The 51,397-nt window shown below is 72.0% G+C and carries 37 protein-coding genes and 1 tRNA gene; 8 read left to right on the top strand and 30 right to left on the bottom strand.

The features are described from left to right. Positions 1-34: 34 nt before the first annotated feature. Genes tsaB through mrcB form a run of 4 tightly spaced genes read right to left on the bottom strand, consistent with a single transcriptional unit; the run spans position 35 to position 5,728 of the window. Positions 35-727, bottom strand: coding sequence for a tRNA (adenosine(37)-N6)-threonylcarbamoyltransferase complex dimerization subunit type 1 TsaB (tsaB, locus tag VFQ84_RS08175; RefSeq protein ID WP_325131069.1), 693 nt, complete (start codon positions 725-727; stop codon positions 35-37). After that, positions 724-2,817 (bottom strand): ATP-dependent DNA helicase, encoded by a 2,094-nt coding sequence (locus VFQ84_RS08170; protein ID WP_325131067.1) that lies wholly within the window; start codon positions 2,815-2,817, stop codon positions 724-726. Before VFQ84_RS08170 ends, tsaB begins: the two co-directional genes overlap by 4 nt. Then, a complete protein-coding gene (locus VFQ84_RS08165; RefSeq protein WP_325131065.1) occupies positions 2,818-3,378 on the bottom strand; it encodes a tetratricopeptide repeat protein in 561 nt (186 codons plus the stop codon). It lies immediately after the preceding gene. Continuing rightward, positions 3,338-5,728 carry a penicillin-binding protein 1B gene (gene mrcB, locus VFQ84_RS08160; protein ID WP_325131063.1) on the bottom strand — a complete coding sequence of 797 codons (2,391 nt, stop codon included), beginning with the start codon at positions 5,726-5,728 and terminating at the stop codon, positions 3,338-3,340. Before mrcB ends, VFQ84_RS08165 begins: the two co-directional genes overlap by 41 nt. A 2,483-nt stretch (positions 5,729-8,211) precedes the next feature. Here mrcB and VFQ84_RS13935 point away from each other — a divergent pair. Beyond that, positions 8,212-10,323 carry a glycosyltransferase gene (locus tag VFQ84_RS13935; RefSeq protein WP_414637017.1) on the top strand — a complete coding sequence of 704 codons (2,112 nt, stop codon included), beginning with the start codon at positions 8,212-8,214 and terminating at the stop codon, positions 10,321-10,323. Between the two features lie 86 nt (positions 10,324-10,409). Here the strand turns inward: VFQ84_RS13935 and VFQ84_RS08150 are convergent, their stop codons facing one another. The 3 genes from VFQ84_RS08150 to VFQ84_RS08140 all read right to left on the bottom strand — a co-directional run bounded on the left by VFQ84_RS08150 (position 10,410) and on the right by VFQ84_RS08140 (position 18,480). Further along, a complete protein-coding gene (locus tag VFQ84_RS08150; RefSeq protein ID WP_325131060.1) occupies positions 10,410-12,005 on the bottom strand; it encodes a hypothetical protein in 1,596 nt (531 codons plus the stop codon). Positions 12,006-12,068: 63 nt separating this feature from the next. Then, positions 12,069-14,165: a bifunctional (p)ppGpp synthetase/guanosine-3',5'-bis(diphosphate) 3'-pyrophosphohydrolase gene (locus VFQ84_RS08145; RefSeq protein ID WP_414637016.1), complete on the bottom strand. Its 2,097-nt coding sequence runs from the start codon at positions 14,163-14,165 to the stop codon at positions 12,069-12,071. Positions 14,166-14,310: 145 nt separating this feature from the next. Further along, positions 14,311-18,480 carry a DUF3418 domain-containing protein gene (locus VFQ84_RS08140; RefSeq protein ID WP_325131056.1) on the bottom strand — a complete coding sequence of 1,390 codons (4,170 nt, stop codon included), beginning with the start codon at positions 18,478-18,480 and terminating at the stop codon, positions 14,311-14,313. 92 nt (positions 18,481-18,572) lie between these two features. On the opposite strand from VFQ84_RS08140, the gene VFQ84_RS08135 reads away from it, so the two are divergent. The 3 genes from VFQ84_RS08135 to VFQ84_RS08125 all read left to right on the top strand — a co-directional run bounded on the left by VFQ84_RS08135 (position 18,573) and on the right by VFQ84_RS08125 (position 22,149). Further along, entirely contained in the window at positions 18,573-19,085 is a 513-nt protein-coding gene (locus VFQ84_RS08135; protein WP_325131052.1) for a Dps family protein, read from the top strand. 85 nt (positions 19,086-19,170) lie between these two features. Beyond that, on the top strand, positions 19,171-20,991 hold the full coding sequence (recQ, locus tag VFQ84_RS08130) for a DNA helicase RecQ (protein ID WP_325131050.1): 1,821 nt from the start codon (positions 19,171-19,173) through the stop codon (positions 20,989-20,991). Positions 20,992-21,105: 114 nt separating this feature from the next. Beyond that, complete coding sequence (locus tag VFQ84_RS08125; protein WP_325131048.1) at positions 21,106-22,149, top strand: lipid A deacylase LpxR family protein; 1,044 nt, start codon at positions 21,106-21,108, stop codon at positions 22,147-22,149. 164 nt (positions 22,150-22,313) lie between these two features. Here the strand turns inward: VFQ84_RS08125 and VFQ84_RS08120 are convergent. The 17 genes from VFQ84_RS08120 to aspS form a co-directional block, all read right to left on the bottom strand. Continuing rightward, positions 22,314-22,386, bottom strand: a tRNA-Lys gene (locus VFQ84_RS08120). Positions 22,387-22,437: 51 nt separating this feature from the next. After that, positions 22,438-23,121, bottom strand: a complete 684-nt coding sequence (gene queC / locus VFQ84_RS08115; RefSeq protein ID WP_325131046.1) for a 7-cyano-7-deazaguanine synthase QueC — start codon at positions 23,119-23,121, stop codon at positions 22,438-22,440. A 186-nt stretch (positions 23,122-23,307) separates the two neighbouring features. Beyond that, the gene (queE, locus tag VFQ84_RS08110) at positions 23,308-23,964 is read right to left on the bottom strand and encodes a 7-carboxy-7-deazaguanine synthase QueE (RefSeq protein ID WP_325131043.1); all 657 of its coding nucleotides are present in this window, start codon (positions 23,962-23,964) and stop codon (positions 23,308-23,310) included. 25 nt (positions 23,965-23,989) lie between these two features. Beyond that, entirely contained in the window at positions 23,990-24,823 is an 834-nt protein-coding gene (ybgF, locus tag VFQ84_RS08105; RefSeq protein ID WP_325131041.1) for a tol-pal system protein YbgF, read from the bottom strand. 3 nt (positions 24,824-24,826) lie between these two features. Next, a complete protein-coding gene (pal, locus tag VFQ84_RS08100; protein ID WP_325131039.1) occupies positions 24,827-25,330 on the bottom strand; it encodes a peptidoglycan-associated lipoprotein Pal in 504 nt (167 codons plus the stop codon). A 64-nt stretch (positions 25,331-25,394) separates the two neighbouring features. Further along, a complete protein-coding gene (gene tolB / locus VFQ84_RS08095; RefSeq protein WP_325131037.1) occupies positions 25,395-26,705 on the bottom strand; it encodes a Tol-Pal system beta propeller repeat protein TolB in 1,311 nt (436 codons plus the stop codon). After that, positions 26,702-27,661 carry a protein TolA gene (locus tag VFQ84_RS08090; RefSeq protein WP_325131035.1) on the bottom strand — a complete coding sequence of 320 codons (960 nt, stop codon included), beginning with the start codon at positions 27,659-27,661 and terminating at the stop codon, positions 26,702-26,704. Before VFQ84_RS08090 ends, tolB begins: the two co-directional genes overlap by 4 nt. Next, positions 27,651-28,091 (bottom strand): protein TolR, encoded by a 441-nt coding sequence (tolR, locus tag VFQ84_RS08085; RefSeq protein WP_325131033.1) that lies wholly within the window; start codon positions 28,089-28,091, stop codon positions 27,651-27,653. Before tolR ends, VFQ84_RS08090 begins: the two co-directional genes overlap by 11 nt. Positions 28,092-28,136: 45 nt before the next feature. After that, positions 28,137-28,907: a protein TolQ gene (gene tolQ / locus VFQ84_RS08080; protein WP_414637015.1), complete on the bottom strand. Its 771-nt coding sequence runs from the start codon at positions 28,905-28,907 to the stop codon at positions 28,137-28,139. 15 nt (positions 28,908-28,922) lie between these two features. Then, complete coding sequence (ybgC, locus tag VFQ84_RS08075; RefSeq protein WP_325131031.1) at positions 28,923-29,324, bottom strand: tol-pal system-associated acyl-CoA thioesterase; 402 nt, start codon at positions 29,322-29,324, stop codon at positions 28,923-28,925. Continuing rightward, positions 29,321-30,352: a Holliday junction branch migration DNA helicase RuvB gene (ruvB, locus tag VFQ84_RS08070; protein WP_325131029.1), complete on the bottom strand. Its 1,032-nt coding sequence runs from the start codon at positions 30,350-30,352 to the stop codon at positions 29,321-29,323. The genes ybgC and ruvB overlap by 4 nt, the downstream gene beginning before the upstream one ends. 46 nt (positions 30,353-30,398) lie before the next feature. Next, entirely contained in the window at positions 30,399-32,288 is a 1,890-nt protein-coding gene (locus tag VFQ84_RS08065; protein WP_325131027.1) for a potassium transporter Kup, read from the bottom strand. Between the two features lie 29 nt (positions 32,289-32,317). After that, positions 32,318-32,917, bottom strand: coding sequence for a Holliday junction branch migration protein RuvA (gene ruvA, locus VFQ84_RS08060; RefSeq protein ID WP_325131025.1), 600 nt, complete (start codon positions 32,915-32,917; stop codon positions 32,318-32,320). Continuing rightward, positions 32,914-33,441, bottom strand: a complete 528-nt coding sequence (gene ruvC, locus VFQ84_RS08055) for a crossover junction endodeoxyribonuclease RuvC (protein ID WP_325131023.1) — start codon at positions 33,439-33,441, stop codon at positions 32,914-32,916. The genes ruvA and ruvC overlap by 4 nt, the downstream gene beginning before the upstream one ends. Next, a complete protein-coding gene (locus VFQ84_RS08050; protein WP_325131021.1) occupies positions 33,438-34,169 on the bottom strand; it encodes a YebC/PmpR family DNA-binding transcriptional regulator in 732 nt (243 codons plus the stop codon). Before VFQ84_RS08050 ends, ruvC begins: the two co-directional genes overlap by 4 nt. A gap of 77 nt (positions 34,170-34,246) precedes the next feature. Next, a complete protein-coding gene (locus VFQ84_RS08045; RefSeq protein WP_325131019.1) occupies positions 34,247-34,828 on the bottom strand; it encodes an esterase/lipase family protein in 582 nt (193 codons plus the stop codon). A 47-nt stretch (positions 34,829-34,875) separates the two neighbouring features. Next, positions 34,876-36,645: an aspartate--tRNA ligase gene (gene aspS / locus VFQ84_RS08040; protein WP_325131017.1), complete on the bottom strand. Its 1,770-nt coding sequence runs from the start codon at positions 36,643-36,645 to the stop codon at positions 34,876-34,878. Positions 36,646-36,807: 162 nt separating this feature from the next. On the opposite strand from aspS, the gene VFQ84_RS08035 reads away from it, so the two are divergent. Then, positions 36,808-37,533, top strand: a complete 726-nt coding sequence (locus VFQ84_RS08035; protein WP_325131015.1) for a DUF3011 domain-containing protein — start codon at positions 36,808-36,810, stop codon at positions 37,531-37,533. Between the two features lie 45 nt (positions 37,534-37,578). Here the strand turns inward: VFQ84_RS08035 and VFQ84_RS08030 are convergent, their stop codons facing one another. Both VFQ84_RS08030 and VFQ84_RS08025 read right to left on the bottom strand, forming a co-directional pair. After that, positions 37,579-38,268: a hypothetical protein gene (locus VFQ84_RS08030; protein ID WP_414637014.1), complete on the bottom strand. Its 690-nt coding sequence runs from the start codon at positions 38,266-38,268 to the stop codon at positions 37,579-37,581. A gap of 41 nt (positions 38,269-38,309) precedes the next feature. Next, the gene (locus VFQ84_RS08025) at positions 38,310-38,585 is read right to left on the bottom strand and encodes an FmdB family zinc ribbon protein (RefSeq protein WP_325131013.1); all 276 of its coding nucleotides are present in this window, start codon (positions 38,583-38,585) and stop codon (positions 38,310-38,312) included. Positions 38,586-38,759: 174 nt separating this feature from the next. Between VFQ84_RS08025 and VFQ84_RS08020 the strand changes: the two genes are divergently transcribed. Together VFQ84_RS08020 and ggpS are read left to right on the top strand one after the other, a co-directional pair. Then, positions 38,760-40,010: an MFS transporter gene (locus tag VFQ84_RS08020; RefSeq protein WP_325131071.1), complete on the top strand. Its 1,251-nt coding sequence runs from the start codon at positions 38,760-38,762 to the stop codon at positions 40,008-40,010. A 47-nt stretch (positions 40,011-40,057) separates the two neighbouring features. Then, the gene (gene ggpS / locus VFQ84_RS08015) at positions 40,058-42,388 is read left to right on the top strand and encodes a glucosylglycerol-phosphate synthase (protein ID WP_325131011.1); all 2,331 of its coding nucleotides are present in this window, start codon (positions 40,058-40,060) and stop codon (positions 42,386-42,388) included. Here the strand turns inward: ggpS and VFQ84_RS08010 are convergent. Next, positions 42,295-43,842 (bottom strand): sodium:solute symporter family transporter, encoded by a 1,548-nt coding sequence (locus VFQ84_RS08010; protein WP_325131009.1) that lies wholly within the window; start codon positions 43,840-43,842, stop codon positions 42,295-42,297. The two genes, ggpS and VFQ84_RS08010, sit on opposite strands and share 94 nt — an antisense overlap. Positions 43,843-43,932: 90 nt before the next feature. After that, entirely contained in the window at positions 43,933-45,855 is a 1,923-nt protein-coding gene (gene abc-f, locus VFQ84_RS08005) for a ribosomal protection-like ABC-F family protein (protein ID WP_325131007.1), read from the bottom strand. A gap of 81 nt (positions 45,856-45,936) precedes the next feature. Between abc-f and ybaL the strand changes: the two genes are divergently transcribed. Beyond that, positions 45,937-47,616 (top strand): YbaL family putative K(+) efflux transporter, encoded by a 1,680-nt coding sequence (gene ybaL, locus VFQ84_RS08000; RefSeq protein WP_325131004.1) that lies wholly within the window; start codon positions 45,937-45,939, stop codon positions 47,614-47,616. 205 nt (positions 47,617-47,821) lie between these two features. Here ybaL and VFQ84_RS07995 read toward each other — a convergent pair whose 3' ends face one another. Next, the gene (locus VFQ84_RS07995; protein WP_325131003.1) at positions 47,822-49,351 is read right to left on the bottom strand and encodes an FAD-binding domain-containing protein; all 1,530 of its coding nucleotides are present in this window, start codon (positions 49,349-49,351) and stop codon (positions 47,822-47,824) included. Positions 49,352-49,462: 111 nt separating this feature from the next. Continuing rightward, positions 49,463-51,397, bottom strand: a 1,935-nt coding sequence (locus VFQ84_RS07990) for an AAA family ATPase (RefSeq protein WP_325131002.1), incomplete at its 5' end; no start/stop codon positions are given.

Here is a 51,397-nt window from a genome sequence, read left to right as displayed (position 1 = left end):
TTTTCGGCGAAGGGCTTCGCGCCTGAAGGCGCGCCTACAGGGACGGCTTGGGCTTGCCCTGCTCGGCGAGGGTGAGGGCGACCTTGTCGCGCAGGTAGGCGGGCTCGAGCAGGTCGGGCGCGATGGCTTCGCCGCGGGCGTAGGCGCGGGCCGCCAGGCGGGCGAGGTCCGCGGCGTGCGGCAGCGCGTTCGCATCGAAGCCGCGAAGCCGGGCGCCCAGGCGCGCCACCAGTGCGCCCTGCTCGGCGCCGAAACCGGTGCCGACGCCGTGCACCTCGCCCGCCGGCAGCGTGGCCGCGGCCGGCGGCACGATCCGCTCGTCGCCGGTCGCCGACACCAGGCCATCGGCGTCGCGACGGAAGGCGCCCAGGTACACCTCGCCCATGCGCGCGTCGATGGCCGCGAGGCGGTCATCGCCCGGCGCCTGCATGGCCAGCACCGCCAGCGTCGACACGGGCAGCACCGGGCGGTCCAGCGCCAGGGCCAGGCCCTGCACCAATGCGATCGCCAGCCGCACGCCGGTGAAGGCCCCGGGGCCGCGGCCCACGGCGATGGCGTCGAGCTGCGATTTGCGCAGGCCGGCTTCGGCCAGCAGTTCGTCGGCCCAGGGCAGCACCTGCTGGGTGTGGCGGCGCGGCGCGAGCTCGTGGCGCTCGCGCACCTCGCCGTCCACGTACACCGCGACCGAACAGGCCTCGGTGCTGGTTTCGATGGCGAGCAGCTTCACGGCAGGGCCTCGTCGGTTTCGTCGGTGTCGTCGTCGCTGGATTGTGCCGTGAAAAAGTCCTGCACGTCGGCCAGGGCGCGCGTGCGCGGGAACGGCGGCAGGCTGTCCAGGAACAGCCGGCCATAGGATTTGCCAACCAGGCGCGGGTCACACAGCACCAGCACGCCGCGATCGAGGTGGCTGCGGATCAGGCGGCCCACGCCCTGCTTGAGCGCGATCACGGCCTGGGGCAGCTGCTCGTCGCGGAAGGGATTTCCGCCGGCCTGGCGCACGGCGTCCAGCCGCGCCTCGAGCACCGGATCGTCCGGCGCCGCGAACGGAATGCGGTCGATCACCACGACGCTGAGCGCCTCGCCGGCGACATCCACGCCTTCCCAGAAACTGGCGGCGCCCAGCAGCACGCCGTTGCCCGACGCGCGGAACTGCTCCAGCAGCGTGTTGCGCGGCGCGGTGCCCTGCACGAACAGCGGCCAGGGCCCGTCGCGCAGCTGCTCGGCCGCCTCGCGCAGCGCGCGGTGCGAGGTGAACAGCAGGAAGGCGCGGCCCTTCGATGCCTCCAGCACCGGCCAGACGGCGTCGAGCATGGCATCGAGGAATTCGCGGCTGTTGGGCTCGGGCAGGTTGCGCGGCAGGTAGCACAGCGCCTGCCGGGGCCAGTCGAAGGGGCTGGGCTGGAGCAGCTCGCGCGGCGCGTCGAGGCCCAGGCGCTTGCCGATGTGGCGGAAGTCGCCGGCCACCGCCATCGTCGCCGAGGTGAAGATCCACGCCGCGCGACTCTTTTCCCGGTACGCGCGCAGCGGCCCCGACACATCCAGCGGCGTGCGCTGCAGCGTGAAGCCGCGGGCCGTCAGCTCATACCACCGCACCGCGAACCCCACCCTCCCATCGCCGCCAGAAGCAAATGAACCAGGTTCATTTGCCGGGCCGGTGTCCCCTCGCTCCGAGCCGGAGGGCCCCCCGGCAAATGAACCTGGTTCATTTGCTTCTGGCGCCTTGGCTTCGGACGGGTGGGGCTGGGGGTGGCGCCAGGCGTGGAGGCGGCGGTGGAGTTCGGCGGCGCGGTCGCCGCAGGCGGCGAAGCCGGGCGAGGCGTCCGACAGCGCGCCCAGCACCTGGCGCAGCTCCGACAGCGCGTGTTCGAGCATGTCCAAGGCGCCAGGCAACTTCGGCTGGGCCAGCAGGCGCGCCATCGGCCCGCGCTGGGGCAGGCCTTCCATCACCAGCCGGGCTTCGCGCATCGCCTGTTCGACGCTGCGCGCCGGTCCCAGCACGGTGGCCAGCGCGGCGGTGACGTGCTTGCACTCGGCCAGTGCGTCGCGCGAGAGATCCATCAGCTGGCGGGCGCTGATGCCTTCACCGAAGAACTGCGAGGCCAGCTCCGGCAGCTGGTGCGCCTCGTCGAGCACGAAGGCGGCGGCGCCGGGCAGGATCTCGCCGAAGCCTTCCTGCTTGATCGCCAGGTCGGCCAGCAGCAGGTGGTGGTTGACCACCACCAGGTCGGCCGCCTGCGCCTGCTGCCGCGCCTTGGCGACGAAGCACTCGCTCCAGAACGGGCATTCGCCGCCCAGGCAGTTGTCGGCCGTGGACGTGACCTGCGGCCACAGCGGCGAGTCCTCGGCGATGTCGTCGAGTTCGGCCAGGTCGCCGCGCTGGGTGCGGCCGGCCCAGGCCACCACGCGCTGGAACTGCGCGGCGACCTCGCGGGTGGCGAACTTCTCGCCCTTGGCCTGCTCGAGCCGGTAATGGCACAGGTAGTTCGCCCGGCCCTTGAGCAGCGCGGTCTTGAGGCTGGCGCCCAGGGCCTCGCGCACGCGCGGCAGGTCGCGGTGGTAAAGCTGGTCCTGCAGCGCGCGGGTGCCGGTGGAAATGATGGTGCGCTGGCCCGACAGCAGCGCCGGCACCAGGTAGGCATAGGTCTTGCCGGTGCCGGTGCCGGCCTCGGCGATCAGCACGTCGCGTCCGTCCATGGCCTGGGCCACCGCCTCGGCCAGCTGCGCCTGCGCGGGGCGCGGCGTGTAGCCGGCCAGGCCCAGCGCCAGGGGCCCGCCCTCGGCCAGCGCCGCGCGCGTGCGTTCGGCCAGGTCGTCCACTTACATCCGGACCGGCGGCGCCACCGTGCAGGCATCGACCTGGCGGCGCGCGATCTCGGCGCCCTCGGCGTTGCCGGCCAGGCGGCGGGCATGCCGGATCGTGGTCCAGTTGCGGCGGCACAGGCCGCCCAGGCGCGGGCCGTTCTCGTAGGACTGGTTCGCCAGCGCTTCGGCCTGGCTCCAGATGCGGCGGAGCAGCGCCAGTTCGGCCTTCCACTGCAGCAGGTCGGGGTCACCCGGCACCAGCGCCAGGGCCTGGTCGAGCGTCGCGTTGGCGGCGACATACTCGCCGGCGGCCTCCTCGGCCTCGGCGCGGTGGCGCAGGTCCTCGACCTGCGGGTCGCGCAGCGGCTGCACTTCCAGCTCCACGCCCTGCACGCCGGCCTCGCGCACGCTGGCCACCAGCGCCACCACGTCGGCGCGGGCCTTGGCCGGCCGCTTGGCCGGCGCCCCGCCGGTGCCGCCGCCGCAGCCCACCAGGCACACCGCCAGACCGATCACCCAAAGCGCTTTCATCGCATCAATCCCCGCGGCGACGGTCTCGTCGCTCGTCGCGTCCATCGTCCTGATCGCCCGCATCGCGCGCGTCGTCATCACCGCCGAAGCGGAACCAGTCCAGCCAGCTGCGCTTGACGCAGCTCACGTGCTCATCCGGCAGGTAGCCGGCGACGAAGGCGTAGCGCCGCGCGCCTTCGCATTCCTCTTCGGTGGTCGCGAACTCGGCCGCGTCCACCCAGCCCCACTCCAGCCCGCCCATGCCCACGTCCAGCGGCGCACTCGGCAGCTTGGCGAACAGCGCCGACCAGACCCGCATCGCGCCGGTGGCGCCGTACAGGCCGGTCGGTTCGTTCTTGTCGTTGCCCACCCACACCACCGCCAGATGGTCCCCGGTGTAGCCGGCGAACCAGCTGTCGCGGCTGTCGTTGCTGGTGCCGGTCTTGCCGGCGACGCGAAGGTGGCCCAGCCCGTCGGCCAGCAGCCCGCGACCGGTGCCGTTGGCGACGGTGTCCTGCAGCGCCAGCGTGACCAGGCGCGCGGCGACCGCGTCGCCCTCCTTGGCCGGCGCGGCGTCGAAATCGTAGCGCTTGATCGCGCTGCCCTTGGGGTCGACCACGCCGCGCACCGCGCGCAGCGGCTGGATCTCGCCGCCCGAGGCCAGGAACTGGTAGACCTGCGCCATCGCGAACGGACTCAGGTCGACCGAGCCGAGGATCAGCGAAGGATTCGCCGGCGCGCGCAGCCCGGCCAGCACCTTCAGCAGCTCCGACAGCCGGTCCGGACCGACGTCCATGCCGACCCGGACGGTGGCCTGGTTGTAGGACTGCGACAGCGCATCGAGCAGGCTGACCCGGCCGTGGCTCTGGCCATCGGAATTGCCCGGGCTCCAGGTCTTGCCGTTGGGCAGGGTGACGGTGACCGGGGCATCCTCCACCGGCGTCGCCAGCGACCAGCGATCGGGCTGGGCCAGCGCCAGCAGGTAGACCATGGGCTTGAGCAGCGAGCCCACCGGCCGCTGCGCTTCCAGCGCGCGGTTGAAGCCGGGCTGGCCCGCGGCGCGGTTGCCCACCATCGCCAGCACTTCGCCGGTGCCGGTGTCGGTGACGACCATGCCGGCCTGCAGCGCCGGGCCGTCCTTCTTCTGGACCCGGCCCAGGGTTCCGCTGACGGCCTGTTCGGACAGCTGCTGGGCCGAAGGCGACAGCGTGGTCAGCACGTTCAGCCCGGCGCCGCGCAGGGCGTCGGCCGGATAGTCGCGGGCCAGCTGGCGACGCACCAGGTCCATGAACGCGGGGTAGCGGTTGCTGGCCACGCCGGGCCGGCTGCTGACGCCCAGCGGCGCCTCGCGGGCGCGGCGGGCGGTGTCGGCGTCGATCAGGCCCAGTTCCTGCCACACGCCCAGCACCAGGTCGCGGCGGGTGCGGGCGGCCTCGGGGCGACGGCGCGGGTCGTAGACCGAAGGGCCTTTGATCATGCCCACCAGCAAAGCCATCTCTTCGGTGCGCAGGCTGGCCAGCTCGCGCCCGAACCAGAACTCCGACGCGGCGGCGATGCCGTGGATGGACTGGTTGCCCTGCTGGCCCATGTAGACCTGGTTGAAGTAGGCCTCGAGGATGCGCTGCTTGTCGTAGCGGGCCTCGATGATCAGCGAATAGGAGATCTCGCGGAACTTGCGGCTCCAGCGCTTCTCGCGGGTCAGGAACAGGCTGCGCACCAGCTGCTGGGTGAGGGTGCTGGCGCCCTGCTCGAGCTCGCCCTCGCGCACGTTGACCCACATCGCGCGCAGCATGCCCCAGGGATCGATGCCGTGGTGGTGCTTGAAGTTGCGGTCCTCGACCGCCTGCAGGCCGGTGACCAGCAGCGGCGGCACATCGGTGAGCTGCACCAGCCGGCGCTCGACCTGCAGGTTGCCGCCGTAGAGGGTGGCGATGCGCACCGGATCGAGCCGGGCGTTGGCCAGGGCCTGGCCGCTGCCGCGCTGGGCCACGCTGGCGATGCGTCCGCGCGCCAGCACCAGGTCGAGCTTCTGCGCGGGCACCGGGCCGTCGATGTCGGTGAAGGCGCGGGTGGCGATCCGGAATTTGCCGTCCTGGCGCTGGTAGGTGCCGGGCAGGTCGCCGCCGGCGTCCTTGCGGTAGCCCGAGGCGGCCAGCTCCAGCTCCAGCGTGGCCGCGTCCAGCGGCTCGCCGGGCGCCAGCGACAGCGGGCGGGCATAGACGCGGGTGGGCTCTTGCCAGGTCAGCTGCTCGAACTCGGCCCGGACCTGCTTGTCGAGCACCCAGAACACCGGCACGCCGATGCCCACGGCCAGTCCCAGCGCCAGCAGGGCGCCGCGCAACAGCCAGCGGCGCCAGCGCGGGCCGGCGGTAGGTGGTCCGGGATTTTTGGGGGAAGCGTTACGAGGCACGGACATGGATAATCCGGAGGTGCGGCGAGTCTAGCAGGCTGCCACACCCACACCCCACCCGAGACTGAACACAGCGCATGGATGCCCCTTCCCTTCCGGTGATCAGCACCTGGGCCGACGGCCCGGGGACGACCGGACCGGGCGACGGGCCGGCCTGGCCGCGCCTGGCGAAGGTCGCCGCCACGCCGCTGGCCGCACTGCATGCAGCGCGCGAACAGTACCCGGGCCGCGACGTCCTGCTGGTGCACGCCGACGCCTCGCTGCCCGCCGATGCCGGCGAGCGCCTGCAGGCGGCGCTGGCGGGCGGCGACTGGGACGTGGTGTCGGCGCTCGACGAAGGCTGGGACCTGTTCGAGCCCGAGGCATCGGCCGCGCGCCGCGATGCGCTGGCCTGGAGCCTGGGCGAGCACGCCAGCTTCGCCTGGCAGGGCTGGTCGAACGTGTGTTCGCTCTGGCGCGGCGACGCGCTGGCCACGCGCGAACCCGCCGAGCCGCACACGCTGCGGCCGGGGCTGCTGCCTTGCCTGTATGCCGGCGGACGCAGCGCGCCGCACCCCGGCACCGAACCCGAACCGGTGCGCGTGCTGCGCGAACGCCTGCGCGTGGGCACCGCGGCCGCCGGCGCCTCGTCGGCGCGGCCGGTGCTGCTGCACGCCCTGCACAACTGGGGCGGCGGGGTGGAGCGCTTCGCGCGCGACCTGGCCGCCGCCGACGACGCACGCCAGCACCTGCTGCTGGTGGCGCGCGGCGACAACGACCTGCCGCCGTTCGGCCGCCGCCTGTGCCTGCACCTGGACCTGGACGCGCCGCCGCTGCGCACCTGGACCCTGTCGCAGCCGATCGAGGACTGCAGCCAGCATTCGCCCGAGCTGTGCGCGGTGCTGGACGAGATCATCCACGAATGGGGCGTCGGCGCCGTGCTGGTGTCCTCGCTGATCGGCCTGGGCCTCGACCTGCTGCGCACCGGGCTGCCGACCGCGGTCTGCACCCATGACGTATTCCCGCTGTGGCCGCTGCTGCACGACATCCGCGACCCGGCCACCGAACCCTTCGACCTGCCGGCGCTGGAGCGGGGCCTGGCGCGGGTCGACGCCACGTTCCCCTTCCGCGGCCGCGACGGCTGCGAGTGGATGGCGCTGCGCGCGGGCTTCATCGCCACCGTGCTGGCGCAGGGCATCGGCCTGGTGGCTCCCAGTGAGTTCGCACGCCGCCGCTTCCTGGCCATCGCCCCGGTGCTGTCGAACGCCCGCTGGGACATCCTGCCGCACGGCGTGACGGCCCTGCCGCGACTGCCGCCCCCGCCGCCGCGCCCCGGGGCACCGCTGCGGGTGCTGGTGCCCGGCCGCATCCACGGCGAGAAAGGCGAGCGCCTTCTCGAGGCGATGCTGGCCGACCTGCCCGCGGGCGTCGAGCTGGTGCTGCTGGGCAGCGGCTACCGCGGCGGCGCGTTCTGGGGCCGCAGTGACGTCACGGTCATCCTCGACTACGTCCACACCGAGCTCGCCGAGGAAGTCGCGCGGATCGCCCCCGACCTTGCGCTGCTGCCGTCCACCGTGCCCGAGACCTTCAGCTACATGCTGTCGGAAGTGCTGGCGCTGGGCCTGCCGGTGCTGTGCGCCGCGCCCGGCGCACCGTCCGAACGGCTCGCGGCCCTGGGGCGTGGCTGGGTGCTGCCGCCGGTCGCCGCGCAGGTCAATGCGCTGCTGGCCGGACTGGCCGCGGACCGGCGCCTGCTTGAACGCGAGCGCGCGCTGCCGCCGCCGCGCCAGCCCGGCCTGGCCGAGATGGCCGAGGCCTGGCGCCACCGCCTGCCCGGCGCGGCGGCGCCGCTGCGGCTGTCGCCGGCGACACCGGACAGCCTGCGCCGGACCACCGCGGAGAACGTCGCGCGCGCGCTCGCCGGCCAGGCCGCGCAGGCACAGTCGGCGCTGGCCGCCGCGCGCCACGAGCTGGAGGCGCGCGCCCAGGCCGCGCATCGCGAACAGCTCGAACTGGGCCAGCTGAGGCTGGCGGAACAGGCGCGGGCCGCGGAAGCGCACGCGCTGGCCAGCGAGCGCGACGGCCTCGCCGCCCAGGTGGCCACCCTCGCGGCGCAGCGGGCCGCCGACGCCGAAGCGCTGGCGGCGATGACCGCCGCGCACGAGCGTCAGGCCGGCGAAGCCGCCCGGCTGGCCGACCAGCTGGGCGAACGTGACCAGGCCCTGCAGGCGCTGCGCACCGCGCTGGCGACCGCCGAGGAAGGCGCCGCGACGCTGGCGCAGGCGCTGGCCCAACGTGACCACGCCCTCGACGGCCTGGGCGCCGCGCTGGCGCAAAGCGAGCACACGCTGGCCGCGACCCGCGACGACCATCATCGCGAGCGCCTCGACCTGACCCGCCAGCGCGACGTTGCCGTGGCGCAGCGCGACGAAGCGCAGGCCCATCTCGAGCGCGTGTTCGCCAGCAAGAGCTGGCGCGCCACCGCGCTGCCGCGCGCGCTGGCCGGCGCGCTGGGCAACCAGTGGCTGGCGCTGGCCTACCGCCTGCGCCACCTGCGCGTGGTGGCCGGGCGCGTGCAGGCCAGCCTGCGGTCGCGCGGACTGGCCGGCACCTGGCAGCGCATCCGCGAGCGCCGGCAGGCGCGCCGCGGTGGCCCGCCCGCGTTCGCGCCGCCCGCGGCCGACCTGCGCACGCGCCCGCTGAAGCTCGACGCGGTGGCGACGCCGCGCGCGAGCATCGTCATCCCGGCGTACGGCCAGCTCGACTACACCCTCGCCTGCCTGCACGCGCTGGCGGCCTGCGGCGACCGCACGCCCTTCGAGGTCATCGTGGTCGACGACGCCTCGACCGACGCCACGCCCGAGGTGCTGCCGGGCGTGCCCGGCCTGCGCTACCTGCGCAACGCCGGCAACCTGGGCTTCATCGGTGCCTGCAACGCCGGCGCCGCCGCGGCGCGCGGCGAGTTCCTGGTGTTCCTCAACAACGACACCACCGTGCAGCCGGGCTGGCTGGACGCGCTGCTCGACACCTTCGAGACCCATCCCGACACCGGCCTGGCCGGCAGCCAGCTGGTGTATCCCGACGGCCGCCTGCAGGAGGCCGGCGGCATCGTGTTCGCCGATGGCTCGGGCTGGAACTACGGCCGCTTCGGCGATCCTGCGCATCCGCGCCATGGCTTCGTGCGCGAGGTCGACTACTGCTCGGGCGCGTCGATCGCGCTGCCGCGGTCGCTGTTCGAAGCGCTGGGCGGCTTCGACCCGCACTACGCGCCGGCGTATTACGAGGACACCGACCTGGCCATGCGCGTGCGCGCGGCCGGCCATCGGGTCCGCTACCAGCCCGCCTCGGTGGTGGTGCACCACGAAGGCGTGAGCTCGGGCACCGACCCGACGCAGGGCGTCAAGCAGCACCAGGCCACCAACCAGGTGAAGTTCCTGGCGCGCTGGCGCGAGGTGCTCGCGGCGACGCACGCGCCGCCGGGCACCGATCCGGTGCTGGCCAGCGAGCGGGGGCGCCGGCACCGCGTGCTGGTGCTGGACGCCTGCACGCCGCATCCCGACCGCGACTCCGGCTCGGTGCGCATGCTGGCGCTGCTGCGCCTGCTGCGCGAGGCGGGCTGCGCGGTCAGCTTCTTCAACGAGGACCGCAGCCACGACGGCGACTACACCCGCGCGCTGCAGCAGCTGGGCGTCGAGGCCTGGTGGACGCCGTACCTGGCCGACGTGCCGCGCTGGCTCAAGGCCGAAGGCCACCGCTTCGACCTGGTCATCGCCAGCCGCCACTACGTGCTGTCGCCGCTGCTGCCGCTGCTTCGCCGGCATGCGCCGCGCGCGCGCATCGTGTTCGACACGGTCGACCTGCACTACCTGAGGGAAGCGCGCGAAGCCGGGCTGGCCGGCGACCCGGCGCGCCAGGCGGCGGCCGAGCGCACGCGCGGCGCCGAGCTGGCGCTGGTGGCGGCCTGCGACGCCACCTGGGTGGTCAGCGCCGCCGAGAAGCCGCTGCTGGAAGCCGCGGTGCCCGGCGCGCGCGTCGAGGTGGTGTCGAACATCCACGACGTCGGCGAACGCGGCGCGCCGCACGGCCAGCGCCACGGCCTGCTGTTCGTCGGCAGCTACCGGCATCCGCCGAACGTGGACGCCGCGCACTGGCTGGCCGACGAGATCTTCCCGCGCATCCGCGCGCGGCGGCCCGGGCTCGAACTGCACCTGGTCGGCGCCGATGCGCCGGCCGACGTCGCGGCGTTGGGCGAGCGCGACGGCATCCGCTTCCATGGCCACGTGCCCGACCTGGGACCGCTGCTCGCCTCGTCGCGGATTTCGCTGGCGCCGCTGCGCTACGGCGCGGGCGTCAAGGGCAAGGTGAACCAGGCGCTGGCCCTGGGCCTGCCGGTGGTCGCGACGCACTGCGCGGTCGAGGGCATGTTCCTCACCGACGGCGTGGACGTGCTGGTGGCCGACGAGGCCGAGGGCTTCGCGGACGCCGTGCTGCGGCTCTACGACGACGCCACGCTGTGGGACGCGCTGTCGCGCGGTGGCCAGGAGAATACCCGCCGGCACTTCTCGCGCGACGCCGTGCGGCGGACCCTGGACGCGCTGCTGGCCTCGCTGCCGCCGCGCTAGCGGCGGGACGGCCGCCGGGCCGCCGGGCCGCCGCTATCTGCGTCCGCCGCGGCGCGCCGCCACACCAGGCGGTTGGAGCCGGGGCCTCAGCCGCCGGCGCGCGCCAGCCGCTCGGCCAGCGGCGCCAGGCCCGGATGGGTGGGATCGAGCGCCTGCACGGAGGCGAGCGCGCGGCGGGCGAGCGCCAGTTCGTTGGCGCCCAGCCGCTCTTCGGCGAAGGCCAGCCAGCGATCGGCCAGCCGGCGCCGGTCCGCGGAAAGATCCTCGGCGCCGCGCTCGCGCACCGCGCGCGCGTCCAGGCAGGCCTGCGCGGCGGACAGCCGGTTGCCGGCCAGTTCATCCTCGAAGCAGGCGCGGGCGCGGCGATCGTATTCGGCCTGGGCGTCGCGCAGGTCGGCGCTGTCTGGCGACAGCGCGGCGGCCTGGCGCAGGAAGTCCCAGGCGGCCGCGCCCGGCGGTTCGATCAGGTCGCCGCGGCGCATCGCGGCGCGAGCGCGCTCGAGCAGCGCCAGCAGCTGGCCCGGGTCGGACTCGCCGGCGACCGGCAGCGCGGCGCGCGCGGCCCGGGCCTCCTCGATGCGGGCGGCGGCGGCGATGACATCGGGGGATTCCGGCGCCCACTCGCGCGCGCGCGCCAGCGAGGCCTCGGCGGCCTCGAAGTCGAAGTCGGCGGCCTCGCGACGCGCCTTCGCGGCCTGGGCCGCCGCGGCATCCTGCAGCCCCTGGCGGGCCTCGACGGCGTCGGGCGCCAGCGCCTGCAGGCGCAGGTAAGCGGCGGCGGCGACCTCGGGCTGGCCAGCGCGCAGCGCAGAAGCGGCCTCGGCGAGGATCTGTTCGCGCTCGCGCTGGCGCACCTGCTGCACTTCGCCCAGCCGCGCCTGCAGCGCCGGCAGGCCGAGGTGGCTGGGGTCGGACTCGACCACGCGCGCGACCAGGGCCAGGGCGACGTCGGTGTCGCCGCGGACCAGGGCGGCATCGGCCTGGGCCAGCAGTCCGGCGAGGATTTCGCGGCGGCCGTCGAGCGCGATGGCGTTGTCGGGCTGGCGCCGGAGCACGTCGGAGTAAAGCGCCAGGGCGCCGTCGGGCACTTGTTCGATGCGTCCGGCCGCCTGCGCCTCGCGGGCACGCACCAGCAGGTCGGCCAGGTCGGCGCCGGCGCTCTGCAGGCGCTGCAATTCCAGTTCGAGCAGGGACAGGTCGGCGGCCGGCGCGGCCATGGCCCGGGCCAGGGCCAGGCGCTGGGCGGCGGTGTCGAGGTCGCCGGCGGCCAGCGCCGCGCGGCCCTGGGCCACGGCGGCATCGCGCACGGCGTTGAGGCCGGCGCGCGCGGCCAGGTGGTCGGGATCGCGGGCGAGCACCGCCTGGAACTGCTCGCGGGCGCCGGTCCCGTCGGCGCGGGTCAGGTCGCCGCGGGCCAGGGCCGCCTGGGCCTGTTCGATCTGGCGGTTGATCGCCGATTCGGGCACCAGCTGGCGGCCGATCTGCTCGCGCCACTGCATCAGCACCAGGGCCAGCACCAGCGCCAGCGCGCCGCCGGCGACCAGCAGCCAGGGCCAGCGGCGCGGCGCGGCGCGCGCGGTCGGCGCGACCGGCGCCGGACGGCGCGCCGCCGGGGCCAGGTCCAGTTGGTCCAGGGCGCCCAGGGGCGGCGTCTGGCCGGGGTCGACGCGGCGGTCGTTCATGGCGTCGGGGGCAGGGTCATGGCGGCAGGATAGCAGCGGCTCCTGAATGGCGACTGCCGTGGTTCAGCCGACGCGGCGCGCGTCCTGCACGCCGGGCACCGCGCTCATCCGGCCCAGCAGCTCGCTGAGCTGGCCGAAATCGCCGACGCGGACCGCCAGCCGCAGCTCGGCCAGGCCCTGGCCTTCGTCCACCCGCGACTGGATGCCGAGGATGTTCACGCCCAGCTGGGCGATGACGTTGGTGAGGTCCTTGAGCAGCCACTTGCGGTCGAAGGCGTGCAGCACGACGTCGACCTCGTAGCTCGCCGCACGCGCCCCGCCCCACTCCACCGGCAGCAGGCGGTCGGGCTGGCGCGCCAGCAGCCGCTGCGCCGCCGGGCAGCCCTCGCGATGGATGCTGACGCCGCGGCCGCGGGTGAGGTAGCCGACGATGGGATCGCCCGGCACCGGCTGGCAGCAGCGCGCGATCTGGCTGAGCAGGTTGCCCACGCCCTCGACGGTGAAAGGCGCCTTGCCGGTGGGTGCCGACGCGCGCCGGGACACCAGCGACGCCGGCTCGGGCGGTGCCTTCTGCGCCTGCGCGTGCTCGTGCAGCGCGCGGCTGACCTGGCTGGGCCCGAGGTCGGCCAGCGCCAGCGCGAGGTAAAGGTCCTCGACCGTTTCGAGCCGGAACTTCGCCAGCACCGGCGCCAGGTCGGCCTGGGTCAGGGCGACGCGGCGCAGCTCCCTGTCCAGCAGGTCCTTGCCGGCCAGCAGGTTGCGGCTGCGGTCGATGCGGTGGAACCAGGCCCGCACCTTGTCGCGGGCGCGGCTGGTGGCCAGGAAGTGGTTGCTCGCCATCAGCCAGTCGCGGCGCGGCTCGGCGGTCTTGGCCGTCATGATCTCGATGCGGTCGCCGGTGGCGGGCCGGTGGTCGAGCGGGACGATGCGGCCGTTGACCTTGGCGCCGCGGCAGCGGTGTCCGACTTCGGTGTGCACGGCGTAGGCGAAGTCGAGCACGGTGGCGTCGCGCGGCAGGTCGACCACTTCGCCGCGCGGCGTCAGCACGTACACGCGGTCTTCCACCAGTTCGGTGGAGAAGCCGGCCAGCAGCGCGTCCTCGCCCTCGTCGCGGGCTTCGAGCAGCTGCCGCATCCAGGCCACCTTGCGCTCGAAGCTGGCGTCGGCGCCGCCGCCTTCCTTGTAGCGCCAGTGCGCGGCGACGCCCAGCTCGGCGTGTTCGTGCATCTGGTGGGTGCGGATCTGCACCTCCAGCGTGCGGCCGCCGGGGCCGATCACCGCGGTGTGCAGCGAGCGGTAGTCGTTGCCTTTCGGGTGCGCGATGTAGTCGTCGAACTCGGACGGGATCGACGGCCAGAGCTGGTGCACCAGGCCCAGCGCGGCGTAGCAGTCCGGGATGTCGTCCACCAGCACCCGCACCGCGCGGATGTCGTAGAGCTCGCTGAAGGGCACGCCCTTGCGCTGCATCTTCTTCCAGATGCTGTAGATGTGCTTCGGGCGGCCGGCGACGTCGGCGGTGATGCCGGCCTCGGCCAGCGCGGCGCGGATGCGCGCCATCGCGTCCTCGATGAAGCGTTCTCGGTCGCCGCGCTTCTCGTCGAGCAGGCGGGCGATGCGCTGGTAGGTCTCGGGCTGGAGCCAGCGGAAGGCCAGGTCCTCGAGTTCCCACTTGAGCTGCCAGATGCCCAGGCGGTTGGCCAGCGGCGCATAGATGTCGGACGTGAGTTCGGCCAGCGCATGCCGGGCCTCGTGCTCCAGCGTGCCGGCCTCGCGCAGGCGCACCAGCTGGATCGCCAGCAGCACCAGCACCGCGCGCAGGTCGCGCACCAGGGCCAGCAGCAGGCGGCGCAGGCCTTCGGCGCTGCCCTTGCCCGCGCGCTGGTGGTGCAGCGCGCGGACCTGGTCGGCCGCGGCCAGGCCCTCGAGCAGCGGCGGCAGGCGCGGGCCGAGCGCGTCGGCGTCGATCCTCTCGCGCAGGGCCGGCCACAGGTGCAGCGCGGCCGCGGCCAGCACCTCCGGATCGGCGCGCAGCGGCTGCAGCACGGTCAGCACGTGCACGGCCAGGGTTTCCTCGGGCGCGTGCGGCAGGGTCGCCGCGGCGGCCTGCAGCGCGGACAGCAGGCCGTTGCCGGGGCCGTGGTCGGCGAGCCAGGCGTGCAGGCGCGGCGGATGATGGCGGGGCGGGCTCACGGCGACAGGTCTGCGCGCGAGTGGGGGATCGCGCCTGGGGCCAGTCTAACCAGAACGCGGGGCGCGCCGGACGCGCGGCGACGCGGCGCACAGGCCGGCGCGTCGCGCGCGGGCGTCAGGCCAGCGCCTCGAGCTGGCGCGCCAGCCGCTTCGCGGAGACCTGGCGCTTGGTGCCCAGCTCCTGCGCGAACACCGACACCCTCAGTTCCTCCAGGTCCCAGCGCAGCGCCTGCCAGGCGGGCTCGCGGGCGCGGCCGCTGGCGCGCGCGGCCAGCAGTGCGTCATGGAAGGGCTTGAGTTCGAGCATGCGGGCCTGGTCGCGCTGCGGGTCGCGCAGCGCGCGCTCGGCCCGCAGCGACAGCGCCTTGAGGTAGCGCGGGTACTCGGCCAGCAGCCCGGCCGGCGTGTCGCGCAGGAACCCCGGCGGCACCAGGCCGGCCAGCTGTGCCTTGAGGTCATCGAGGTTGCCGCTGGCCCAGCCCAGCAGCGGCGACTCCAGCCGCGGCTTGATCTCCGCGACCAGGCCGAGGATGGCCTCGGCCAGCTGCAGGCGGGCCATGGCTTCGCCGAACAGGCGCTTGCCGGCGGCATCAAGCAGGCGGCGGAACGCGTCGGCATCGCGCACGTCGGCGAAGTCGCCCTCGAGCACGGCGTTGAGGGCCGCCTGGGCCAGGTCGGTGCGCAGGTGCTCGTGCGCGGGCGCCTGGCCCGGCGCCTGGGCGAAGCCTTCGATCGCGGCGTACAGCAGCGCCAGCTTGGGCGACACCGGCAGCTGCTTGCGGGCCTGGCGCTGCTTGTCGGCCAGGGCCAGCGTGGCCAGGCGGCGGACGCCGGCGTCGTGCTCGCGCGCGGCTTCGTCGATATCGGCGAACACGCTCAGGGCGACGGTGTCGCCCTGGTCCACCAGCGCCGGGAAGGCCGGCACGCCGGCGGCACCGGGTACCTGGCGCGGCACCGGGGACTCGGGGAAGGCGGTGAGGCCGTCGCGGGCCAGGTCTTCGCCGGCGCGTTCGGCGAAGGCACGCTCGGCGCGCTCGCCGAAGCGCGCGCGCAGCGCGGCGAGGTCGCGCGACTGCGCCAGCTCGCGGCCGTCGCGTTCGGCCAGGCGCAGGTTGATGCGCAAGTGCGGCTCCAGCGCGGCGTCGTCGAAGTCGAGCGCCGCCACCGGGGCGCCGGTGGCGCGGGTGAGGAAGCGCGCCAGGCTGCCGGGCAGGCTGTCGGCCTCCGGCCGCGGGTGCGCCTCGGCAAAGGCGCGGGCGAAGTCGGGCGCCGGCACGTAGTTGCGGCGCAGGGCCTTGGGCAGGCCGCGGATCAGCGCCGTCGCCTTTTCCTCGACCAGACCGGGCACCAGCCAGCCCAGGCGCGCCGGGTCGACCGCCATCAGCAGGTGCAGCGGCAGGTCGAGGGTGACGCCGTCCTCGGCGTGGCCCGGCTCGAAGCGGTAGTGCAGCGCCAGGCGCGCGTCGCCAAGCGGGAAGTATTTCGGGAAGCGCTCGGCCTCGCTGCCCTCGCCGGGCAGCAGGTCGACCAGCGACCATTCCAGCGATTTCTTCTGCTCCGGCGGCAGCTTGCCGTACCAGCTGTCGAGGCCGGCGACCGAATTGAGCTCCGGCGGCAGGCGGTCGAGGTACCAGCGCGCCTGCCAGTCGTCGTCGGCGACCAAGCCGGCGCGGCGCAGCTTGGCTTCTTCCTCGCGCGCTTTTTCCAGCGTGGCCAGGTTGCGCTTGAGGAAGGGGCTGCGGGTGTCGACCTCGCCCGGCACCAGGCCCTGGCGCACGAAGATCTCGCGCGCCTCGGCCGGATACAGGCCGCCGTAGTGCACCGGCTTCTTCGGCGCCAGCACCAGGCCGAACAGCGAGACCTGCTCGCTGCCGACCACGCGGCCCTGGCGCCGCGACCAGTGCGGGTCGAAGTGCTTGCGCGCCAGCAGGTGCGGCAGTTCCGCGATCACCCAGTCGGGCTCGATGCGGGCGGCGGTCATGCCCCACACCTTCTGCGTGTCGAGCAAGGTGGCCACCAGCACCCAGGCCGGCGCCGCCTCGCGACCCTCCTTGCCCTTCGCCGCACCGGGGCCCTTGCCCGCCGGCGGCTTGCTCAGCGACGAGCCCGGGAACAGCTGGAACTTGCGCTGGCGCGGGGCGTCGTACAGCCCTTTCTCGGTGCGATGGCCCACCTGCGTGGGCAGGCCGGCGATCAGCGCGCGGTGCAGGGCCTGGTGTGCCTCGCTGGCTTCGCGCGATCCGCTGCCGGACGCATCGCTACGGGTCGCCGCCACGCCTTCATTCTTCGGGCGACGCGCGTGCTTCGGTGCGCGACCACCTTCCGACGCAGGCGCAGGGCCCGGCTTGTCCGACGCGTCGGGCCAAAGCTCCTCGCAGGCCAGCAGCAGCTGCCGGTGCAGTTCGCGCCACTCGCGCATGCGCAGGAAGGCGAGGAAGCGGCGCTCGCACCAGTCGCGCAGCTTCGACTGGGTCAGGTCCTCGTGGGCGGCGTGGTGGGCGTCCCACAGCTTGAGGATGCCGACGAACTCGGAGTTCGGGTCGGTGAACTCGGCGTGGGCGTTGTCGGCCTTCTCGCGGGCGTCGGCCGGGCGTTCGCGCGGGTCCTGGATGCCGAGGAAGGACGTGATCACCGTCATGTCGGCCAGGCAGCCCAGCGACTGCGCCGCCACCAGCATGCGCGCCAGCTTCACGTCCACGGGCAGGCGCGACATCTGGCGGCCGATGGCGGTGAGCTGGCGCTGCTCGTCCACGGCGCCCAGTTCGGCCAGCGTCTGCCAGCCGTCGGCGATCGCGCGCGGGTCGGGTGGATCGATGAAGGGGAAGTCCTCGACCCGGCCCAGGCCCAGGGTGAGCATGCGCAGGATCACGCCGGCCAGCGAAGCGCGCAGGATTTCCGGATCGGTGTAGCGCGGCCGGGTGTCGAAATCCTCCTGCGAATAGAGTCGGTAGCAGGTGCCGGCCGCGATGCGGCCGCAGCGGCCCTTGCGCTGGTCGGCGCTGGCCTGGCTGACCGGTTCGATGTGCAGGCGGTCGAGCTTGCCGCGCGGGCTGTAGCGCTTCACCCGCGCCACGCCGGGATCGATGACGTAGCGGATGCGCGGCACGGTCAGCGAGGTCTCGGCCACGTTGGTGGCCAACACGATGCGGCGGCCCGGCCCGGGGTTGAAGACCTTGTCCTGGTCGCGGACCGACAGCCGCGCGTACAGCGGGATGACCTCGGTGCTGCGGTACTTGCGCCGGTTCAGCGCCGCATGGGCATCGCGGATCTCGCGTTCGCCCGGCAGGAACACCAGCACGTCGCCGACCGGATCCTCGCGGGTGATCTCGTCGGCGGCGGCGACGATCGCCTCCGCCAGCGGCCGATCACCTCCAGGCTTCGCACGCGACGTCGTACCCGAAGTCGTACCGGGTTCATTTTTCCGGACACCGTCGCCCCTGGACGCCGGACCTGTCCCGGAAAAATGAACCTGGTACGGCTTTTGCGCCTCTTGCCCGGCCCCCTCATCCGACTCCCCCGGCCGATAGCGCACTTCGACCGGGAAGCTCCGCCCCTCCACGCTCACCACCGGCGCCCCGTCGAAATGCTTCGCGAACCGCTCGGTGTCGATCGTGGCCGAGGTAATCACCAGCTTCAGGTCCGGCCGCTTGCGCACCAGCTGTTTGAGGTAGCCCAGCAGGAAGTCGATGTTGAGGCTGCGCTCGTGCGCCTCGTCGACGATGATCGTGTCGTATTTCGACAGCCAGCGGTCGGACTGGATCTCGGCCAGCAGGATGCCGTCGGTCATGAACTTGACGTAGGTGTTCTCGCCGACGTTCTCGGTGAAGCGGACCTGGTAGCCGACCGCGCCGCCCATCGGCGACTGCAGCTCCTCGGCCACGCGCCGGGCGACCGCGCGGGCGGCGATGCGGCGCGGCTGGGTGCAGCCGATCATGCCCGCGCTGCCGCGGCCGGCGGCCAGGCAGATCTTGGGCAGCTGGGTGGTCTTGCCCGAGCCGGTCTCGCCGGCGACCACGACCACCGGATGCTTGCGGATCAGGTCCACCAGCACACCGGCCTCGCGCGCCACCGGCAGGCTGTCGTCGAAGGTGGGCGCCGGCGCCTGGCCGGCGCGGCGCTCTCGCTCCGCGACCGAGGCCGCCAGCGCGCGCTCGTAGGCGTCGCGGCGCGCGGCATCGTCCGGCGCCTTGCGCCACTGCCCCAGCAGGCGCAGCAGCCGGCCCCGGTCGCGGGTGAGCGCGGCGTGGTCGGGGAAGGCGGGAATCGAGGGCGCGGAGGGCGGCATGGCCCGCCATTGTAGCGATCGCGGCCCGGTTCATCCTCGCTAAACGCTCACGGGCGTATCCTGCGTCGGTCCCCAAGCGAAGGAGGAAAGCCATGGCTTCCAAGAAGACCGCCGAGATCCCGTCGGGCGCGCCCCGGATCGACATCGGCATCAGCGAAAAGGACCGCAAGAAGATCGCCGGCGACCTGTCGCACTTCCTGGCCGACAGCTACACGCTCTACCTCAAGACCCACAACTTCCACTGGAACGTGACGGGGCCGATGTTCAACACCCTGCACACCATGTTCATGACCCAGTACACCGAGGAATGGACCGCCCTGGACGAGATCGCCGAGCGCATCCGCGCGCTGGGCTACATGGCCCCGGGTTCCTACGCCGAATTCGTGCAGCTCTCGAGCATCCGCGAGGAAGAGGCCCCGGGCGCGCTGGACTGGCGCGAGATGGTCCGCCAGCTGGTGGTCGGCAACGAGGCGGTGTGCCGCACCGCGCGCAAGGTCATCAAGACCGCCGACGGGGCCGGCGACGACCCGACCGTGGACCTGGCCACCCAGCGCCTGCAGGTGCACGAGAAGAACGCCTGGATGCTGCGCTCGCTGCTGGAATAAGCGCAGGCCCCGTCGGGCGGTATTCCGAGGCGGCGGCGGGCCATCCCGCCGCCGCTTTCGCGTCCGGGGCCGGTAAACTGTCGCCATGACGTCCCCCGCCCGAGAATTGCTCCGCCGCGTCTTCGGCTACGCCGAGTTCCGCGGCGAACAGGCCGCCGTGGTCGACCACCTGGTCGCCGGCAACGACTGCCTGGTGCTGATGCCCACCGGCGCGGGCAAGTCGCTGTGCTACCAGGTGCCGGCGCTGCTGCGCGAGGGCACCGGCATCGTGGTGTCGCCGCTGATCGCGCTGATGCAGGACCAGGTCGAAGCGCTGGAGCAGCTGGGCGTGCGCGCCGCGTTCCTGAACTCCTCGCTGACCGGCGAAGCCGCCGCCGCGGTCGAGGCCCGCCTGCTGGCCGGCGACCTCGACCTGCTCTACGTCGCGCCGGAGCGCCTGCTCACCGATCGTTTCCTGCGCCTGCTCGAGCGCAGCCACATCGCCCTGTTCGCGATCGACGAGGCGCACTGCGTCTCGCAGTGGGGCCACGACTTCCGGCCCGAGTACCGCGAGCTCAACCTGCTGCACGAGCGCTGGCCGCAGGTGCCGCGCATCGCCCTCACCGCCACCGCCGATGCGCCGACCCGGCGCGAGATCGCCGAGCGCCTGGGCCTGGACCAGGCACGCCAGTTCATCACGTCCTTCGACCGGCCCAACATCCGCTACCGGGTGCAGCTCAAGGACAACGCCCGGCGCCAGCTGCTCGACTTCCTGGGCGCGCACCGCGGCGATGCCGGCATCGTCTACTGCCTCTCGCGCCGCAAGGTCGAGGAAACGGCTGAATTCCTGTCCGCGCAGGGCCTGACCGCCCTGCCCTACCACGCCGGCCTCGACGCCGGCGTGCGCGCCGCCAACCAGCGCCGCTTCCTGCGCGAGGAAGGCGTCGTGATGTGCGCCACCATCGCCTTCGGCATGGGCATCGACAAGCCCGACGTGCGCTTCGTGGCCCACCTGGACCTGCCCAAGTCGCTCGAGGGTTACTACCAGGAAACCGGCCGCGCCGGCCGCGACGGCGAGCCCGCCGAAGCCTGGCTGTGCTACGGCCTGGGCGACATGGTGATGCTGCGGCAGATGATCGAGAACTCCGAGGCCGGCGAGGAGCGCCGCTGGCTCGAGCGCCGCAAGCTCGACGTGCTGCTGGGCTACTGCGAATCGACCCGCTGCCGGCGGCAGACCCTGCTGGCGGCCTTCGGCGAGGACTACCCGCGCGCCTGCGGCAACTGCGACAACTGCCTCGAGCCGCCGCGCACCTGGGACGCCACCGTGGCGGCGCAGAAGGCCCTGTCCTGCGTGTACCGCACCGGCCAGCGCTTCGGCGTCACCCACCTGGTCGACGTGCTGACCGGCGCCGACAACGCCCGCATCCGCCAGCTCGGCCACGACCAGCTCAGCACCTACGGCATCGGCGGCGAGCTCGACGCGCGGCAGTGGAAGGGCGTGTTCCGGCAGCTGGTGGCGATGGGCCTGCTGGAGGTCGATGTCGAGGGCCACGGCAGCCTGCGCCTGACCGACGCCAGCCGCCCGGTGCTCAAGGGCGGCCAGTCCGTGCACCTGCGCGAGGAATCCGTGCGCAAGCGCGAGAAGGGCGCGCGCGGGCCGCGCAGCGGCACGGCCCCGGCGCCGGTGGCGCTCGATGCCGCCGACCAGCCGCTGTTCGAGGCCCTGCGCCAGCTGCGCGCCGAACTGGCGCGGGAACAGTCGGTGCCCGCCTACGTGATCTTCCACGACGCCACCCTGCGGGCCATCGCCGAGCGCCGGCCGGCGTCGCTGGAAGCGCTGGGCCAGGTCAGCGGCGTCGGCGCGGCCAAGCTCGATCGCTACGGCGAGCAGGTGCTGGCCGCGCTGCGGGAAGCCGAGACCGCCTGACGTCCGCCACCACGGACGGCGCGCGTGGGCCGCCCACCGCCGCGTTCACCCGGCGTCCATCACCGGCGCCGCCGGGCCGGTAACATGGCGCGTCCCCCACGAAAGCCAGGCGTCATGACCCTCCGCATCCCGGCGCTCGCCGCCACTGCCCTGCTGCTCGTCCCCGCCCTCGCCCAGGCCGGCTGCCCCGCCCCCGCCGACGGCGGCGAGGACCGGTCCACCTGGCTGCTGCGCTCCGACAACGACCTCTACGGCCGCGAGCGCCAGGACCAGGGCTACACGAACGGCTTCCTGGTGACCTACGTCTCGCCCAACGTCGAGCGTTTCGACGCCGACTGCCTGCCGCTGCCCGCGCGCGCGGCCGGCCGCCTGCTGGGCTGGCTGGTCCCCGAGGGCGAACAGAACAACCTGGTGATCGGTTTCGAGCACGGCACCTACACGCCCACCGACGGCACCCGCAGCGACCGGATCACCGACGACCGGCCGTATGCCGGCGTCGCCACGATGGCGGTCACGCTCAACGCGCGGCGGGGCGACCGGCTCGGCAGCACGCGGCTGCGGCTGGGCATGGTGGGGCCGTCGGCGCAGGCCGAGCTGGGCCAGGACTCGCTGCACCAGTGGTTCGGCCGGCCGCGCTTCAAGGGCTGGGACAACCAGCTGCGCGACGAAGTCGTGGTGCAGCTGGCGCACGAGCGCGCCTGGCGCCGCGACCTCGCCACCACCGCCGGCGGCTGGCGCTGGGACGCGATCGGCCACGGCGGCGCCGCGGTCGGCAACCTGTCGTCCTACGTGAACGGCGGCGCGGAGCTGCGCTTCGGCAAGCACCTGCCCGACGACTTCGGCAGCAACCCGCTGCGCCTCGCCGGCGACAACAGCGCACCCGGCACCCGCGACGACAACGTCGACGCCATCCGCTGGCACGGCTTCATCGCCCTCGACGCCCGCTGGGTCGGCAACGACATCGTGCTCGACGGCAACACCTGGAAGGACAGCCATTCGGTCGACGCCAAGGACACCGTGGCCGACCTCGTCCTCGGCATCGCCATCACCCGTGGCCCCTGGAAGTTCACCGCCACCCACGTCCGCCGCACCCGCGAATTCGAAGGCCAGCCCGAACTCCCCACCTTCGGCACCCTGACCTTCTCCCGCGCCTTCTAAGAAAAAAGAAAAGCGAGAAGCCACGCACCGCCAAGCCCCCCTTGGTAAGGGGGGCGCGCCGACAGGCACGGGGGATTGGAAGCGAGCAGCGGGGCCCGCGATACGAGCGCGCGCAGCGCGGGAGGATCGTGGGATTCTTCAAAAGCGAGCGCTTTTGAAGAATGTGGGCCGTGATGGATTCGAACCATCGACCAAAAGATTAAAAGTCTTCTGCTCTACCAACTGAGCTAACGGCCCAACGAGGCCTGCACGCGGCCAGCCGCCGTGCAGGGCGGTGATTCTAACCCATCATGCGCGCGAGGCGTAGCGCGTGGGGTCCGGCAGGCCGGCGGCGGCGAAACCCTCGGCGCGCAGGCGGCAGGCGTCGCAGCGGCCGCAGGCGCGGCCCTCGGCGTCGGCCTGGTAGCAGGAAACCGTGCGCGAGAAGTCCACGCCCAGGCGCGCGCCCTCGCGGGCGATGTCGGCCTTGGACATCCGCATCAGGGGCGCGTGCAGGCGCAGCGCATGGCCCTCGACGCCGGCCTTGGTGGCCAGGTTGGCCAGGCGTTCGAAGGCGGCGATGAACTCGGGGCGGCAGTCCGGATAGCCGGAGTAGTCGACGGCATTGACGCCGCAGAACAGGTCATCGGCGCCCAGCACCTCGGCCCAGCCCAGCGCGATCGACAGCATGATGGTGTTGCGCGCCGGCACGTAGGTGACCGGGATGCCGGCGGCGGCGGCTTCGGGCACGGCGATGTCGGCCGTAAGCGCCGAGCCGCCGATGCTGCGCAGGTCGACGGTCACCACCTTGTGCTCGGCGCCGTGCCGCGCCGCCAGCTCGGCGGCCGCGGCCAGCTCCGAGGTATGGCGCTGGCCGTACGACACGCTGAGCGCATGGCACAGGAAACCCTGCTCCCGCGCCATCGCCAGCACTACCGCCGAGTCCATCCCGCCGGAAACCAGTACCACTGCCTTGCGTTGTTGTGTCGTCATGGCGAAAACCGGGGGTCCATAAATTGAACGCGGATCAGAGCGGATCAGGGCCGATAAAAGCGGATTCAAGAAGGTTGGAGCCAAGCCTTGGCGAGGAACGGGCGGCTGACGAAAACCAAACTAAAAATGCTCTATCCGCTTTTATCGGCTTTGATCCGCTCTGATCCGCGTTCAAATTTTAAAACATCACTTCCCCGGCGTATCGCCCCAGAGCACCTTGTGCAGCTGGAGCTGGAAGCGGACGGGCAAGCGGTCGGCGATGATCCAGTCCGCCAGCTCACGCGGCGCGAGTTCGGACTGGCTGGGCGAGAACAGCACGTCGCAGCGGCCATCGAGCGCGTGCTCGGCCACCATCGCACGCGCCCAGTCGTAGTCGGCGCGGTCGCAGATGACGAACTTGACCTGGTCGTGCGCGGTCAGCAGCGGCAGGTTCGACAGCAGGTTGCGGTGCATTTCCTTCGAGCCCGGCGTCTTGAGGTCGACCACCCGGCTCACGCGCGGGTCGACCGGGGCGATGTCGATCGCGCCGGAGGTTTCCAGCGACACCTCGTAACCGGCGTCGCACAGCGCCTCGAGCAGCTTCAGGCAGCGCTTCTGGGCCAGCGGTTCACCGCCGGTGACGCAGACGTGGCGGACACCGTGGCGGGCGACCTCGGCCAGGATGGTGTCGATTTCCCACCACTCGCCGCCGTGGAAGGCGTAGGCGGTGTCGCAGTACTGGCAGCGCAGCGGGCAGCCGGTGAGGCGGACGAAGACCGTGGGCCAGCCGACCGCGCGGGCCTCGCCCTGCACCGACAAAAAGATTTCGGTCAGGCGCAGGCGTTCGGCGGCCGTCGTTTCCATGGCGGGAGCCGGCACCGGGCCGGGATCAGCGGTTTTCGAGCGCGAGCGTGCGCAGGCGGCTTTCGGCCTTGCCGGCGGCATCGGTGCCGGCGAAACGCTCGGACACCTGGCGCAGCGAGGCCTCGCCGGCGGCGCGCTGGCCGAGGGCGATCTGGCAGTAGCCCAGCTTCAGCAGCGCGTCGGCTTCCTTGCGCGAGCCGGCGTGCTGGCCCAGCAGGGTCTGGAAGGCCTCGAGCGCGAGCTCGTAGTTCTGGGTGACGTAATAGCTTTCGCCCAGCCAGTAATAGGCGTTGGGCACCAGCGCGCTCTCGGGGTGGTCGCGCAGGAAGGCCAGGAACAGGCGCGCGGACTCGTCGGCCTCGAAGCGCTCGACCAGGGCGTCGAGCGCGGCCTGGTAGTCGGCCTCTTCGGCCGCCGGGTCGGCCGGCGCCACCTGGGGCGCGGGGCCTGCGTCGGCGGTCGCCGTCGAGGGGGCCTGGGCGGCCGGGGTAGCCGGCGCGGCGGTGGCCGCGGCGGCAGGGGTCTGGGGTGAAACAGGGGCCGCGGCGCCGCCGGATTCGAGGCGCGCGAGGCGCTCGTCGAAGTCGATGGCCTGCTGGCGGCTGACGCGCTTGAGCTGTTCGATCTCGTTCTGGAGCGTCTCGACCGTGTTGCGCAGCGACTGCACTTCCGACTGCAGCTGCACGATGCGGTTCTGGGCCTCGATGTTGCCCTGCACCGCCTGCTGGTTTTCGACGTTGGCCTTGTTCTCGAGCAGGGTGACGCGCTCGCCGAGGCTCAGGCGCTGGGCAGCGGCCGGGGTGGCGGCCACGAGGGCCGCCACCACGGTCACAACGCAAAGGATGCGCTGGCGTCCCATCGCTTACTTCGCGGTGTAGACGATTTCGACGCGACGGTTCTGCTGCCAGCAGGTCTCGCTGGTCTCGCCGCAGGTCGGACGCTCTTCGCCGTACGAGACGACGGTGAGCTGGCCGGCCGAACCACCCGCACCCTGCAGGGCGCCGGAGACGGCGTTGCCGCGGCGCTCGCCGAGGCCCAGGTTGTACTCACGGGTACCGCGCTCGTCGGCATTGCCCTCGAGGGTGATGCGCGACTCCGGACGGTCGTTCAGGTACTTGGCGTGGCAAGCCATGATGGCCTGGAACTCCGGACGCAGGGTGTCCTGGTCGAAATCGAAGTACACGGTGCGCTGGCGCAGGCACGAGTCGGTGTCGAGGTCGGCCGGGGTGTAACGGCCATCGGACACCGGCTGGGTCACGGCCGGGGTCTCGGTGACGACTTCGTCCTTGACTTCGGTCTTCTTGGTGCAGGCAGCCAGCGCCACGGTGATGGAAGCGGCGAGCAGCACGCGGGTGGTCATGTTCATTGGGAAAGCCTCTTATTATTCGGATGCAGGGGTAGTAGCTTGCTGTTTTTTGGCCCGTCCTAACTTATCTCTGCCTGAACGGTGACCAGGCGGGCTCCCGGACGTCACCATCGGCCAACACCAAACGCTGTCGCACACTGCCGTCCGCGGACACTGCGAACAGCACTCCGCGCCTACCTTCCTTGGTTGCGTAAAGCAGCATGTTGGCGTTCGGGGCAAAACTGGGCGACTCGTCGAGGTTGCCCGGCGACAGTGTCTGCCAACGCCCTGCCCCACCAAAACTGCGGTCGAGAACGGCGATACGATAAACGTTTCCGCTGCCCTGCGCCATAGCTATCTTCTTGCCGTCAAAGGAAATACTGGCCTTTGCGTTGGAGTCGCCCTGGAAGCTGAGACGGGTCGCCTCGCCCCCCGTGGCGGGCACCTGGTAGAGCTGCGGCTTGCCGGCCCGGTCCGAGGTGAAGACCAGGCTCTGGCCGTCGGCCGACCAGACCGCCTCGGTGTCGATGCCGTAGTGGCGGGTGATCTGGGTCAGCTGCTTGCTGGCCAGGTCCATCACGTAGATCTCGGGGTTGCCGGTCCGGGACAGGGTCAGGGCCAGGCGGCGGCCGTCCGGGGAGAAGGACGGGGCGCCGTTGATGCCCTTGAAGCTGGCCAGCACCTCGCGGGCGCCGGTGGTGATTTCCTGGACGTAGATGGTGGAGTTGCCGCGCTCGAAGCTGACATAGGCCAGCTTGCGGCCGTCCGGGCTCCAGGACGGCGACAGCAGCGGCTCGCGCGACTTCACCACGGTCTGGGGGTTGAAGCCGTCCGAATCGGCGATCATCAGCGCGTACTGGGTGTTGCCGCCCAGGCCGTTGGCGGTGACGTAGGCGATGCGGGTCCAGAAGGCGCCGCGGACGCCGAGGACCTTCTCGTACACCTGGTCGGCGATCTGGTGCGCCACGTCGCGCATGCCGCGGGCGCGGCCGCCGACGGCCAGGCCGAGCATGCGCTCCTGCTTGGCGACGTCGTACAGCTCGTACTCGACCCGGTAGCCGCCGTCGGTGTTGTCCAGCACCCGGCCGACGACGATGAAGTCCTGCTTGAGCACGCGCCAGGTCGGGAACTTGATCTCGCTGCCGCGGATCGGCTTCTCGATCACGTCCTGCTCGGACAGCGCGTTGAACTGGCCGGAACGGTTGAGGTCGGCGCGGATGACCGCGGCGATATCGGTGTCGGGCGCCACGCTGGTGCCCAGGTAGGGCATCGGCACGACGGTGATGGGCAGGGCGCCGTCGCGGCCCTGCGCGATGCCGATGTCCAGGCCCTGGGCCTGGGCGAGTCCGACGGGCAGCAGCAGCGCGAGCGCCAGGAAGGTCAGTAAGCGTCTCATCGTGGGCAGGCCTCTTGGGGGTAGCAGAAAGTCAGGTCGATCTGGCGTTGGAACACGGTCTCGAAGCCGTCGTAGGGCATCGGCGAGCGGCGCAGGGCGCGCTCCACCGACTCCCGCGCCTGGGCATCGAAGGGGCAGGACAGGAAGCTGATGTCGATCACTTCACCGCCGCGGATCTGGGTGAAGCGAACCTTGCAGGCCGTGCGCTCGGGCGACAGCGAGCGGTTCCAGTTCATCTCGGCGGTCTGGAGCATGGCCAGCGCGTACTTCGCCTTGAGGTCGGTGTCGACGCCGTTGTTGCCGCCGGCGGGCTGGGCCGGGGCCGGGCTGGGCGCCGGGGCCGCCTCGCGGTCGGCCAGCTGGCGCAGGCGCTGCTCTTCCATCTTGGTGCGGCGCTCGGCCTCCGCGCGCTGCTGGCGGATCTCGGCCAGCTGGGCCAGCTGCTGCTCGCGCAGGCGCTGGCGGCGCTCGGCCTCCTCCTGCTTGCGCTCGCGCTCGGTCAGGTCGATCTGTTCCTGGCGGCGCTTGGCCTCCTGCTCCTCGCGCTCCTTGGCTTGCTCCTGTTCCAGGGCCAGCCGGGCGACCGCGTCCTGGTCGACCGGCGACGGCTCCGGGATGCGCTCCTGCGGGGCCTGCTGGATCTCCTCGGGCGCGTCCTGCGGGCGGGGCGCCGGCAGCGGCTGCGGCGGCGGCGCGGCTTCCACCGGCGCCGGCGGCGTCGGCTCGGGCTTGGGCGCCTCGGCGGCGGTCCGCTCGGCGGCCACCACGTCGGACGGCGACACGACCAGCGACGCCTCGACCACCGGGCCGGCGACCGAGATCACCTGCGGCGCCGGCTGCCACCAGCCGGCGACGACCAGCACCACCACCAGGGCCACGTGCATGGCGATCGCCATGCCGACCGACGCCAGGGTGTCGTCGTGGTCCTTGTTGAGGCGGAGGGTGTCAGCGTCCATTTTCCGGCGGCTGTCCCATCAGGCCCACGCGCGGCACGCCGGCCTGCTGCAGCAGCACCATGGTGTCGAAGACGGTCGAGTAATCGGCGTCGCGGGCGCCGGCGACGAACACCGGCACGTCCGGATTGGCGCGCACGAAGGCGGCGACCTTGGCCTGCAGTTCGGTGCCGTCGATCGGCTCGTTGGCGCCGCCCTCGAGCTTGAGCGTGTAGGCGCCGTCGGCGGTGACCGAGACGATCACCGGCTCCTTCTGCTGCTCGATCGGCTTGGCGCGCGCCTGCGGCAGCTCCACGTCGACGCCGAGGCTGAGCAGGGGCGCGGTGACCATGAAGATGATCAGGAGCACCAGCATCACGTCGATGTAAGGCACGACGTTGATGTCGGCCTTGAGCTTGCGGCGCTTGCGGTGGCGGGTGATGGTGGCGGACATGGCGTCAGCTCTCAACGTGTGGTCGACGGAAACGGGGTTGGCCGCTTATTCCTCGACGTGGGACTGGCGCTGCAGGATCGAGGAGAACTCCTCGGCGAAGGATTCGTAGCGCACCGACAGGCGCTCGACCTTGGTGGCGAAGCGGTTGTAGGCCCAGACCGCCGGGATCGCCACGAACAGGCCGATGGCGGTGGCGAACAGGGCCTCGGAGATACCCGGCGCGACGGCGGCGATCGAGGCGCTCTGCTGGGTCGACAGGCCGTGCATGGTCACCATGATGCCGAACACGGTGCCGACCAGGCCGACGTAGGGCGCGGTGGAGCCGATGTTGGCCAGCAGCTCAAGGTTGTGCTCGAGGCGGTCGACTTCACGCGCGTAGGTCGCCCGCATGGCGCGCTGGGCGCCCTCGAGCTGGGTGCGCGAATCCAGGCCCTTCTTCTGGCGCAGGCGTGCGTACTCGCGGAAGCCGGCCTCGAAGATCGCCTCCAGGCCCGAGACGATGCGGTTGCGGTCGGTGGCCGAGCGGTAGAGCTGGGTCAGGTCGACGCCGGACCAGAAGCGGGCCTCGAACTCGTCGGCATCGTCGGCGGCGCGGCCGTAGACGCGGTTCTTGCGGAAGATGATGACCCAGCTCAGCACCGAGCCCAGCAGCAGCATCAGCACGATGACCTGCACCGGCCAGCTGGCGTGCAGCATCAGCGCGAGGTAGTCGATGCCGCCGCCTGCCGTCGCGACGTCCGCCGCGGCGGGCAACGCCTCGGTCGGGAGCTCGGTCACCGGGGCGGCGGCGAGGATCAGGGCGTTGGGGTGCGGCATCGGGCGAACTCCGGGTTACGTGGAATCCACGGCCAGCCAGTCGGGCAGGCCACGTGGGCGGAAACTGGAGGCCACCAGGCAGGCCACGCGAACCGTCGCGCGGACCAGGGCCTGGTCGCCCCGGGTTATCACCTGCTCGATCAGCAGGCTGGCGTTGCGCCGCTCGGTGACGACGACGCTGGCGAGCAGTTCGTCGTCGAGCCGGGCGGGTTGGTGGAAATCGAGCTGCATTGCGCGGACCACCAGCACCAGGTCCTGGCTTTCGCGCAGGTCCTGCTGCCCCATTCCCAGGGTCCGGAGCCATTCGGTCCGGGCCCGTTCGAGGAATCGCACGTAGCTGGCGTGGTAGACCACCCCACCAGCGTCGGTATCCTCCCAGTAAACCCTTATCGGGAAGCTGAACGGCGCGCCGCTCATGGCTCGAACAGGTCGGGGGGCGCGGGTTTGCGGGGCGGCTTCAGGCCCAGGTGCGTGTAGGCCCGGTGGGTGACCATGCGCCCGCGGGCGCTGCGGACCAGGTAGCCCTGCTGGATCAGGTAGGGCTCGATGACGTCCTCGAGGGTGCCGCGCTCCTCGCTCAGGGCGGCGGCCAGGGACTCGACGCCGACCGGGCCGCCCTCGAAGTTCTCGATGATCATCGACAGCATGCGGCGGTCGAGGGTGTCGAAGCCCTCGGCGTCCACCTTCAGCATGGCCAGGGCCTCGTCGGCCACCGGGCGGGTGATGGTGCCGCCGGCCCGGACCTGGGCGAAGTCGCGCACCCGGCGCAGCAGGCGGTTGGCGATGCGCGGCGTGCCGCGGGCGCGGCGGGCGATCTCGCCGGCGCCGTCCGGGGCGCATTCGATGCCCAGGATCGTGGCCGAGCGGCGGACGATGCGGGTCAGCTCCTCGGCGCTGTAGAACTCCAGCCGCTGGACGATGCCGAAGCGGTCGCGCAGGGGGGCGGTGAGCAGGCCGGCGCGGGTGGTGGCGCCGATCAGGGTGAAGGGCGGCAGGTCGAGCTTGATCGAGCGGGCCGCGGGGCCTTCGCCGATCATGATGTCGATCTGGTAGTCCTCCATGGCCGGGTACAGCACTTCCTCGACCACGGGCGAGAGGCGGTGGATCTCGTCGACGAACAGCACGTCGTGCGGCTGCAGGTTGGTCAGCAGCGCGGCCAGGTCGCCGGCGCGCTCGATCACCGGGCCCGAGGTGGTGCGCAGGTTCACGCCCAGCTCGTTGGCGATGACGTGGCTCAGCGTGGTCTTGCCCAGGCCCGGCGGCCCGAAGATGAGCACGTGGTCCATGGCCTCGCCGCGGCCCTTGGCGGCCTCGATGGCGATCTTGAGCTGTTCGCGGACGGGCTGCTGGCCCAGGTAGTCATCCAGCCGCTTGGGCCGGATGCTGGCCTCGGCCAGGTCGTCTTCGCGGGTGGCGCCGGGGGCGATGACGCGGGTGTCTTCCATGGCGACCGATTATGGCAGGGAATCCGCCGCTTTCCGCGCAGCGCGGTCAAATCACGACCTGGGTCCCGAGCTCGACCAGGCGGTTGCCGGGGATGTGGAAGAACTCGGTCGCCGGCGTGGCGTTGCGCGCCATGAACAGGAACAACTTGCCCCGCCAGAGCGCCATGCCCTGCCCCGGCCGGGCGGTCAGCGACTCGCGGCTGGCGAAGTAGGTCGTTTCCATCAGCTCGAACGGCGCGCCGGGGATCTGCCACTGCCGCAGCGCCCGCGGCACGTCCGGGTCCTCGAGGTAGCCAAAGCGCAGCGTCAGCCGGCTGAACCCGTGGCCCAGGTCGATGCAGACCACCCGTTCGGCCGGCTCGGCGCGGGGGACCCCCAGGATCTCCACGCTCAGCAGCACGTTGCGCTGGTGCAGCACCTTGTTGTGCTTGAGGTTGTGCAGCATCGCCGGCGGCATGAACTGGTTCGACGGCGTCAGGAACACCGCGGTGCCGGGCACCCGCAGCGGCGGATGCGCCACCAGGTTGCCCACGAACTGTTCGATACGCAGGTTGTCGCGATCGGTGACCTTGCGCAGCAGTTCGCGGCCGCGGCGCCAGCTCCGCATCATCGCGAAGGCCACCACGCCCAGCGCCAGCGGGAACCAGGCGCCCTCGACGAACTTGATCACGTTGGCCGAGAAGAACGCCGCCTCGATCACCATGAACAGCATCGCCAGCGGCCACACCTGCCACCCCGGCAGGCGCCAGCGCACGCGCGCCAGGATCACCAGCAGCATCGTGCTGATCAGCATCGTGCCGGTGACGGACACGCCGTAGGCGATGGCGAGCTGGCTGGAACTGCCGAAGCCCAGCACCACCGCCACGACGGCGATGAGCATGCCCCGGTTCACCAGGGGGATGAAGATCTGGCCTTCGGTGCGATCGGAGGTATGCACGATGGCCATGCGCGGCAGATAGCCCAGCTGGATGGCCTGGCGCACCACCGAGAAGGTGCCCGAGATCAGGGCCTGCGACGCGATCACCGTCGCGGCGGTGGCCAGCATGATCACCGGGTAGAGCGCCCAGCCCGGCACCAGTTCATAGAACGGATTGGCCACCTGGCCGGGATGGGACAGGATGAAGGCGCCCTGCCCGAAGTAGTTCAGCAGCAGCGCCGGCAGCACCACGCACCACCAGGCCAGCCGGATCGGGAACCGCCCGAAATGGCCCATGTCGGCATACAGCGCCTCGCCGCCGGTCACCGCCAGCACCACCGCGCCCAGCGCCAGCCAGGCCAGCACGCCATGCTCGAGGAAGAAGCGCGCGGCCCAGGCCGGATTGACGGCCTGCAGCACAGCCGGGTTCTGGACGATTTCCACCAGGCCCAGCAAGGCCAGCACCGCGAACCAGAGGCAGGTGATGGGCCCGAAGATGCGCCCGACCCGCTCGGTGCCGTGCTTCTGCATCGCGAACAGCGCCACCAGCACGGCCAGCGTGATCGGCAGCACCAGGTGCCCGAGTTCCGGCGCCGCCACCTCCAGCCCCTCGACCGCCGACAGGACCGAGATCGCCGGGGTGATCACGCCATCACCGAAGAACAGCGCCGTGCCGAAGATGCCCAGGATGCCGACCGTGTACGACAGCGGCGCGGCCACCGGCAGGCTGCGCTGCACCAGCGCGGTGAGCGCCAGGATGCCGCCCTCGCCACGGTTGTCGGCGCGCATCAGCAGGGCGACATACTTGAGCGACACCACCAGCAGCAGCGACCACAGGACCAGCGACAGGACGCCGAGCACGTTCGCCGGATTGGCCTCGATGCCATAGTGCGGGCCAAACGCCTCCTTGAGCGTGTAAAGCGGGCTGGTGCCGATGTCGCCGAAGACGACGCCGACCGCACCGACCACCAGGGGCCAGGTGCGGGGCGTCGGGGAGCCCTCGTGGGATGGGTGGGTCATGGCGGGCCCCGTGGGCAAGGACTGCGGCGTCAGCCGCGGAGCATGGAGCGCAGGGCCTTGCGGATGATGTCCTCGGCGCTGTCGCCGGGCTCGGCCTGCTTGAGCATGCGCTGGACCTCGGCCGGCTTGTAGCCGAGCTGGGTCAGGGCCACCGAGGCTTCGGTGACCGGGTCGGCCGGGATGGCGCCGCCCTTGCCCGCCAGCACGGTGGCGGCGCCGCCGGCGAAGTCGGCGGCGCGGTCGCGCAGTTCGACCACCATGCGCTCGGCGGTCTTCTTGCCGATGCCGGGGATGCGGCACAGCGCGGTGATGTCGCCCGACTGCACCAGCCGCGCGAAGTCATCGACGCTGGCGCCCGACAGCACCGCCAGCGCGATCTTGGCGCCGACGCCGGTCACCTTCTGCACTTCGCGGAACAGCCGGCGCTCGGCCTCGGTGAGGAAGCCGAACAGCGCCACGCCGTCTTCCTTCACCGCGTAGTGGGTGAACAGCGTGACCTCGCGGCCCACGTCCGGCAGGTCGTAGAAGGTGCTCATCGGCGCCGAGAGCTCGTAGCCCACCCCGCCCACGTCGACCATCAGCGCCGGCGGCGCCTTGTACACGAGCAGTCCCTTCAGGCGGCCGATCATCGACGTCTCCGGAGCAGTGCGCTGGCCAGGCCGGTGCGGCCGGCGGTGGCGCTGGTGTGGGCGTGGGTGAGCGCGACGGCCAGGGCATCGGCGGCGTCGGCCTGCAGCTTCTTGTCGCCCAGGTTCAGCAGCAGGCGGACCATGTGCTGGACCTGGGTCTTGTCGGCGGCGCCGCTGCCGACCAGCGACTGCTTGATCAGGCGCGGGGCGTATTCGCTGACCGACAGGCCGCGCCTGACCACGGTGGCGATGGCGGCGCCGCGCGCATGGCCCAGCTTCAGGGCCGAGGTGGCGGACTTGTCCATGAACACCGATTCGATCGCCACGACCGTCGGCGACCAGGTCTCCAGCACTTCCTCGAGGTCGAACACCAGCTTGCCCAGCCGCGCCGGGAAATCCTCGGTGTCCACCAGCAGGTTCAGCGCCTGGCAGTGCACGTAGGCGCACTTGCCCGTGGCGTCGACGTCGATCAGGCCGATGCCGGTGCGCTGCGAGCCCGGGTCGATGCCGAGGATGCGGGTCACGAGTAGGCGACGTCGCCCAGGTCGGCGTTGGAGTAGACGCTCTGCACGTCGTCCAGGTCCTCGAGCATGTCGAGCATCTTCTTGACCTGCAGGGCCACGTCGCCTTCGACCTTGATGTCGTTCTCGGCGCGCATCGTCACCTCGGCCTCGAGCGGCGTGAAGCCGGCCGCCGCCATCGCCGCCTTCACGGCCTCGAAGGACTCGGGCGCGCACAGCACCTCGACCAGGCCGTCGTCCGGGAACGACTGCACGTCGTCGGCGCCGGCCTCGATGGCCGCCTCGGTGATCGCGTCCTCGCTGCTGCCGGGCCCGAAGCTGAGCACGCCCAGCTTCTTGAACAGGAAGGCCACCGAGCCGTCGGTGCCGAGGTTGCCGCCGCACTTGTTGAAGGCGTGGCGGACGTCGGCCACGGTGCGCACCTTGTTGTCGGTGAGGCAGTCGACGATCACCGCGACGCCGCCGGGCGCGTAGCCCTCGTAACGGATCTCTTCGTAGCTGACGCCCTCGAGCTCGCCGGTCGCCTTCTTGATGGCGCGCTCGATCACGTCGCGCGACATGTTCACGGCCAGGCCCTTGTCGACGGCCGTGCGCAGGCGCGGGTTGCCCTTGGGGTCACCGCCGCCGAGGCGGGCCGCGGTGGAAATCTCGCGGATGATCTTGGTGAAGACCTTGCCGCGCTTGGCGTCCTGGGCGTTCTTGCGCCCTTCGATGGCCATCAGTCTGCCCATGGAACCCAACCCCTCGATGCAATGCGGTGATTTCGATGCGGTGATTATAGGGCCGGCGCGGCGCCGGCAGGCCGGGCTCAGGCGGGAAAGCGGCCGTCGGACAGGAATCCGGCGACCTGCGCCGCCACTTCGGCCGAGAAGATCATCCCGGTGTGGCTGACCGGCAGCACGCGGTGGTCGGCCAGGTTCGGCAGCCGGGTCTCCCAGACCGCCACGGTGCCGTCGTTGGGCCCGTCGAAGCCGCCGAACAGCTTGCCCAGCCCGGTCGCCCGGGCGCCGGCCACGACGCCGACTTCGCGGCCGCCCGGCAGCGTGTAGAGCCCACTCTTGAGCAGCCGGGCGCTGCGGCCCAGCAGGCCGCCGAGGTGGTGGCGGGCCATCCCGCGGGCGGCGCCGCTGCCGGCCAGGGGCGACCCCAGGCAGACGATGCGGCCCGGCGGCAGGCCGGCCCAGCTCGAGGCGGTTTCCAGCGCCACCAGGCCGCCCAGGCTGTGGCCGACCAGGTGCACCGGGCCGTCGCGGCGTGCCAGCAGCCGCGCGGCCAGCCGGTCGACCGAAGGCGCCGGCCCCTTCAGCAGGCTGGCGTAGTCGAACACCTCGGTGCTGAAGCCGCGGGCGCGCAGTCGACGCGCCAGCGGCAGCATGGTCAGGCCCCGCATCCACACGCCGTGGAGCAGGATGACGTGGCCGCTGGCGCCGTTCGGGTTCAGGCCGCGGGCGCTTTGGGCACGGCGCGCACGTGCACTTCGGCCAGCTGCGCCTCGGGCACCGGCGACGGTGCGCCGGTCATCAGGCACTGCGCGGTGGTGGTCTTGGGGAAGGCGATGACGTCGCGGATGGACTCGGTGCCGGCCATCAGCGCGGCGATGCGGTCGATGCCGAAGGCGATGCCGCCGTGCGGCGGCGCGCCGAAGCGCAGCGCGTCGAGCAGGAAGCCGAACTTGGCCTCGGCCTCCTCGGCGCCGATGCCCAGCAGGTCGAACACCGCGCTCTGCATGTCGCTGCGATGGATGCGGATGGAGCCGCCGCCGATCTCGTTGCCGTTGAGCACCATGTCGTAGCCGCGCGAGACCGCGATCTTCGCGTTCGCCCTGAGCTCGGCGATGTCGTCGATGGCCGGCGCGGTGAACGGATGGTGCAGCGCGACGTAGCGCGCCTCCTCCGGATCCCACTCGAACATCGGGAAGTCGGTGACCCACAGCGGCTTCCAGTCGTTGGCCACCAGGTCGAAGTCCTTGCCGGCCTTCAGGCGCACCGCGCCCATGAAGTCGCTGGCCTTGTTGTAGGCGCCCGCGCCGAAGAAGACGATGTCGCCCTTGCCGGCGCCGGTGGCCGCCAGCAGCGCCGCGAAGGCGTCCTCGGCGAAGAACTTGGCGATCGGCGAGTTCACCGCGCCGGCCTCGTCGATCTTGGCGTAGGCCAGGCCCTTGGCGCCGTACTTGGCGGCGTGGGCGGCGTATTCGTCGATCTGCTTGCGGCTGAGCGCGGCGCCGCCGGGAATGCGCAGGGCGGCGACGCGGCCGTCGGGGTCGTTGGCGGCGTCGGTGAACACCTTGAATTCGCAGTCCTTGACGAGCTCCGCCACGTCGACCAGCTCCAGCGGGTTGCGCAGGTCGGGCTTGTCGGAACCGAAGCGGCGCATGGCCTCGGCCCAGGTCAGGCGCGGGAAGCTCGCGTCGAGCTCGACGCCGATCACTTCCTTGAACACCTCGCGGATCATCCCTTCCACCGCGTCCTGGACGTCGGCCTCGCGCACCCAGGCGAACTCCATGTCCAGCTGGGTGAACTCGAGCTGGCGGTCGGCGCGCAGGGCCTCGTCGCGGAAGCAGCGGGCAATCTGGTAGTAGCGGTCGAAGCCGGCCACCATCAGGATCTGCTTGAACAGCTGCGGCGACTGCGGCAGCGCGTAGAACTCGCCCGGATGCATGCGCGCCGGCACCAGGAAGTCGCGCGCGCCCTCGGGCGTGGCCTTGGTCAGGATCGGCGTCTCGATGTCCTGGAAGCCGCGCGCGTCGAGCCAGCGGCGCAGCGCCTGCACCAGCCGGATGCGCGTGCGCATCATCTTCTGCATCTCGGGGCGGCGCAGGTCGAGGTAGCGGTACTTCAGGCGCACGTCCTCGCCGGCGTTCTCGTGGGCGTGGAAGGGCAGCGGCTCGGCCTTGTTGAGCAGTTCGATCTGCGTCGCCAGCACCTCGACCTTGCCGGTGCGGATCTTGTCGTTGACCGAATGGCGCGCGCGCACGACGCCGGTGATGCGCAGGCAGTCCTCGTAGCCGACCTTCGCGGCGGCCGCGACCACGGCGGCGTTGCCGGCGTCCGCGGACGGCTCGGCCACGATCTGGACGATGCCCTCGTGGTCGCGCAGGTCGATGAAGCACAGGCCACCCATGTCGCGGGCGACGTCGGCCCAGCCGCAAAGGGTGACGGTCTGGCCGATCATGGACTCGTCCACGAGGCCGCAGAAATGGCTGCGCATGCTTGCTCCGAAGGGTAACGCCGGGCCCCGGACGGGCGGCGGAAGACCGGGGATTTTAGGGCCCACGGGCCGCTGCCGGCAAATTGGCGGCCGTCACGCCGCGGCCCCCGGGCGGCGCTACAGTCCCGGGGCGGAACGCCGCCCAACCTTCCGGAGAATCACATGGTCAGATGCCTGCTGGTCCTGGTTTTCTCGCTGGCCGCCGCCGCGGCCCTGCCCGCCCCCGCCGCGGCCCAGGCCGCGCCCCGCGCCTACGCCCCGGAGCAGCTCTGGCAGCTCTCGCCCCGGGACCAGGAGCGGGTGATCGCCCTGGAGTACGAAGAGCAGTCCAACGGCCGCCGGATCCCGGACGACCAGCTGCGCTTCTACCTGGACCAGGTGCGGCAGTCGCGCTGGACCTTCAGCCGCATCAAGACCGACATCGCCCAGTCCCTGCGCGGGAACGCCGGCGGCGGTCGCCCGCCCGGCAACGGCGGGGACGGGAGTGGCGGCAGCGACCGGGTGGTCTGCGAAAGCATCAAGCAGCGCTACCGGGAATGCGCCACCGACTTCCGGGGCCGCGCCTACGTGGTGCGCAAGCTCTCGCGCGGTGAATGCGTCGAGGGCCGCAGCTGGGGCCAGCTGCGCGGGCGCGTCTGGGTGAACCACGGCTGCCGCGCCGAATTCGCCGAGCGGGCCGGCGGAGGCCCGGACACGGGCTACAGCGTCACCTGCTCCAGCAACGACGAGCGCTACACCACCTGCGCCTGGAACACCCGCTACGGGCCGCCGGTGCTGGTGGAGCGCCTGTCGCGGCACCGCTGCGACGCGGGCCGCGACTGGGGCTACCGCGGCGGCGCGCTGTGGGTGGACAACGGCTGCCGCGCGCGCTTCGCGCCGCGGCGCTGATCGGGACGACCCGCGCGCCCGGCCCGATGGGACGGGCGCGCGGCTTCAGTCAGCGAGGGCTTCGCGGCCCCAGGGCGCCGGCGGCGGCGGCACCGGGCGGCTGAGGTCGAATTCCACCTGGAACAAGCGCCCGTTGGGCCGAGACAGTTCGTAGACGAAGGTCCGGCCAGGCACGATTTCGATGGCCCAGGTGTTGTTGAGCGAGGCCGTGAGCCCTTCGCGCTGGAAGTTGGCGATCGAGTCCGCGTCCACCGGGAAGGCCTGGCGGCTGGCGGTGCCGGCCGTGGCCGTGTCGCCGCCGTACATCGTGACCGCGTCGGCGCTACCGTCCTCGTGGCGGTGGTCGTGCTTGAGGCGCAGGCCGCCGGCGGTGCGGGTCAGCACCCAGGTCCGCGAACGATCCTCGCCGACGTGGAAGGGAATGCGGATCTCGTCGGCGCCGCACTCGCGCACGTGCATCACCAGGGTCTTGCCGCTGAAGGCGTCGTCCGGCGAGGCCGGCGTATCCACCCGCACCCGGCCTTCGAAGGCCTGGCCGCAGTGGCTGGCGATGGCGGCGAAGAAGACATCGACCGGGGCGACCTGCACCGCCGGGTCGGACATCGACGGCGGCGGCAGCGGCTCGGCGAGGCCGAGCGAGGCGCCGGTGTCGGGGCGGGGAACGTCCCGGCCGGCGCAGGCGGCCAGCAGGACGGCGGAGGCGAGCAGGCTCGCGGCAAGGGTCGGGGTCTTCATCGGCCGACCCTACCCCGCCGCCCCGGCGCCCGGCAACGGCCTCAGTCGGCGGCGGGCGCGGGCTTGGCGTCGGCTGGCTTGGCCGCCGGCTCGGCCTTCGTGCCGCCGTCGGCCAGGTTGCGCTTCTTGTCGCCGTCCTTCTTGAAGTCGGTCTCGTACCAGCCGGCGCCGGCCAGGCGGAAGCTGGGCGCCGTCAGCTGGCGCCGCACCTGCGGCTGGCCGCACTCGGGGCAGTCGGTCGGGTCCGGATCGGACAGCTTCTGCAGGCGGTCGAAGGCGTGGCCGCACTGGGCGCACTCGAAGGCATAGATGGGCATGGTCGCGGAAGCTCGTGCGGCCGGAGGCCGAGTGCGCGCATTAGTGGGGTTCCGCGCCCCCAGATCAAGCCCGGAACCCGGCCGGACGGCCGCAAGTGACTGAACGCTGGCGATTTTTTCCATTCAGATCAATATGTTACAATCGTCCGCTGTCTTGAACCGGCGAGTCCATTGATCCGCGTTGTCCTTCCCCTAACCGCCCTGCTGGCGGGCGTGGCGCTGCTGCTGACCGGCAGCGGGCTGCTGGGCACCCTGCTGGCGGTGCGCGGCGGGCTCGAGGGCTATGGCGAACAGACCCTGGGCCTGGTGATGTCGGGCTACTTCGCCGGCTTCCTGGCCGGCACCTTCCTAGCGCCGCCGCTGATCCGCCGCATTGGCCACGTGCGCGCCTTCGCCTTCTGCACCGGACTGGCCGCGATCGCGGTGCTGCTGCACCCGCTGTGGGTCGATCCGGTGGGCTGGTTCGTGCTGCGGGTGCTCACCGGCGTGGCCCTGGTGACGCTGTACACGGTGATCGAGAGCTGGCTCAACGCCGAGCCCGACCCTGCCCTGCGCGGCCGCGTCTTCGCCATCTACATGGCGGTGAACCTGGGCGCGCTGGCGCTGGGCCAGCTGCTGCTGGGGCTGGGCGTGGACGGTGGCTTCATGCTGTTCAGCCTGGTGGCCATCCTGGTCTGCGCCTCGGCGCTGCCGGTCACGCTGACCCGGCTGGCGCAGCCGACCTTCCCGCCCAACCCGCGGCTGGGCCTGCGCCGGCTTTACGCGGTGGCGCCGGCGGCGACCCTCTCGGCCGGCCTCTCCGGGCTGGCGATGGGGGCGTTCTGGGGCCTGGGGCCGGTGTATGCCGGCCAGGTCGGGCTGGACCGCAGCGGCGTGTCGCACTTCATGGTCGCCACCATCCTGGGCGGCGCGCTGCTGCAGTGGCCGCTGGGCCGGCTGTCGGACCGGCTGGACCGGCGCATCGGCCTGGCCCTGGCCTGCGCCGCGGCGGCCGGCGTGGCGCTGCTGGCGCTGCCCGGTGCGGCCTGGGGCGCCGGCGCGATCTATGCGCTGTTCTTCGCCTTCGGCGGGCTGGCGTTCTCGATCTACCCGATGAGCGTGGCGCACATGCTCGACACCCTGCCCGCCGAAGACCTGCTGTCGGGCTGCTCGAGCCTGCTGCTGGTGCACGGCATCGGCGCGATGCTGGGACCGATGCTCGCGGGCGAACTGATGGCGCGGCACGGCTCCGGCGCGCTGCCGGCCTACTTCGCGACGGTGCTGGCGGCGCTGGCGCTGTTCCTGGTCGCCCGCCTGGCGCTCAACCGCCGCCCCGACCACCACCCGGCGCCGTTCCACCCGATGCTGCGCACCACGCCCGCCGCGCTGGCGCTGCTGCCCGAAACCGAAACACCCCACGTCCCCGCACCCCAGGAAGAACATTGAGCAAGCAGACAGCCCCCTTCGACGCACCTCACCCCGAATCACCCCTGATGGTCCTGGCCACCGACCTCGACGGCACCTTCCTCGCCGGCGAGCCGGGGCACCGCCAGCGCCTGTACCAGCTGGTCGACAGCCATCCGCACATCCGCCTGGTCTGGGTCACCGGCCGCAGCCTGGAAGCCGTGATCCCGCTGCTGTCCGACCCCGCGCTGCCGCGCCCGGACTACCTGGTCTGCGATGTCGGCGCCACCGTCGTCGACGGCCGTACCCTGCAGCCGCTGCAGCCGCTGCAGTCGGGCATCGACGCCCGCTGGCCCGGCGAACACGTGGTCGCCGACGCCATGCGCGGCTTCGACGGCCTGCATCGCCAGGACGTGCCGCAGGAGCGCCGCTGCTCCTACTTCTGCGACCCCGCCGTGCTCGCGCCGCAGCGCGAGGCGATTGAAGCGGCCGCGCGCGCCCTCGGCTGCGCCGTGCTGTACTCCGCCGACCGCTACCTCGACATCCTGCCGCCGCGCACCGACAAGGGCCGCACGCTGCAGGCCCTGGCGTCGCTGCTCCGGCTGCCGGTCGACCGCATCCTGGTCGCTGGCGACACCCTCAACGACCTGTCCATGTACGACGCCGGATTCCGCGGCGTCTGCGTCGGCCTGTCCGAACCCGCGCTGCTCGAGGCCACGCTGCGCCACGAACAGGTGCTGCACGCCAGCGAAGCCGGCTGCGGCGGCATCCTGCAGGCGATCGAACACTTCGGCCTGCTGCCCGCCAACGATCCGCACGTGGCGCCGCCGGCACCCGGCCGCGCCGGCGAATCCGACCTGGTGATGGTCTACCACCGCCTGCCCTTTGAAGAGGCGATCGAGGACGGCAAGCTGGTGCGCCGCCGGCCGACCTCGCCCAACGGCATCATCCCGAGCCTGCTCAGTTTCTTCGCGGGCGGCCAGGCCGGCTCGTGGGTGGCGTGGACGCTGGACGACGCCAAGCGCGAGGGCTTCGAGGCGCGCACGCCGGTGGACGTCGACCGCTACCCCCGGCTCACCGCCGCCCGGGTGCCGCTGTCGAAGGGCGAGGTCGATGCCTTCTACAAGCGCTTCTCGAAGGAAGCCTTCTGGCCGATGCTGCATACCTTCTGGGAGCGCGCGCGCTTCCGCGAGGACGACTGGAAGGTGTTCCTGAAGGTCAACCGCCGCTTCGCCGAGGCCGCGGCCGCCGAGGCCGCGCACGGCGCCACGGTGTGGCTGCACGACTACAACCTGTGGATGGTGCCGGCGCGCCTGCGCGAGCTGCGTCCGGACCTGAAGATCGCCTTCTTCCACCACACCTACTTCCCGTCGGCCGACATCTTCAACGTGGTGCCGTGGCGCCGCGAGATCCTCGGCAGCCTGCTCAGCTGCGACTACATCGGCTTCCACATCCCGCGCCAGGTCGAGAACTTCGTCGACGTGGTGCGCGGCGCGATGCCGACCGAGACGCTGGAGCGCCAGGGCTGCGCGCCGCGCTTCCTGACCTACGGCTGCGCGGTCGGCCTGGACACCATGACCACGCGCCTGCGGGTCGGCGACCGCGAGGTCGGGCTGGGCGCGCATCCGGTCGGCACCGACCTGGGCCGCATCCGCGACGTGCTGGCGCAGCGCAGCGTCCGCAACAGCCTGGAGAAGCTGCGCCGCGAGATCAGCCCGCGCAAGCTGGTGCTGTCGATCGAGCGCCTGGACTACACCAAGGGCACGCTGGAGAAGCTCGAGGCCTTCGACCGCCTGCTCGAGGCGCAGCCGCAGCTGCAGGGCAAGGTGACGCTGGTGATGGTGTGCGTGCCGGCCGCGAAGGAGATGACGATCTACCGCCAGCTGCAGACCCAGATCGAACAGGCGGTGGGCCGCATCAACGGCCGCTACTCCCGCCTGGACTGGACGCCGGTGCGCTTCTTCGCGCGGCCGCTGCCGTTCGAGGAGGTGGTGGCGCACTACGCCGCCGCCGACGTCATGTGGATCACCCCGCTGCGCGACGGCCTGAACCTGGTGGCCAAGGAGTTCGTCGCCACCCAGGGCATCGAGGGCGGCAAGGGCGTGCTGGTGCTGTCGGAGTTCGCCGGCGCCGCCGCCGAGATGAAGGGCGCACTGCTGACCAACCCGCACGACCCGGCCGACCTGACCGCCGCGCTGGGGCAGGCCCTGGCCATGGATCCGGACGAGGCCGAGGGTCGCCTGCGGCAGCTTTACGGCATCGTCGAGAACCACGACGTCGACCGCTGGGGCCGGGATTTCCTGGCTGCGGTGCGCGCCGCCGGGACTCAGCGGAACGCGAACACGACGGCCAGCGTCAGCGCGACCATGGCCGTGGCCAGCGGCCGCAGCCAGCGCGGCGAAGGCGCCGCCCGGGCCTGAGCCACGGCGGCCAGTGCCGCCGGCGCGGGCGCGTCGTCGAGCACGGCGCGCCAGCCCCAGGCCATGGCGATCGTCGCCGCGAACAGCAGCCCGGCGACGATCGTGAAGTGCACCTGCAGCCAGCCGAGCTGGGTCGCCACGAACCACGCGGCGCTGAGCGCATGCCCGCACAGCGCCGCCCGGAAAGCGGCACGCGCCCCCAGCCGACGATCGAGGAAGCCGAGCACGAACACCGCCACCAGCGGCGGCGTGACGTAGGCGAAGGCCTGCTGCAGGTAGGAGAACAGGCCCGGGAAGCGGTCGATCATCGGTGCCCAGAGCGCCGCCAGCAGCATCAGCGCCAGCGTCAGCACCCGGCCGAGCCTGGCCAGCGCGCGCGTATCCAGTCCGGGCCGGCGCGGCTGGATGAAGTCGACCGTGAGCAGGGTCGAGGCCGAGTTCAGCGCCGAGTCCACGCTCGACATGATCGCGGCGAGCAGACCAGCCAGCACCAGGCCCACCACGCCCGCCGGCGCGTACTCGGCCAGCAGGCGCGGGAACACCTCGTCGGCGCGCTCGAGGTCGGGCAGCAGCGCGATCGCCATCGCGCCGGGCAGCACCATCAGGAACAGCGGCAGCAGCTTGAGCCCGGCCGCAAGCATCGCGCCACCGCCGGCGGCCCGCATGTCGCGGGCGCCCAGCAGGCGCTGGGACACGTACTGGTTCATGGTCCAGTAGTAGAAGCCGAGCACCGGGAGGCCGACCAGGGTGCCGAGCCAGGGCAGGTCGGGATCGTCCAGCGGCCGGATCAGCGACAGGTGGTCGGTGGGCACCGCGGCCTTCACCGCGGCCCAGGAGTAGTCGAACTCGGCGAACACCAGCACCGCCAGCACCAGCGACCCCAGCAGCAGCACCAGCGACTGCAGCACGTCGGTGTAGACCACCGCGCGCAGGCCGCCGGCCGCGGTGTACACGCCGGCGAACAGGGCCAGCGCGGCGATGGTGGCGCCCAGCGGCAGCCCCGGGAAGAACACCTGCAGCACCAGCGCGCCGGCGAACAGGCTGCCGGCGGTGTCGAGCACGATCGACAGGAACACCGACACCGCCGAGAGGTACTTGCGCATGCGCGCATCGAAACGTCGCTCGAGCAGCTCCGGGATCGTGGTGAGGCGATTGCCCAGCAGCAACGGCGCCACGAACACGGCGGTGAGCACCAGCACCAGCGCCGCCATCCATTCGTAGTTCGCCACCGCGATGCCCGAGCTCCAGGCGGCGCCCGGCAGGCCGATCAGGGTGGTGGAGGAGATGTTCGAGGCGAACAGGGACAGGCCGACCACGCCGGCGCCGAGCGTACGCCCGGCCAGGAACAGCTCGTCGCTGTCCGGGCTGCGGCGGGTGACCCGCACGCAGACGGCGATGACGATCGCGAAATAAACCGCCAACACCACGTAGTCGAGCGTGTGCAGCGCTCCCATCACCCCTTGCCTGGTGCGAACCGGGCTTCAGGGAAACATGGGACGGGGCCGGGGATCAACCCGCGCGCCGCGCCGGACGGCGGGCGGGCGTCAGTCCGCGAGCTCGAGCCACTCGCTCTCGAGCTGGTCCTTTTCCTTGGCCAGTTCGCCCTGGCGCTGCGCCAGCTGCGCCACCTCGATGCCGCCGTCGTTGCCGTAGATCGCCGGGTCGGCCAGCTGGGCCTCGAGCGCGTCGAGCTCGGCCTGCAGCACGGCGATGCGCGCCTCGACCTGCCTCAGGCGCTTGGCGGCGGCGTCGGTTTCCTGCTTGCTGCGCACCGGCTTGGGCGCCGGCGCCGGCTTGGCGACGGCGGCGGGCTTGGCCGCGCGCGGCTCGTTGTTGCGGGCCCGCAGCCAGTTCGCGTACTCGTCCAGGTCGCCGTTGAAGGCCTCGACCTTGCCGTCGGCCACGCGCCAGAAGGTTTCGCAGACCAGGCCGATCAGGTGGCGGTCGTGCGAGACCAGCACGATCGCACCGGGGAAATCGCCCAGCGCTTCGGCCAGGGCCTCGCGCATGTCGAGGTCGAGGTGGTTGGTGGGTTCGTCGAGCAGCAGCACGTTCGGCTCGAGGTAGGCGATCAGGGCCAGCGCCAGGCGTGCGCGCTCGCCGCCGGAGAAGCCGTCGATGCTCTCGAACGCGCGGTCGCCGACGAAATTCCAGCGACCCAGGTAATTGCGCAGCACCTGCTCGCCGGCGTTGGGCGCCAGCTCCTTGAGGTGCCACAGCGGGCTCTGGCCTTCGTGCAGGCTCTCGACCGTGTGCTGGGCGAAGTAGCCGATGCGCAGGTCGGGATGCGCCACGCGCTCACCGTCCAGCAGCGGCAGCTCGCCCACCAGGGTCTTGACCAGGGTCGACTTGCCGGCGCCGTTCGGGCCCAGCAGGCCGACGCGGTCGCCGGCCTCGAGGCCGAAGCCGACGTCGTGGAGGATGGTGACGGCTTCGCCCGATTGCGCGCCTTCGGGCGCGAAAAGCTTCGCGCCTGAAGGCGCTCCTACCGGGGAGGGGCGGTAGCCGGCGTTGACGTGATTGAGGCGGATCAGGGAGTGCGGCAGGCGGGCCGGCTCGGCGAACTGGATGCGGAACGAGCGCTCGGCGCGCACGGCCTCGGTGCCCTGCATCTTGGCCAGGCGCTTCATGCGGCTCTGGGCCTGGCGGGCCTTGCTGGCCTGGGCCTTGAAGCGGTCGATGAAGCTCTGAAGGTGGGCGCGCTCGGCCTGCGACTTCTCGTGCGCGATCTGCTGCTGGCGCAGGTGCTCGGCGCGCTGGCGCTCGAAGCTGGTGTAGTCGCCGACGTAGAGCTTGGCGCGGCCGTCGTTGAGGTGCAGGGTGTGGGTACTGACGCCATCGAGGAACTCGCGGTCGTGCGAGATCATCAGCAGGGTGCCGGGGTACTTGAGCAGCCACGCCTCCAGCCACAGCACGGCGTCGAGGTCGAGGTGGTTGGTGGGCTCGTCGAGCAGCAGCAGGTCCGAGGGCATCATCAGCGCCCGGGCCAGGTTCAGGCGCACGCGCCAGCCGCCGGAGAACGACGACACCGCGCGCGAGTGGGTGTCGGCCGGGAAGCCCAGGCCGTGCAGCAGCTTGCCGGCGCGGGCGGTGGCGTCGTAGCCGTTGATCTCGGCCAGGCGCTGGTGCGCGTTGGCGACGCCGTCCCAGTCCTCGGCGGCCATGGCCGCGGCTTCGGCCAGCAGGATGCCGTGCACCTCGGTGTCGCCCGAGAGCACGAAGTCGATGGCGGCGTCGGGCAGCGACGGGGTTTCCTGCGCCACGCTGGCGATGCGCACCTTGCCGGGCAGGTCGATGTCGCCCTGGTCGGCCTCGACCTCGCCCATCACCGCCGCGAACAGGCTGGACTTGCCGCAGCCGTTGCGGCCGATGACGCCGATGCGCCAGCCGGCGTGCAGGCTCAGGTCGACTTGTGAGAGCAGGAGGCGTTCGCCCCGGCGGAGGGCGAAATTGCGAAAGGCGATCATGGGGTGGGCAGGCGCAAGGGTCGGGTAGTCTATCAGGCGGTCCGGTGGCCCCCGCCCCGGACGCCCGCCAAGGACCCCCGCATGCCCCACGACACGCCCCTGATCGCCCTGCTCGCCGTCGGCCTGGTGCTGGCCTTCGTGCTGGGCAGCCTGGCGCACCGGATGCGCCTGTCGCCGATCGTGGGCTACCTGGTGGCCGGCATCCTGGTGGGTCCGTTCACGCCGGGCTTCGTCGCCGACCCCGACCTGGCGATGGAGCTGTCCGAGATCGGCGTGATCCTGCTGATGTTCGGCGTGGGCCTGCATTTCTCGGTCGAGGACCTGCTGGAGGTGAAGGCGATCGCGATCCCGGGCGCCATCGTCCAGATAACGGTGGCGACGGCGCTGGGCTGGGGGCTGGCCTGGTGCCTGGGCTGGCCGACCCTGCAGGGCGTGGTGTTCGGCCTGGCGCTGTCCGTGGCCAGCACCGTGGTGCTGCTGCGGGCGATGGAGGACCGGCGCCTGCTCGAGACCCGGCGCGGGCGCATCGCGGTGGGCTGGCTGATCGTCGAGGACCTGGTGATGGTGGTGGCCCTGGTGCTGCTGCCGGCGCTGGCCGAGGCGCTGGGCGAAGGCGCCCGGGCCGGCCAGGTCGACCTCGGCGCCGTGATGGGCTCGCTGGGCTGGACGCTGCTGAAGGTGGGCGCGTTCGTGGCGCTGATGCTGGTGGTGGGCAAGCGCGCGATCCCGTGGCTGCTCGAGCGGGTGGCCGGCTTCGGCTCGCGCGAACTGTTCACGCTCAGCGTGCTGGCGATCGCGCTGGGCGTGGCCTTCGGCTCGGCCAAGCTGTTCGGCGTGTCGTTCGCACTGGGCGCCTTCTTCGCCGGCATGCTGCTCAACGGCGACCTGAGCCACAAGGCGGCCTCGGACTCGCTGCCGCTGCGCGATGCCTTCGCGGTGCTGTTCTTCGTGTCGGTGGGCATGCTGTTCGACCCGATGATCCTGGTGCAGCAGCCGCTGCCGGTGCTGGCCACCTTCCTGATCATCACCGTGGGCAAGTCGCTGGCGGCCTACGCCATCGTGCGCGCCTTCGGCCACCCCGGCGGCACCGCGCTGACGATCTCGGCCAGCCTGGCCCAGATCGGCGAGTTCTCCTTCATCCTGGCCGGGCTGGGCGTGTCGCTGGCGATCCTGCCGGAGGAAGGCCGCGACCTGGTGCTGGCGGGCGCGCTGCTATCAATCATCGCCAATCCGCTGATCTTCGCCGCGCTCGATGGGCTGGCGGCGCGGCGCGCGGCCCGCGCCGAACCGGCCCCGGCGCCGCGGCCGCGCCCGGGACCGGCGCTGCCGACCGCGGGCCACGCGATCCTGGTCGGCTTCGGCCGCGTCGGCAGCGAGATCGCCAAGCTGCTGCGCGAGCGCGCGGTGCCGCTGCTGGTGATCGATGACGACGCCGACCTGGTGCAGGACGCCCGCGACGCCGGCTACCCCGCCATCCGCGGCAACGCCGCCACGCCCCGCGTGCTGGACGAGGCCTCCCCCGCCGGCGCCCTGCTGGTGGTGCTGGCGATCCCGCAGGCGCTCGAGGCGGGTGAAGTGGTGGCGCGCCTGCGCGCGATCAATCCGGGCCTGACCATCCTCGCGCGCGCCCACAGCGACGCCGAGGTCAAGCACCTGCTCAAGCACGGCGCCGACGGCGCGGTGCTGGCGGAAAAAGAGCTCGCCCACAGCATGGCCGAGATGGCGCTCTCCGCCCCGCCCTTCCGCGGGCACCGCGCCTGATGTCCCGATCCGCCCTTCCGCGGGCACCGCGCCGCATGTCCCGAGCCGCCCTTCCGCGGACACCGCGCCTGATGTCCCGTTCCGCCCTTCCGCGGACACCGCGCGTCTGTCTGGATCCGCCCTTGTAGGAGCGGCTTCAGCCGCGAAGCTTTTCGGCGAAGGGATTCGCGGCTGAAGCCGCTCCTACAGGGGGGTGGAAGGGGGGCTAGAAGAGGTCGCCTTGGGCGGCGGGCGGCGGCGGCGCCCGGGGGGCCTCGTCGCGCTTGCGGCCGCGCGCCGGCTGGCGCTTGCGGCTGCCGTGTTTCTCGAACACCCGCTGGCTTTCCTCGCGGGCGATGTAGGCGCGTTTCCAGGCCGTCAGCTTCGCCCGGGCCTCGCGGGCGGCCTGTTCGTGGTCGCGCACGGGGTTCGGGTAGGTCTCGCCGAGGCGCAGTCCGGCGGCGCGCTGCTGGGCGGTGCCCATCTGCCAGGGCGTGTGGATCCAGGCGTCGGGGACGGCCTCGAGTTCGGGCAGCCAGCGCCGGATGAAAGCACCCTGCGGGTCCTGGTCCTGCGACTGCTTCACCGGGTTGTACATGCGCGGGATATTGATGCCGGTGACGCCGGCCTGCATCTGCACCTGCGGGTAGTGGATGCCCGGCTCGTAGTCGGTGAACCAGCGCGCCAGCTGGCGCGCCGGCTCGGGCCAGTGCAGCCAGAGGTGGTAGCTGCTGATCGAGACCAGCATTGCCCGCGCGCGGAAGTTGAGCCAGCCGGTCTGCTGCAGCGAGCGCAGGCAGGCGTCGACGAAAGGCCAGCCGGTCTCGGCGCGCTGCCAGGCGCCGAACCATTCGCGATTGAACGCGTCCTCGCGCAGGCCGTCGAAGCCGCGGTGCACGTTGCGGAATTCGATCGCCGGCTCGCTTTCCAGCTTCTGGATGAAGTGGCAGTGCCAGTGCAGGCGCTTCTCCAACGAGGCCAGGTCGCGCGCCGGCACCGGACCGCCGTCGCCGCGGGCGGCGCGCACGGCGTGCACCACTTCGCGCAGCGACAGCGCCCCGGTGGCCAGCGCCAGCGAAAAGCGCGAACAGCGGGTCTCGGCGCTGAGCGGGCTGCTCATGCCGCGCATGTAGCCGGCGCCACGGCCGGCCAGGAAGGTTTGCAGGGCGCGTTCGCCGCGGCGCCGGCCGCCGCGCTGGCGGCCCGGGCAGGGATCGGGCGCGATGCCCAGCGCCTCGGCGGACGGGATCGGGCCAGGCGCGACCCCGGGCAGCGGCGCCAGCGCCGGCGGCCGCAGCGGGGCCGGCGCCATGCGGCGCTCCCACTCCGCGGCCCAGCCGTTGCGGCTGCGCAGGCGGCGCTGCACGCCGCCGTTCGGGACTTCGTGCCACGGGATGCCGCGGGCGCGCGCCCAGGCCAGCACGCGGCGGTCGCGCGCGAAGGTCCAGTCGTTGCCGGTTTCCTCGTGCGACCACAGGCCCGCGAGGCCGTGTTCGCGATGCAGGGACTCGAGCACCTCGACCACGTCGCCCGTGCGCACGACCAGCGGCTGGCCCAGCCCGGCCAGGTCGTCGCGCAGTTCCTGCAGGGCCTCGGCGGTCGCGTCCCACTGTCGGCCGCTGGCGTCGGGCTGCGCCCAGTAGTCCGGCTCGGCCACGTACAGCGGCAGCACCGGCCCGCGCCCCGCTGCCGCGCACAGCGGCGCGTGGTCGGAGGTGCGCAGGTCGCGCTTGAACCAGACGAGGTGGACGGGCATAGCACCAGCCTGCCCGGCGCACCGTGAATCCCATGTAGGAGCGCCTTCAGGCGCGAAGCTTTTCGCGAAGGGCTTCGCGCCTGAAGGCGCTCCTACAGGGAGAGGGAGGGGTCAGGTGCGGAGGAAGGCCAGGGTGCCGCCCTCGGCGGTGACCTTCACGGTGTCGCCCTGGCCGAACTCGCCGGCCAGGATCTTCTGCGCCAGCGGGTTTTCCAGCTGCTGCTGGATGGCGCGCTTGAGCGGCCGTGCGCCGTAGACCGGATCGAAGCCGACGTTGCCCAGCAGGGCCAGCGCCGCGTCGTCGATCTCGAGCCTGATCTGGCGGTCGGCCAGCCGCTTGGACAGGTAGGCGGTCTGGATGCGGGCAATGGACTGGATCTGGTCGCGACCCAGCGGGTGGAAGACCACGATCTCATCCAGGCGGTTGATGAACTCCGGCCGGAAGTGCGCCTGCACCGAGCCCATCACCGCTGCCTTCATCTGCACGTAGGCGGCATCGCCCTCGCCGCTGAGCTCCTGGATGTGCTGGCTGCCCAGGTTCGAGGTCATCACGATGACGGTGTTGCGGAAGTCGACCGTGCGGCCCTGGCCGTCGGTAAGACGGCCGTCGTCGAGGACCTGCAGCAGGATGTTGAACACGTCCGGATGCGCCTTCTCGACCTCGTCGAGCAGCAGCACGGAATACGGCCGGCGCCGCACCGCCTCGGTGAGGTAGCCGCCCTCTTCGTAGCCGACATAGCCCGGGGGCGCGCCGATCAGGCGGGCCACGGAGTGCTTCTCCATGAACTCGCTCATGTCGATGCGCACCATCGCGTCCTCGGTGTCGAACAGGAAGCCGGCCAGCGCCTTGCACAGCTCGGTCTTGCCGACGCCGGTGGGGCCGAGGAAGAGGAAGCTGCCGTTGGGCCGGTTCGGATCGGACAGCCCGGCGCGCGAGCGCCGGATCGCGTCCGACACCGCCTTGACCGCTTCGTGCTGGCCGACCACGCGCTGGTGCAGCGCGTCCTCCATCTTGAGCAGCTTCTCGCGTTCGCCCTCGAGCATCTTGCTGACCGGGATGCCGGTCCAGCGCGACACCACCTCGGCGATCTCCTCGGCCGTGACCTTGTCCTGCAGCAGCTGGAAGCCCTGGGTCTCGACCGCCTGCGCGGTGGCCAGCTGCTTCTCGAGCTCGGGGATGCGGCCGTACTGCAGCTCGCTGGCCTTGGCGAAGTCCTGCTGGCGGTGCGCGGCGTCCAGCGCCAGGCGCGCCTGCTCCAGCTGCTCCTTCACCTTGGTGGCGCCGGTCAGCGTGGCCTTCTCGGCCTTCCAGATCTCCTCGAGGTCGTTGAACTCGCGCTCGAGGGTGGCGATCTCGGCCTCCAGGTCGGCCAGGCGCTGCTGCGACTCCTTGTCCTTCTCCTTCTTCAACGCCTCGCGCTGGATCTTGAGCTGGATCAGGCGCCGCTCCTTGCGGTCCATCTCTTCGGGCTTCGAATCGATCTCCATGCGGATGCGGCTCGCCGCCTCGTCCATCAGGTCGATGGCCTTGTCGGGCAGCTGGCGGTCGGCGATGTAGCGGTGGCTGAGCGTGGCGGCGGCGACGATCGCCGGATCGGTGATCTCCACGCCGTGGTGCACGGCGTAGCGTTCCTTGAGGCCGCGCAGGATGGCGATGGTGTCCTCCACCGACGGCTCGCCCACGAACACCTTCTGGAAGCGGCGCTCCAGCGCGGCGTCCTTCTCCACGTACTTGCGGTATTCGTCCAGCGTGGTGGCGCCGATGCAGTGCAGTTCACCCCTCGCAAGGGCAGGCTTGAGCATGTTGCCGGCGTCCATCGACCCTTCCGCCTTGCCGGCGCCGACCATGGTGTGCAGCTCGTCGATGAACAGGATGATCTGGCCTTCGTTCTTGGCCAGGTCGTTCAGCACCGCCTTCAGCCGCTCCTCGAATTCCCCCCGGTACTTGGTGCCGGCAATGAGGGAGCCCATGTCCAGGGCTACCAGGCGCTTGTCCCTCAGGGTTTCAGGCACGTCGCCGTTGACGATGCGTTGGGCCAGGCCCTC

This window comes from Arenimonas sp. (assembly GCF_035721105.1).
In the GTDB taxonomy this organism is placed as follows: Bacteria; Pseudomonadota; Gammaproteobacteria; order Xanthomonadales; family Xanthomonadaceae; genus Arenimonas.
Note: the sequence above shows the minus strand (reverse complement) of the source record. Positions and strands in the feature narration are given on the sequence as shown.

Coding starts and splice junctions, on each gene's coding strand:
- VFQ84_RS08030 (WP_414637014.1), bottom strand. CDS start 38,268: ATGAAGACCCCGACCCTTGCCGCGAGCCTGCTCGCCTCCGCCGTCCTG.
- VFQ84_RS08035 (WP_325131015.1), top strand. CDS start 36,808: ATGGTCAGATGCCTGCTGGTCCTGGTTTTCTCGCTGGCCGCCGCCGCG.
- ybgC (WP_325131031.1), bottom strand. CDS start 29,324: ATGAGCGGCGCGCCGTTCAGCTTCCCGATAAGGGTTTACTGGGAGGAT.
- VFQ84_RS08150 (WP_325131060.1), bottom strand. CDS start 12,005: ATGAACGACCGCCGCGTCGACCCCGGCCAGACGCCGCCCCTGGGCGCC.
- aspS (WP_325131017.1), bottom strand. CDS start 36,645: ATGCGCAGCCATTTCTGCGGCCTCGTGGACGAGTCCATGATCGGCCAG.
- tolQ (WP_414637015.1), bottom strand. CDS start 28,907: ATGCCGCACCCCAACGCCCTGATCCTCGCCGCCGCCCCGGTGACCGAG.
- recQ (WP_325131050.1), top strand. CDS start 19,171: ATGACGTCCCCCGCCCGAGAATTGCTCCGCCGCGTCTTCGGCTACGCC.
- mrcB (WP_325131063.1), bottom strand. CDS start 5,728: ATGTCCGTGCCTCGTAACGCTTCCCCCAAAAATCCCGGACCACCTACC.
- ruvB (WP_325131029.1), bottom strand. CDS start 30,352: ATGGAAGACACCCGCGTCATCGCCCCCGGCGCCACCCGCGAAGACGAC.
- VFQ84_RS08135 (WP_325131052.1), top strand. CDS start 18,573: ATGGCTTCCAAGAAGACCGCCGAGATCCCGTCGGGCGCGCCCCGGATC.
- tolB (WP_325131037.1), bottom strand. CDS start 26,705: ATGAGACGCTTACTGACCTTCCTGGCGCTCGCGCTGCTGCTGCCCGTC.
- VFQ84_RS08165 (WP_325131065.1), bottom strand. CDS start 3,378: ATGGACGCGACGAGCGACGAGACCGTCGCCGCGGGGATTGATGCGATG.
- tolR (WP_325131033.1), bottom strand. CDS start 28,091: ATGTCCGCCACCATCACCCGCCACCGCAAGCGCCGCAAGCTCAAGGCC.
- VFQ84_RS08010 (WP_325131009.1), bottom strand. CDS start 43,842: ATGGGAGCGCTGCACACGCTCGACTACGTGGTGTTGGCGGTTTATTTC.
- VFQ84_RS08125 (WP_325131048.1), top strand. CDS start 21,106: ATGACCCTCCGCATCCCGGCGCTCGCCGCCACTGCCCTGCTGCTCGTC.
- ybgF (WP_325131041.1), bottom strand. CDS start 24,823: ATGGGACGCCAGCGCATCCTTTGCGTTGTGACCGTGGTGGCGGCCCTC.
- VFQ84_RS08050 (WP_325131021.1), bottom strand. CDS start 34,169: ATGGGCAGACTGATGGCCATCGAAGGGCGCAAGAACGCCCAGGACGCC.
- VFQ84_RS07995 (WP_325131003.1), bottom strand. CDS start 49,351: ATGCCCGTCCACCTCGTCTGGTTCAAGCGCGACCTGCGCACCTCCGAC.
- VFQ84_RS08140 (WP_325131056.1), bottom strand. CDS start 18,480: ATGCCGCCCTCCGCGCCCTCGATTCCCGCCTTCCCCGACCACGCCGCG.
- VFQ84_RS08090 (WP_325131035.1), bottom strand. CDS start 27,661: ATGGACGCTGACACCCTCCGCCTCAACAAGGACCACGACGACACCCTG.
- pal (WP_325131039.1), bottom strand. CDS start 25,330: ATGAACATGACCACCCGCGTGCTGCTCGCCGCTTCCATCACCGTGGCG.
- VFQ84_RS08025 (WP_325131013.1), bottom strand. CDS start 38,585: ATGCCCATCTATGCCTTCGAGTGCGCCCAGTGCGGCCACGCCTTCGAC.
- ggpS (WP_325131011.1), top strand. CDS start 40,058: ATGGTCCTGGCCACCGACCTCGACGGCACCTTCCTCGCCGGCGAGCCG.
- VFQ84_RS08065 (WP_325131027.1), bottom strand. CDS start 32,288: ATGACCCACCCATCCCACGAGGGCTCCCCGACGCCCCGCACCTGGCCC.
- ruvA (WP_325131025.1), bottom strand. CDS start 32,917: ATGATCGGCCGCCTGAAGGGACTGCTCGTGTACAAGGCGCCGCCGGCG.
- abc-f (WP_325131007.1), bottom strand. CDS start 45,855: ATGATCGCCTTTCGCAATTTCGCCCTCCGCCGGGGCGAACGCCTCCTG.
- VFQ84_RS08045 (WP_325131019.1), bottom strand. CDS start 34,828: ATGCGGGGCCTGACCATGCTGCCGCTGGCGCGTCGACTGCGCGCCCGC.
- queC (WP_325131046.1), bottom strand. CDS start 23,121: ATGACGACACAACAACGCAAGGCAGTGGTACTGGTTTCCGGCGGGATG.
- ybaL (WP_325131004.1), top strand. CDS start 45,937: ATGCCCCACGACACGCCCCTGATCGCCCTGCTCGCCGTCGGCCTGGTG.
- queE (WP_325131043.1), bottom strand. CDS start 23,964: ATGGAAACGACGGCCGCCGAACGCCTGCGCCTGACCGAAATCTTTTTG.